This window comes from [Muricauda] lutisoli (nom. illeg.) (genome assembly GCF_017313105.1).
Lineage (GTDB): Bacteria > Bacteroidota > Bacteroidia > Flavobacteriales > Flavobacteriaceae > Flagellimonas > Flagellimonas lutisoli.
The window spans coordinates 57,672-105,697 of sequence record NZ_JAFLND010000005.1 but is presented as its reverse complement, the minus strand read 5'-3'; the positions used below and the strand labels follow the sequence as shown (position 1 = coordinate 105,697).

Annotated in this window: 48 protein-coding genes; 30 read left to right on the top strand and 18 right to left on the bottom strand. The window is 41.3% G+C overall.

Features of this window, described 5'->3' with window-relative positions:
• From J0X13_RS15550 to J0X13_RS15520, 7 genes are all read left to right on the top strand, one after another.
• A partial coding sequence (locus tag J0X13_RS15550) for a hypothetical protein (RefSeq protein WP_207072299.1) occupies positions 1-661 on the top strand: 661 nt, incomplete at its 5' end.
• A gap of 2 nt (positions 662-663) precedes the next feature.
• The gene (locus tag J0X13_RS15545) at positions 664-2,712 is read left to right on the top strand and encodes a T9SS type B sorting domain-containing protein (protein ID WP_207072298.1); all 2,049 of its coding nucleotides are present in this window, start codon (positions 664-666) and stop codon (positions 2,710-2,712) included.
• 3 nt (positions 2,713-2,715) lie between these two features.
• A complete protein-coding gene (locus tag J0X13_RS15540) occupies positions 2,716-3,669 on the top strand; it encodes a PorP/SprF family type IX secretion system membrane protein (protein WP_207072297.1) in 954 nt (317 codons plus the stop codon).
• A gap of 56 nt (positions 3,670-3,725) precedes the next feature.
• Positions 3,726-4,259: an isopentenyl-diphosphate Delta-isomerase gene (gene idi / locus J0X13_RS15535; protein WP_207072296.1), complete on the top strand. Its 534-nt coding sequence runs from the start codon at positions 3,726-3,728 to the stop codon at positions 4,257-4,259.
• Positions 4,256-4,663, top strand: a complete 408-nt coding sequence (locus J0X13_RS15530) for a 6-pyruvoyl trahydropterin synthase family protein (protein WP_207029723.1) — start codon at positions 4,256-4,258, stop codon at positions 4,661-4,663. The genes idi and J0X13_RS15530 overlap by 4 nt, the downstream gene beginning before the upstream one ends.
• A 1-nt stretch (position 4,664) precedes the next feature.
• On the top strand, positions 4,665-5,633 hold the full coding sequence (locus J0X13_RS15525; RefSeq protein ID WP_207072295.1) for a type I phosphomannose isomerase catalytic subunit: 969 nt from the start codon (positions 4,665-4,667) through the stop codon (positions 5,631-5,633).
• A gap of 28 nt (positions 5,634-5,661) precedes the next feature.
• Positions 5,662-5,934: a hypothetical protein gene (locus tag J0X13_RS15520; RefSeq protein WP_207072294.1), complete on the top strand. Its 273-nt coding sequence runs from the start codon at positions 5,662-5,664 to the stop codon at positions 5,932-5,934.
• Here the strand turns inward: J0X13_RS15520 and J0X13_RS15515 are convergent.
• From J0X13_RS15515 to J0X13_RS15505, 3 genes are all read right to left on the bottom strand, one after another.
• Positions 5,931-6,632: a DUF4369 domain-containing protein gene (locus tag J0X13_RS15515; RefSeq protein ID WP_242535761.1), complete on the bottom strand. Its 702-nt coding sequence runs from the start codon at positions 6,630-6,632 to the stop codon at positions 5,931-5,933. The genes J0X13_RS15520 and J0X13_RS15515 overlap by 4 nt on opposite strands.
• A 45-nt stretch (positions 6,633-6,677) precedes the next feature.
• Positions 6,678-7,940: a DUF819 family protein gene (locus J0X13_RS15510; RefSeq protein WP_207029719.1), complete on the bottom strand. Its 1,263-nt coding sequence runs from the start codon at positions 7,938-7,940 to the stop codon at positions 6,678-6,680.
• A 262-nt stretch (positions 7,941-8,202) separates the two neighbouring features.
• A complete protein-coding gene (locus J0X13_RS15505) occupies positions 8,203-10,401 on the bottom strand; it encodes a DUF5916 domain-containing protein (protein WP_207072292.1) in 2,199 nt (732 codons plus the stop codon).
• Between the two features lie 149 nt (positions 10,402-10,550).
• On the opposite strand from J0X13_RS15505, the gene J0X13_RS15500 reads away from it, so the two are divergent.
• Entirely contained in the window at positions 10,551-11,321 is a 771-nt protein-coding gene (locus J0X13_RS15500; RefSeq protein WP_207072291.1) for a S1/P1 nuclease, read from the top strand.
• Positions 11,322-11,327: 6 nt separating this feature from the next.
• Here the strand turns inward: J0X13_RS15500 and J0X13_RS15495 are convergent, their stop codons facing one another.
• Positions 11,328-12,200 (bottom strand): AraC family transcriptional regulator, encoded by an 873-nt coding sequence (locus J0X13_RS15495; RefSeq protein WP_207072290.1) that lies wholly within the window; start codon positions 12,198-12,200, stop codon positions 11,328-11,330.
• A gap of 213 nt (positions 12,201-12,413) precedes the next feature.
• Between J0X13_RS15495 and J0X13_RS15490 the strand changes: the two genes are divergently transcribed.
• Positions 12,414-12,791, top strand: a complete 378-nt coding sequence (locus J0X13_RS15490) for a hypothetical protein (RefSeq protein WP_207072289.1) — start codon at positions 12,414-12,416, stop codon at positions 12,789-12,791.
• Between the two features lie 50 nt (positions 12,792-12,841).
• Here the strand turns inward: J0X13_RS15490 and J0X13_RS15485 are convergent, their stop codons facing one another.
• Together J0X13_RS15485 and J0X13_RS15480 are read right to left on the bottom strand one after the other, a co-directional pair.
• Complete coding sequence (locus J0X13_RS15485; RefSeq protein ID WP_207072288.1) at positions 12,842-13,474, bottom strand: MOSC domain-containing protein; 633 nt, start codon at positions 13,472-13,474, stop codon at positions 12,842-12,844.
• Between the two features lie 66 nt (positions 13,475-13,540).
• Complete coding sequence (locus J0X13_RS15480; protein ID WP_207072287.1) at positions 13,541-13,894, bottom strand: DUF6249 domain-containing protein; 354 nt, start codon at positions 13,892-13,894, stop codon at positions 13,541-13,543.
• Positions 13,895-14,030: 136 nt separating this feature from the next.
• Between J0X13_RS15480 and J0X13_RS15475 the strand changes: the two genes are divergently transcribed.
• Positions 14,031-14,609, top strand: coding sequence for an RNA polymerase sigma factor (locus tag J0X13_RS15475; RefSeq protein WP_207072286.1), 579 nt, complete (start codon positions 14,031-14,033; stop codon positions 14,607-14,609).
• Entirely contained in the window at positions 14,602-15,012 is a 411-nt protein-coding gene (locus tag J0X13_RS15470) for a hypothetical protein (RefSeq protein WP_207072285.1), read from the top strand. The genes J0X13_RS15475 and J0X13_RS15470 overlap by 8 nt, the downstream gene beginning before the upstream one ends.
• Here the strand turns inward: J0X13_RS15470 and J0X13_RS15465 are convergent.
• The 3 genes from J0X13_RS15465 to htpG form a co-directional block, all read right to left on the bottom strand.
• Positions 15,009-15,365 (bottom strand): DoxX family protein, encoded by a 357-nt coding sequence (locus tag J0X13_RS15465; RefSeq protein ID WP_207072284.1) that lies wholly within the window; start codon positions 15,363-15,365, stop codon positions 15,009-15,011. The two genes, J0X13_RS15470 and J0X13_RS15465, sit on opposite strands and share 4 nt — an antisense overlap.
• 6 nt (positions 15,366-15,371) lie before the next feature.
• The gene (locus J0X13_RS15460; RefSeq protein ID WP_207072283.1) at positions 15,372-16,709 is read right to left on the bottom strand and encodes a hypothetical protein; all 1,338 of its coding nucleotides are present in this window, start codon (positions 16,707-16,709) and stop codon (positions 15,372-15,374) included.
• A 91-nt stretch (positions 16,710-16,800) separates the two neighbouring features.
• The gene (gene htpG, locus J0X13_RS15455) at positions 16,801-18,687 is read right to left on the bottom strand and encodes a molecular chaperone HtpG (RefSeq protein WP_207072282.1); all 1,887 of its coding nucleotides are present in this window, start codon (positions 18,685-18,687) and stop codon (positions 16,801-16,803) included.
• A gap of 325 nt (positions 18,688-19,012) precedes the next feature.
• On the opposite strand from htpG, the gene J0X13_RS15450 reads away from it, so the two are divergent.
• From J0X13_RS15450 to J0X13_RS15440, 3 genes are all read left to right on the top strand, one after another.
• Positions 19,013-19,669 (top strand): TetR family transcriptional regulator C-terminal domain-containing protein, encoded by a 657-nt coding sequence (locus tag J0X13_RS15450; RefSeq protein WP_207072281.1) that lies wholly within the window; start codon positions 19,013-19,015, stop codon positions 19,667-19,669.
• A gap of 5 nt (positions 19,670-19,674) precedes the next feature.
• Positions 19,675-20,985, top strand: a complete 1,311-nt coding sequence (locus J0X13_RS15445; protein WP_207072280.1) for an ABC1 kinase family protein — start codon at positions 19,675-19,677, stop codon at positions 20,983-20,985.
• A 96-nt stretch (positions 20,986-21,081) separates the two neighbouring features.
• Positions 21,082-22,089, top strand: a complete 1,008-nt coding sequence (locus tag J0X13_RS15440; RefSeq protein WP_207072279.1) for a 3-oxoacyl-ACP synthase III family protein — start codon at positions 21,082-21,084, stop codon at positions 22,087-22,089.
• A gap of 111 nt (positions 22,090-22,200) precedes the next feature.
• Here the strand turns inward: J0X13_RS15440 and J0X13_RS15435 are convergent, their stop codons facing one another.
• Positions 22,201-24,651: a TonB-dependent receptor gene (locus J0X13_RS15435; RefSeq protein ID WP_207072278.1), complete on the bottom strand. Its 2,451-nt coding sequence runs from the start codon at positions 24,649-24,651 to the stop codon at positions 22,201-22,203.
• A gap of 347 nt (positions 24,652-24,998) precedes the next feature.
• On the opposite strand from J0X13_RS15435, the gene J0X13_RS15430 reads away from it, so the two are divergent.
• A complete protein-coding gene (locus J0X13_RS15430) occupies positions 24,999-25,358 on the top strand; it encodes a CoA-binding protein (protein WP_207072277.1) in 360 nt (119 codons plus the stop codon).
• On the opposite strand, the gene J0X13_RS15425 is transcribed toward J0X13_RS15430, so the two are convergent.
• Positions 25,342-26,829 (bottom strand): sodium:solute symporter, encoded by a 1,488-nt coding sequence (locus J0X13_RS15425; RefSeq protein ID WP_207072276.1) that lies wholly within the window; start codon positions 26,827-26,829, stop codon positions 25,342-25,344. The two genes, J0X13_RS15430 and J0X13_RS15425, sit on opposite strands and share 17 nt — an antisense overlap.
• 76 nt (positions 26,830-26,905) lie before the next feature.
• Between J0X13_RS15425 and recR the strand changes: the two genes are divergently transcribed.
• From recR to J0X13_RS15380, 9 genes are all read left to right on the top strand, one after another.
• Positions 26,906-27,526, top strand: coding sequence for a recombination mediator RecR (gene recR, locus J0X13_RS15420; RefSeq protein ID WP_207072275.1), 621 nt, complete (start codon positions 26,906-26,908; stop codon positions 27,524-27,526).
• 79 nt (positions 27,527-27,605) lie between these two features.
• Positions 27,606-28,973 carry a dihydrolipoamide acetyltransferase family protein gene (locus J0X13_RS15415; protein WP_207072274.1) on the top strand — a complete coding sequence of 456 codons (1,368 nt, stop codon included), beginning with the start codon at positions 27,606-27,608 and terminating at the stop codon, positions 28,971-28,973.
• Positions 28,974-29,045: 72 nt separating this feature from the next.
• On the top strand, positions 29,046-29,819 hold the full coding sequence (locus J0X13_RS15410; protein WP_207072273.1) for a 3'-5' exonuclease: 774 nt from the start codon (positions 29,046-29,048) through the stop codon (positions 29,817-29,819).
• A 33-nt stretch (positions 29,820-29,852) separates the two neighbouring features.
• Positions 29,853-30,464: a fumarylacetoacetate hydrolase family protein gene (locus J0X13_RS15405; RefSeq protein WP_207072272.1), complete on the top strand. Its 612-nt coding sequence runs from the start codon at positions 29,853-29,855 to the stop codon at positions 30,462-30,464.
• Positions 30,464-30,802, top strand: a complete 339-nt coding sequence (locus tag J0X13_RS15400; protein WP_207072271.1) for an Hpt domain-containing protein — start codon at positions 30,464-30,466, stop codon at positions 30,800-30,802. The genes J0X13_RS15405 and J0X13_RS15400 overlap by 1 nt, the downstream gene beginning before the upstream one ends.
• Complete coding sequence (locus tag J0X13_RS15395; RefSeq protein WP_207072270.1) at positions 30,803-32,053, top strand: competence/damage-inducible protein A; 1,251 nt, start codon at positions 30,803-30,805, stop codon at positions 32,051-32,053.
• 74 nt (positions 32,054-32,127) lie between these two features.
• Positions 32,128-32,355, top strand: coding sequence for a 50S ribosomal protein L28 (rpmB, locus tag J0X13_RS15390; protein ID WP_127138560.1), 228 nt, complete (start codon positions 32,128-32,130; stop codon positions 32,353-32,355).
• A gap of 28 nt (positions 32,356-32,383) precedes the next feature.
• The gene (gene rpmG / locus J0X13_RS15385) at positions 32,384-32,566 is read left to right on the top strand and encodes a 50S ribosomal protein L33 (RefSeq protein ID WP_100817574.1); all 183 of its coding nucleotides are present in this window, start codon (positions 32,384-32,386) and stop codon (positions 32,564-32,566) included.
• 37 nt (positions 32,567-32,603) lie between these two features.
• Positions 32,604-32,756, top strand: coding sequence for a DUF4295 domain-containing protein (locus J0X13_RS15380; protein WP_014033527.1), 153 nt, complete (start codon positions 32,604-32,606; stop codon positions 32,754-32,756).
• Between the two features lie 63 nt (positions 32,757-32,819).
• Here J0X13_RS15380 and J0X13_RS15375 read toward each other — a convergent pair whose 3' ends face one another.
• Positions 32,820-34,676 (bottom strand): immunoglobulin domain-containing protein, encoded by a 1,857-nt coding sequence (locus J0X13_RS15375; RefSeq protein ID WP_207072269.1) that lies wholly within the window; start codon positions 34,674-34,676, stop codon positions 32,820-32,822.
• A gap of 253 nt (positions 34,677-34,929) precedes the next feature.
• Between J0X13_RS15375 and ftsY the strand changes: the two genes are divergently transcribed.
• The 3 genes from ftsY to rimO all read left to right on the top strand — a co-directional run bounded on the left by ftsY (position 34,930) and on the right by rimO (position 38,966).
• Positions 34,930-35,886 carry a signal recognition particle-docking protein FtsY gene (gene ftsY, locus J0X13_RS15370; RefSeq protein WP_207072268.1) on the top strand — a complete coding sequence of 319 codons (957 nt, stop codon included), beginning with the start codon at positions 34,930-34,932 and terminating at the stop codon, positions 35,884-35,886.
• A gap of 6 nt (positions 35,887-35,892) precedes the next feature.
• Positions 35,893-37,554: an amidase family protein gene (locus tag J0X13_RS15365; RefSeq protein WP_207072267.1), complete on the top strand. Its 1,662-nt coding sequence runs from the start codon at positions 35,893-35,895 to the stop codon at positions 37,552-37,554.
• 110 nt (positions 37,555-37,664) lie between these two features.
• A complete protein-coding gene (rimO, locus tag J0X13_RS15360) occupies positions 37,665-38,966 on the top strand; it encodes a 30S ribosomal protein S12 methylthiotransferase RimO (protein ID WP_207072266.1) in 1,302 nt (433 codons plus the stop codon).
• Position 38,967: 1 nt separating this feature from the next.
• Here rimO and J0X13_RS15355 read toward each other — a convergent pair whose 3' ends face one another.
• The gene (locus tag J0X13_RS15355) at positions 38,968-41,550 is read right to left on the bottom strand and encodes a cyclic nucleotide-binding domain-containing protein (RefSeq protein ID WP_313786737.1); all 2,583 of its coding nucleotides are present in this window, start codon (positions 41,548-41,550) and stop codon (positions 38,968-38,970) included.
• Positions 41,551-41,905: 355 nt separating this feature from the next.
• On the opposite strand from J0X13_RS15355, the gene J0X13_RS15350 reads away from it, so the two are divergent.
• Both J0X13_RS15350 and J0X13_RS15345 read left to right on the top strand, forming a co-directional pair.
• Positions 41,906-42,385 carry a DoxX family membrane protein gene (locus tag J0X13_RS15350; RefSeq protein WP_207072265.1) on the top strand — a complete coding sequence of 160 codons (480 nt, stop codon included), beginning with the start codon at positions 41,906-41,908 and terminating at the stop codon, positions 42,383-42,385.
• Complete coding sequence (locus J0X13_RS15345) at positions 42,382-43,998, top strand: Gfo/Idh/MocA family protein (protein WP_207072264.1); 1,617 nt, start codon at positions 42,382-42,384, stop codon at positions 43,996-43,998. The genes J0X13_RS15350 and J0X13_RS15345 overlap by 4 nt, the downstream gene beginning before the upstream one ends.
• A gap of 94 nt (positions 43,999-44,092) precedes the next feature.
• Here the strand turns inward: J0X13_RS15345 and J0X13_RS15340 are convergent, their stop codons facing one another.
• The gene (locus J0X13_RS15340) at positions 44,093-44,839 is read right to left on the bottom strand and encodes an anti-sigma factor (RefSeq protein ID WP_207072263.1); all 747 of its coding nucleotides are present in this window, start codon (positions 44,837-44,839) and stop codon (positions 44,093-44,095) included.
• A complete protein-coding gene (locus tag J0X13_RS15335; protein WP_207072262.1) occupies positions 44,836-45,399 on the bottom strand; it encodes an RNA polymerase sigma factor in 564 nt (187 codons plus the stop codon). Before J0X13_RS15335 ends, J0X13_RS15340 begins: the two co-directional genes overlap by 4 nt.
• A 118-nt stretch (positions 45,400-45,517) precedes the next feature.
• On the opposite strand from J0X13_RS15335, the gene J0X13_RS15330 reads away from it, so the two are divergent.
• Positions 45,518-46,036 carry a fasciclin domain-containing protein gene (locus J0X13_RS15330; protein ID WP_207029688.1) on the top strand — a complete coding sequence of 173 codons (519 nt, stop codon included), beginning with the start codon at positions 45,518-45,520 and terminating at the stop codon, positions 46,034-46,036.
• Positions 46,037-46,085: 49 nt separating this feature from the next.
• Here the strand turns inward: J0X13_RS15330 and J0X13_RS15325 are convergent, their stop codons facing one another.
• Genes J0X13_RS15325 through J0X13_RS15315 form a run of 3 tightly spaced genes read right to left on the bottom strand, consistent with a single transcriptional unit; the run spans position 46,086 to position 47,945 of the window.
• Entirely contained in the window at positions 46,086-47,219 is a 1,134-nt protein-coding gene (locus tag J0X13_RS15325) for a serine hydrolase (protein ID WP_207072261.1), read from the bottom strand.
• Positions 47,220-47,229: 10 nt separating this feature from the next.
• Entirely contained in the window at positions 47,230-47,487 is a 258-nt protein-coding gene (locus tag J0X13_RS15320) for a hypothetical protein (RefSeq protein ID WP_207072260.1), read from the bottom strand.
• 5 nt (positions 47,488-47,492) lie between these two features.
• Positions 47,493-47,945: an SRPBCC family protein gene (locus J0X13_RS15315; RefSeq protein ID WP_207072259.1), complete on the bottom strand. Its 453-nt coding sequence runs from the start codon at positions 47,943-47,945 to the stop codon at positions 47,493-47,495.
• Positions 47,946-48,026: the final 81 nt, after the last annotated feature.

The following is a 48,026-nucleotide window of genomic DNA, read 5'->3' as shown; positions in this document are numbered from 1 at the left end:
CGCAACGAATACAACTAACATATCGACAAATGCCACGGACATTGCGACCAATGCTTCCGATATTGCAACAAACACGACAAATATCACAACCAACGCCACGGACATTGCGAACCATGTGGCCGCTGATGCGGACCTGTCAACTACTAATGAAATTAATACTCGTTTTGAGGTCAATGGCACAAATCTAGAGATTGAAGATAGCAATGGTACTTTACAAGTTCCATTAGCGGATATCAATACAGATGATCAAGTAGCATCAGAGGTAAGTTCAGATTCGCCAATTGATGTTGATGGGGATGGAAATACAGAAGCTACGGTAGAGGATGTAATTCAGGATATAGCTCCAATAACATCAAAAGCGGCTAGAATATTCTATCCACCTTCCATAGCTATTGATGCGTCTTCAAATGGAACGGGAAGAACAGTGGATCTATACGCTCAATATGTAGCACAGTATGGGACCCCTGCTGTATCGAGTGCAGGTGCACCTGCTGCAGTTCCCACTTATGGCGCGACAGAGCTTTATTATTATGTAACCTATGCAGACCCAACAGTATTTGATAATATGAGTATTGATGCCAATGGAGTGCTGACCTACGATATTATTGGACAACCAGCCGATTACAATGCATTGATCAATGTGGTATTTGTGGTAAAATAATAATGAATAAAGACCAAGCGATTTTGAAATCAAAAACCTCATACAAGTCTTTACTCATTGGACTGTTCATCTCTTTTATAGGAATGAACCTTGCAAATGCACAGTTCTTGTTACAGGCACCAGATACTGGGGATGAGTATAACTATCAATGGTTTGAGGCATCGGATACCAGTAATGTATTGGGAACAGATTCTTTTTACGAAGCTACCCAACCCGGTGTTTACTTTGCTACCTACGATGGTACACTTTGTGGTTCCAATGCCACAGGGTATTTTATCTTAACAAATTGTGCGGCCCCGGACAATGAAGTGGTTTTAGATATCTCGGCAAGTGTCCCTTCGGGGGCCACGGTAAGCTGGACTCCAGCTTTGAGTGGAGACCAAACCAGACCAACCGTAACAAGTACCCAAACTGTGATGCGGTATGTGGCCTCTGTTACCAAAGTCGGCAATAGTATGGAATTACCACGTTTTACCGTGGTGTGCATGAGCCAAGCAGCTAATTTATTGGATGACGTGGTTGTGGTCAACGAAGATGAATCGGTTAATGCCCTTATTTTTGATAATGATACCGATTTGCCCACAACGGGAGTGCTGACTACCACAAACCCATCCAATGGAGCAATCAGCATTGATGATAATGGAACAGCTAATGATCCAACGGATGATGTGGTGACATATACTCCGAATCCAGATTATAACGGAAGCGATAGTTTTGATTATACCATCTGTAATTCTTCTGGAGATTGTAGTACCGCTACCGTTACCGTGGATGTACTTCCAATTGTGGATGCCAATGATGATTCAGTATCAACAGATATTGGTGTAGATGCCATTGTATCCTGGCGAGCAAACGATAACGATATTCCTATTATCGGTTCAATTACTGCTACGGATCCAACAAACGGAACGGTGATATTAAATGATAATGGCACTGCCAACAACCCGTCCGATGACGATATAACTTACATACCAAACCTAGGGTTTACAGGTACAGATTCTTTTGACTATGCAGTTTGTGATTCCAATGGAAATTGCAGCACGGCTACAGTTACTGTGATTGTAAGTCCTTCCGGAATCGATTTGGACAGCGACAATGATGGAATTGTTGATAATTTTGAGGACCTGAATGCGGATAATGACGATGACCCATCAACTAACCCAACCGATACCGACGGTGATGGCATCCCTGATTACCTGGATATTGATAGTGATAACGACGGTATTCCGGATAATGTGGAGGCACAACTTGCCTTAGGTTACATTCCACCAAGTTTAGTGGATGCAAATGGCAATGGATTGGATGATGCCTATGAGACAGATGGAAATATAGGTTTAATTCCAATTGATTCCGATAACGATGGCCTGCCTGATTATGTGGACGATGATAGTGATAACGATAATGTCCCTGATGCCATAGAAGGTCACGATCATGATCATGATGGTGTTCCAGAGGTCACATGGATAGGTTCCGATAAAGACAACGATGGTTTGGATGATGCTTATGAAGGTGAAACTGTTATTGATATTGATGTCAATGATGAAATGGATGACCCAAATACTGCATTGCCGGACAACGATACTGATGGTATTCCTGACTTTAGGGACTCTGATGATGATGATGACGGTATAGAGACTATGGATGAGGATATGAATGGTGATGGAAACTATGCCAATGATGATTCCAACGAAGATGGTATCCCTAATTATCTTGATCCAGACCTAGGTGAACTCACCGCCGGTGAAGAAGAAGTAGATGTAATCAATGTGATTACACCTAATGGTGATGGTGTACACGATACCTTGGAAATCCGAGGGCTGGAGAACTATCCGAGCAACACGGTAAGAATATACAATAGGTGGGGTGTCATGGTATACCAGACAAGAGCATACAATACCAGTGGGAATGTATTTGATGGTACATCCCAAGGTAGGGTAACCGTGGACCAAGAAAATAAACTTCCTGTGGGAACTTATTTCTACGTGATAGATTACCAAGATCAAGGAGGAAATATGAAACAGCTTACAGGCTACATATACATTAACAGATAAACAATGGTTACTGTGGTGAAGAAACTTTTTAAAGGAAATACGCAATGGCTGCTGGTCCTATTATTCTTTGTAGTGGGAAACATACATGCACAGCAAGATGCACAGTATACCCAATATATGTACAATACCGTAAGCGTTAACCCAGCTTATGCGGGCTCAAGGGGACACTTGAGTATAGCTGCATTGTACCGTAACCAATGGTTGGGGCTCGATGGCGCTCCCGAAACACAGACATTGAACGTGCATACACCGGTTGGTTACCGTGGGGTAGGATTGGGTCTGTCTATTGTTAACGATAAAATTGGTCCAACATCGGAGACTTATTTTGATGTGGATTTCTCCTATACCATTCAAACAGGTTGGGAGGGAAGACTGAGTTTTGGACTTAAAGCGAGTGCCCATATGTTGGATATTCGTTATTCCGAACTGGATGAGTTCGAGGTGGATCCGCAATTACAATCTCAGCAGGACATACAAAATAAATTTTCTCCAAACATTGGGGCAGGAGTGTACTACCATACCGATAAATTTTATGTAGGTGTCTCTGCCCCTAGAATATTGGAAACCACCCATTTTGATTCCTCTTCGGTATCAACAGCAAGGGAGCAGATGAACTTTTACCTCATTACGGGTTATGTTTGGGACTTGAATCCAGTTTTAAAGTTCAAGCCCGCTTTATTGACCAAAGCGGTTCAAGGAGCACCATTGCAGGTAGATCTTTCCGCTAACTTTATGTTCAACGAAAAATTCATTGGTGGGGTGGCCTATCGTTGGGATGCAGCCTTTAGTGGTCTTATGGGCTTTATGTTGTCCGATCAGTTGATGGTCGGCTTGGCCTATGATCGTGAGATTACCGAACTCGGTGCGGCCACTTTTAATGATGGTTCTTTCGAAATTATCCTGAGATACGACTTCATCAGAAATATTGGTAACATGAAATCCCCACGCTTCTTTTAGGAAGAATTTAAATACCTATTCCCGTTATTTTATCTTAAAGGTCATATTTTTACCTCATGGAAGAGGAAAAAGTGATACTTGTAAATGAAAAGGACGAGCCCATTGGTTTAATGCCAAAAATGGAAGCTCATGAAAAAGCCTTGCTACACCGTGCATTTTCGGTTTTTGTAATGAATGCCAAGGGCGAAACAATGCTTCAGCAAAGGGCTAAGGACAAATACCATTCCCCACTATTGTGGACCAATACCTGCTGCAGCCATCAACGAGAAGGTGAAAGCAATATTGATGCAGGCAAGCGAAGGCTCATGGAAGAAATGGGCTTTACCACCGAACTCAAGGAACTCTTTAATTTTGTTTACAAAGCACCTTTTGATAATGGCCTTACCGAGCATGAGTTTGATCATGTGATGGTTGGGTATTTTGAAGATGAACCCAATATCAATCCAGAAGAGGTTGCCGATTGGAAATGGATGTACCCAGAAGATATAAAAAAGGACATCGAAGAAAATCCAGGTGAGTACACCGCATGGTTCAAAATTATTTTTGAACGTTTCTACGACCATCTTATGGAAAACACACCCGCAAAATGAAGGTAAAAGCAAGCAGAAAAGCCAGTTTTAATGCCGCACATCGGTTGTACCGGCCAGACTGGGACGAGGAAAAGAACAACGCTGTTTTTGGTAAATGCAATAACCCGAAATTTCACGGACACAATTACGACCTTATTGTTAGTGTAACAGGTGAGATAGATCCTGAAACAGGTTTTGTAATGGACTTAAAAGTCCTGAAGGATTTGATCAAGGAACATGTTGAAGAAGCCCTGGATCATAAAAACCTGAACCTTGATGTTCCAGAATTTAAAAATTTAAATCCCACCGCAGAAAATATAGCAGTGGTCATATGGAACAAGTTAAGACCCCATATCAATAAAAACAAAGAGCTGGAAGTGGTGCTTTATGAAACCCCTCGCAATTTTGTAACCTACACAGGATAAAATGAACCTATACCCATTAAAATTCAAACCCATCCTTAAAGAACGACTTTGGGGAGGAACCAAGCTACAAGAAGTTTTAAACAAGCCCATTGAAAGTGATATTACTGGTGAGAGTTGGGAGCTCTCAGGGGTTGAAGGAGATATATCTGAAGTTGCGAATGGAGAATTGACCGGCACTTCCCTTAAAGATTTGATGAATAATCAAGGGGAGGCGCTTTTGGGTAAGAGTGTGGTAGACCGATTCGGTAACGAGTTTCCAATATTGATCAAATTTATTGATGCCAAACAAGACCTTTCCATACAGTTGCATCCCAATGACGAATTGGCCAAAAAACGACATAATTCCTTTGGTAAAACGGAAATGTGGTACATTATGGATGCCGACCCTGGAGCAAAATTGATTGTGGGTTTCAATAAAGATGTGGAAAAGGAGGAATATGTAAAAAGTATTGAAGAAGGGACCCTTACCGATCTAATGAACTACGAAACAGTAGGGGAGGGGGATACGTTTTTCATCAATACAGGAAAGATCCATGCCATCGGAGCTGGCGTTCTTTTGGCCGAAATTCAACAGACTTCGGACATTACCTATCGGGTATTCGATTTTAATAGAAAGGATAAAGAGGGTAATTTAAGGGAGTTGCATACCAGTTTGGCAGTGGACGCCATCGACTATGAGAAGAAGGATGATTTTAAAGTGGATTATCCTAGAAAAAAGGATGAAGTGAACACTATGGTGAACTGTCCTTACTTTAAAACCAATTTTATGGAATTGGAAAAATCAATGAAGCAGGACTTGACAGAAAGAGATTCCTTCACTATTTATATGTGTGTAGGTGGTTCGGCCATAATCAATAACGATTGGGGCAGTGCGCCCATTAAAAAGGGGGAAACTGTGCTTGTTTCTGCATCAAGCAGTTATGTCGACATTGATACCCAGGGCAGTAAACTTTTAGAAGTTACGATTTAATGCTATCTTTAATCAAAACCACCGCGTTATGCCAAGTATTCGTGATTTAAAAAAAGATGTCAATTTTGTTTTAGGGGACATTATTGAAGCTGTCTACATTTGGGAAGCCGGTTCCGGAAACAAAGAATCTGAAGAGGGAACCGTAATTATTGACGAAGCTATTGAGGTGTACGATAACCTCATGGATAAGATCAACCAGAAAAAAGTTGAGGATACCAAAGCCCACTTTAGGTCCATACGGACAGAGTTGGAGGACAAGGCCGTTAAGCTTGTTGAGCGCCTCAACAGCCTTGAAGCCTAGTTGTTTTCGTCTAAAAACGCTTTAAATTCCTTCCCGTATTTAGATGCGGCCACCTTTGGGGTCAGGCCCTTATAAATGGAATCCAAATATTTTGGATTTGCTTCTCTGGCCTCAGTAATCATAATATAGGGAGTCGCATAAGAATCACCATTATTAAGACCAAAATTCAGTGCGTAGCGATACCTGCTAATAGTGTTTTGATTTATCAATCGCTGGATAGAGTCCAAGGCAACCGAATCTTCTTGAAGCTCGGGAGTTGATGCCTGTTGCACCAAGGTGAGTTCCTTAATATTGAACTTGGAGGCCATATCATAAAATTCCAAAAGCTTTTCGTGCGATTTGGAACCGGAGATGTCCACATTGGTATCAAAAGTGTTCCATGACGTATTGATCACAATATCGCCAGACTCTCCAAAAAAAGTAATCCTATCGTTGATGTCGTTGTTGTCCTCTTTCTTTAGGTAGAGATAGAAAACTTCGGGTTCATTCACCTCTGTTGAAAAGCTGAAGGTGCCATCACCTTTAATCTCCAACGAGTCCAAGGTGGCAAGTGTGGAGTCTTTAAATTGTTGCAAATAAAGGGTTCCTTTTTTGAGTCCCTTGATATTTCCACTAACGTTCATGGTGTTTTCCGTACTCTTTTCACAGGAAGTCAATACCGTGACTCCAACTAGCAATACAAACAATATCTGCTTCATCATAAAATTTTAGCTGGGCAAAGATGCATAATCTTCTGAAAATATTTAAACATTCGAGGCGACTTCCATCAACAAAGCACATAAATATGCGCCAGCAGTACCCACAACATAACCAAAAACGGCCAAAAGTATGCCCACGGAGGTCAAAGAAGAATGGAATTCGGCGGCCACAACAGGTGCGGAGGCAGCCCCACCCACGTTGGCCTGGCTGCCCACTGCCAAGAAAAAGAAAGGTGCCTTGATCAATTTTGCCATCAAAATAAGAAGACCTGCGTGAATGGTGATCCAAATCAGTCCTATCGCGATAAGTCCCGGATTGTCCAATACCTTGCCCAAATCCATTTTCATTCCAATGGTTGCCACCAAAATGTATATGAACATGCCCCCGATTTTACTTGCTCCCGCACCTTCGTAATTCTTTGCCTTGGTAAATGAAAGACCTATTCCGATGGCCGTGGCAAAAACAACCATCCAAAGAAATTGTGATCCAAGGGAGGACAATATTTTCTGTGGATTACGGATAACCTCAAAGTTATCCTGTAAAAAACCAGCAAAATGATGCCCTGCCAAATGGGCAATGCCAACGCCAACAAAAGCAAAGAAAAGTAGCATAATAAAATCCTTGAGGGTAGTGACCCTGGCAATTTTTTCGGTATAGGTGGATACTTTTACCTTAAGCTCTTCAATGGATGAAGTATCCGCTTTTAGCCAGCGGTCTATTTTTTTGGTTTTGCCGACACCTAACAAGATTATGGCCAACCAAAGGTTGGCGACCACGATATCTATTAGTACCATGCCACCATAGCTTTCCTGATTATACTTAAAAACCTCCAACATGGCTGCTTGATTGGCACCTCCACCGATCCAACTTCCGGCAATGGTGGCCAAACCTCTCCAAACAGCATCCGGTCCTACACCGCCGACTGTTTCAGGCGAAAATATGGATACGATTAAAATGGCGATGGGGCCACCTATTATAATGCCCACCGTTCCTGTTAAAAACATCACCAACGCTTTTGAGCCGAGATTCAGGATGGCTTTAAGGTCAATGCTCAAGGTCATCAAAATTAATGCGGCAGGTAAAAGGTATCTACTAGCCACATAATACGTATTGGAAGAGGATTCGTCAATTATTCCTACACTGGCTAAAATAGCGGGCAATAGGTAGCACATGAGAACTGTGGGAACCACACGGTAAAACTTTCCCCAGAATCCGGTTTTAATGGATGAAGTATAAAAAACGAAGCCCAAGCAGAGGCAAAGTAGCCCAAAGATTACGGTGTCTTGGGTAAAAGGTAGTTGGTCCATATATTTTTAAGCTAGAAGTCCAAATATAGGAAAATCGAGGAGGTAGTGGCAGTGATATCCAATTTTGCCCTACCATATTAAAATGATCTGAAGGGGGCATTCGATCCTACCATTATCATCGACTTTACAATTGCATTTTTAGTGCAAGCGATTAAAAGTAATGCCGTAAATGAATTGGACAGTACAATTACTTTTTACTCAAGAGATTGTGGCCAGTATTTTACATTATTCAAAACAATAAACCTTTAATTGTTCCTTCTGATTAAATATTGAGCCAGTACGTCAACTTTAAGTTGATGGAGCGGCTTCTGGGCATAAAGGAATTTACAAAGTAATTGTCGTTATATACCAAAAACAAGTCGGAGAGCGGGGCAAATCGCCATTGCAATCGCGAATTGAACCCTAAATTATCCAATTGATTACCATACTGAATCAATGTGGACCAAAATATGGATTTGTTAAAGGTGATGTTGATTCGTGGGCTCAACAATAAAATATCTTCGCTCTCGTAGGGTTCGGGCAATTTGATACTATTATATATAACCGCCATGGATAGAAAAACCTTTGGCTGAAGCCTAAGACTCACGTCTCCCTCAAAAACATAACGTTTTCCATTGTAAAAATCGCCATATCCTGGCTGTAAGGAGTAGGAAAGAACTCTTCTTCTGTCGCTCTGGAACGACATTTCATAGCTGGTATAATGGTATCCTGCATTTCCTGGTAGCTCAACTCCACCATCGGTACGGGTGGGGTCGAACGGGTCTATCAAATACGTATACCGGTTGAACATACGTACATTAATACGCTCTTGTGTTTTGAACTGAGCCTCCCATTGCGAAAAAATAGTGTAATCGGTGTTCTGGTAGTCCAAAGTAGGTCTCCATATAAAATTGGGACTAAATCGAAAACCATGGGTGTTCAATTTTCCCTTTTTTGGCCAAAAGTTGAATTCCATAAAAGGTCTGGCAGCTATAATATCTTGCCTTCGTATAAAACCAAGGTCCGAACGAAAATCGTCACCCACATAATTACCACGGACCCCAAAGTTGAAATATCTTGAATTGTACCGAAGATCCATCCCACCAGAGTCATTTCGGTCACCTATGTCGTGTGCAAATGCTTTATGATAGTAAAATTTTCCTATCCAGGTATTGTCCTGGGATGCGAGATTGTAATCCAACCCAACAACACGGTTGTACCTATCGGTTTCATCCACAAAATCGTAATCTTCAAAAGACTGTCGATTCACAAAAATGAAGCTCAGGTTCGATCGCGAGAACATTTTTTTCTGAAGTGCCAAAACCGTATTGTTATTGCTCGGGATTTCATTCAGTTTATCTTCTTCTGTTTGAATGTTCAACAGTCCAAGGCGCCAATTCTGATTCAACTTTCCACTGAGCCTAACACCTCCTATTATTCCATTTTCTATGGTTTCCCCATCCTTGTCCTCTGCAATTCCGATCCTTCTAGAGAAAAAAGGATTGGCATCCCTTCCATTTCCAAAAGAACCGAACAGGTCGCTGTTGTCAATGAAGAATTGCCTTCTTTCAGGCAGCGAAACTTCAAAACGGGTGAGGTTGGTCACAAAATTGTCCACTTCCACATTGGAGAAATCCGGGTTTAAGGTCACGTCCAGGTTCATTCCATTTCCTATCGAAATTTTGGCATCTCCACCAAAACCAATTTTGTTCAAACTCTCATTGCTTTCGTAATCTTTGGAAACAATGCCGTTCACATAGGGTATAAGAGCCATGGGGGTTCTAGATTTTCCTAAGGGCTTTTCAAACACCATGTCTCCCATGAAAGCCAAATTGAAAACAAGTTGGTTTTGTGGTATTTTCATCCAAGTACTGGTCTCATTGGTCTGCATATCGAACCGGTAACTATTGAATCGCCATTTGGTCTCTCCCTGTTTAAATTTGAAAGAAGTCAGCGGAATGGCAATTTCACAGACATAATAACCATCATATAATTTGGTTTCTCCCTTCCACTTTACGTCCCAAGAAGTGGTAAAATTGTTACGATCGGATCCTCCATTGGAAATTAAGGCTTCCCGACGCACCCCATAGGGGTTCATGCCAAAAAGGAAGGCATTGGTACCATCGTTAAAGGTGTCAAAAATCAAACTTATATTGTCGTTGCCCCCTGCCCTGTAATCTCTTTGTAAGGATGGAATCACGTAATCGTCTCCTTCCGTGTTCAATTTTATCCCAATATATAAGGTGGTATTGGAATACAGCATCCGAATATCGGTCTGTTGAGCTGCAAGAGTAGTGTCCGAAGGGAAGTATTGGTTAAAATCATGGGCGCTTTCTGCAGTTTCCCAAACATCTTCGTCCAAAACACCGTCTACCTTAATTATTTCATTGATATACTTAACGGTAAAGCTTTTTGGGTTCGATTGTGATAATAATGCAAACGGCAGAAGAATTGTAACAAGTACAATACATTTTTTTAACATTGCTCTAGTTTAGTTGGAGCCACAAATTTAAGAGATAGAGAAGTTAAAAAAATCCCAAAACTTTAAAATGCATTGCTGTTTGACAAAACATTGCGAAAATTAGCTGTATGAATCGTTCCATAACTCCATTTATTGCACAAATTTTGAAAATGAGAAAATCTTTATTCTTCTTGTTCTTATTTCCTGTTATTGTTTTCGGTAACACAACATGGTCCAAAACAGGTCATAGAGTTACGGGACAAATTGCTCAAAACCATTTAACTGGAAAAACCAAAAGAGCCTTGAATGATCTTTTGGACGGACATAGCCTTGCATTTGTCTCTACATTTGCCGATGACATAAAAGCCGATCGGTCCTATTCCAAATATTCTGCCTGGCATTATGTCAACTATCCATTGGGGAAGAGATATATGGATTCCGAAAAAAGTGAGTATGGAGATATTGTTATGGCCATTGAGGAATGTATCGCAAAAGTGAAAGATGAAGACAATACCCGCGGAGATCGAGTTTTCCATTTAAAAATGTTGATTCATCTTATTGGCGACCTTCATCAGCCAATGCATGCCAGCAGGGCGGAAGATAAAGGCGGAAACGCTATTCAAGTGCAATGGTTTGGAGAAGGCAGCAATCTTCATAAAGTATGGGACAAGAATTTGATAGATTCTTATGGGATGACCTACACCGAACTTGCTTCCGAATTGGAAGGGGTGAGTCGGAAAAGGAGAAAAGAGATACAAGCTGGGACCCTATATGATTGGGTGGACGAATCCCACGAAATTTGCGCAGAGCTATATGAATCCGTTGAGGTTGGCGAAAAACTCGGATATCGGTACTCCTACGATTACAATAATTTACTTTTTGAACAATTGCAAAAAGGAGGTTTGCGATTGGCCAAGGTCCTAAATGATGTCTTCAGCTAATATTTTTTAGGACTGTAGAACCGTCTTTAATTGATTTCTATATTCCGAAGGGTTTTGACCTGTGAATGCCTTGAACGACTTATTAAAGTGCGAGAAGTTGTTGAAACCACTATCGTAACACACTTGGGTAATGCTCATAGGCTGTTCGGCCAAAAGCTTGGATGCGTGTACCAATCTATATTCATTTACAAACTGCGTAAATGTTTTATTGGTTATTTTTTTGAAATATCTACAGAAAGAAGGTACCGTCATACTCACCATATCTGCAATTTGCTCCAAACTTATGTCTTCCTTAAAGTGCGTTTTCACGTGATTAAAGACAATATTGATGCGGTCGTTGTCCTTGACCTCAGTTTCCATGGAGAAGCCTTCGGCGTTCAATACGTTCATTTCTGTTGAGGTAGCCAATAGGTTCAATATATTAAGAATAGAGAGCAATCGTTGGAAATCTGTTTGGTATTCCAAAATTTCCATTTTTTCCCCGACCTTTATTTTGGTCTTTCCAGAAAAAGCAATACCGCCTTTGGCAACCTCGAACAGTTTTTGGATATTTTTCATTTCTGGAATATTGAAGAAATCACTTCCCAGAAAGTCTGCCTTCATCTGTACCAAGGTTTCACTTTTGTTCCCGGTAAGCTTATCGGTAAAACCACAATGTGGCAAATTGGAACCTATTAATATGAGGTCACCATTCCTATAATAGGAAACATGGCTGCCTATTTGTCTTTTTCCCGACCCCCCATTTACATATACCAACTCCAATTCTGGGTGATAATGCCAACCATTGTTCTTGTTCTCATTGTTTTCATTGAACTTCTGAAAAGTAAATGAGTGACCAAAATTTGGGGCTATTGCTTCAAATGCTGGTTTTTGAATCATTTTGTGCAATTTTTTCTTCTTAATGGCAAAGTTACAAATGTGTTTAAAACACAAATATCCACAATGTTACCATAAAGTTATGCTATTTTATCATTAATACTATGTTAAAACAACTACCCTGTTAATATAGCATAGAAAGTGGAAAAGATGGTGGTATTTCTGTACACCATTGCGACATACATTTGTACTGTAATCTTAAAAAAACGAAGTGTTATGAAAGTAGTAAAAAATCTAACAGTAGCAGCGGCCCTTTTGATCAGTGCAATTGGAATGGCCAACACGGAAGCAACCGATTTTGGTAAAAAAACAGTAGCCAAATACGAGGTTGAAAAAAACTTGGTAAAAGTTAACCTTGATCCAGTATTTGTAAAGAAAGGTCAAAAAGTAATGATGAACCTTTTGAACATCTCTCAAGGTAAAGTTCTCCTTAAAGTTTATGACAACAAGAATAGATTGGTTTTTGACCAAGCTATCGATGGAGACGTAGTAGTAGAAAAAGCATTCAACTTCGAAAAAGCTTTTGAAGGTGAGTATACCATAGTTGTAGTGGACAAATTTGGTACCTACAAAGAAACTATGGAAGTAAGATAGTTTGTTTAGTTAATTTTTATGTGCATTGGGGGTCGGGAGGCCCCCTTTTTTTATGTCCATTTTTTAAGCTTTTCCCTTTTCTTCAGGGGGAGGGCATTATTGTTTATGGCCATTTGCAACAAATCTTGGTCTTTGGTTTTTGAAAAAAGCAACTTATAGAATTGTTGTACAGTCAAAGTCGTTTTTGATTCCTCCACCAATTCCATGTAATCTCCCGTGGTTACTTTACCAGGTTCCAAAACACGGATGTAGGTGCCTGGGAATCCATGGTCTATGAATTTTTTCAGGATATCTTGGTCGCCAAATCGAACGCCGAGCTTATAGCAGGGCTCCCTGGGTTGGGTAATCTGTACCAATGCATCGCCCAGCTTGTATATGCTCCCTATCCTTAATTGTGATTCATCCAAACCTTCAATGGTCAAGTTTTCACCAAACATGCCCCAATTCCAATCCAAAAGAGGGTATTTTTCTTTCCAATACGGGTAGTTTTCCGCAGCAAACAAATAACAAGCTTTGTATGTGCCACCGTGGTATCTTCGATCTACTACCGTATCCCCTTGAACATCTTCCACGTCCAGAAAAAGGGGTCTATCAACAGGGTGTTTGTAAATACCGGTCATGGTTTCTTTTCCGTTCCAAACTATTTTGGTGGGCTCGCCGAGGTTTGTGGAGATAACTTTCATAATGGCAAGTTATAAAAAACCACCGCTTTTGGCGGTGGTCCTTCATTTTAAATAATGTAGAAAAAATTAATCCTCTTTATCCAATTTCTTGGTCATGTTAAAACCTACCATAAGGCCAACACCTGCCAATAGGAAGATGGTTCCCGGATAAGCTACTTCTTCTTCTACTCCGACGCTGTAGACCAACATGGAGGCCACAAAAATGGCTGCCCCTATGCCCATAAGCAGTAGGGCAAGGTTAAGGAGAACGATTTTCCAGACCGGAGACGCGCCATCCCTTTTCCCCCTAACAAAAATGCTGGCGTCTGCGCCTTTTTCTATCAATGCAAGGCGCTCTTTGTTCCTGGTTGAAAAATAAAGGTAGGCAATGGCAAAAATAACTCCGAAAATAATTGGTATAATAATTACTTCTGATCCCATAACTGTTCGTTTTAATGATTATTCTATAATTTATTTGTTCATAAGCTATGACGACAGTTTTTTGAGATAGGTTACATAATTTTATAAATATTATTTTCAGTGTAACCTAAAAGGCACTTTTGTCGTCCAATGAACAATGCTGACCAACAAAGAAAAACAACTCATTTCGGAAATAGGCAAGGGCAATACCCGTGCGTTCTCCGATTTGGTGGATAGTTATAAGGATTTGGTCTTTACGCTTTCCATTAGAATGTTGGGCAACAGGGAAGAAGCTGAAGAGGTGTCGCAAGACGTGTTCATTAAGGTTTATAAGTCCTTACCGAGCTTTAAAGGGGATTCCAAGCTCTCTACATGGATGTATAGAATTGCCTACAACACTTGTTTGGACAGGATCAAGAAAATAAAAAAGAAAAGGATGCATACCGAGTTGGAGATGGTTGATCAAATTGCCTATGCGGATTTGGACACGGCCTTTCAAAAAATGGTCAGGACCGAAAGGAGTGCGTTAATTGGCAAATGTTTGTCACGACTATCGGATGAGGATGCAGGGGTCCTTACGCTATTTTATCTTGAAGAAAAGAACCTTCAAGAAATGGAGAAAGTAACCAACCTTCCCATAAATACACTAAAGGTAAGGTTGTTCAGGGCCAGAAAACGATTGGCCAGTATTATGGAAAAGAGTGTGAACAAAGAATTATTGAAAAGCAATGGATGAACTAGAGGATAAAAAACTGGAAGCTTTTGTGGATAGGTTAATGGATGATGCCCCATTGGAATCACCTTCTGTTGATTTTACCCAAAATGTGCTGCACAAACTTGAAGCTGAGACCTCGAAGGAAGTCTTTCAATATAAACCTTTGGTATCTGGAAAAGTATTGTCCATTGCGTTTATTGCTTTCGTCGCCTTACTTATTTTAATTGGGTCCCAAGTCGGACTCGATAGCGGTCAAGGATGGTTTAAAAACTTGAACATGGGGGCATGGTTCCATGCGGATTGGAGCTGGATGGAAGGTTATACCTCTTCCAAAGTACTGGTGTATGCCTTCCTAGTTTTGGGTCTTATGTTTTCCATTCAGGTAACTTTATTGAAAAAACAGTTGAGCAGCAGGGGACTCTAGAGATATGCGTAAAAATAAGCCCAATACATTAAAAAGAACTGTAGTGGAATTCGAAGAATCAATATCCATTTAGGGATGCCAGCCGATGCTTTTTCGCCCGAAAGCATGTAAAAATGTACCGATAAGAACACGCCCAACATTAAAATGATTCCAAAGGTGCTCAATTTTCGGGTAGCATCGAAACATACGCCTATCCCCAATACAATTTCTGCGATTCCGCTTAAATAGACCAAAAGTTTATGGTTAGGCAAATACAGGGGCATAATCCGCATATACATTTTCGGTTTTATAAAGTGCATTAAACCTGCAATAATGTACATTCCAGCCATTACATAAAGATGCCAAGGAGCCATAAATTTTTAGTTTTTAAAATACCAAAACGGTAATATAACATCTGTAAAGGTAACCACGGTATCTTTTTCCTTTCTTTTGCGCCTGAGTCTTAAAATATGTTTGCCTTCATCAAGATTGGATATGTTAAGAAAAGTCTCAAATCCGAGGATATTTTTCATGCCTGTGGTCAGGATGAATTCTTCGTCCACTTCAAGTGTGTCTATTCGAAAGGAATGCATTTCGTTGAATGTTTTCAAATACATTTTACGGATGCTGTCTTTTTGGCTCAAACTTGTAATCTTGTCGCTCCAGTTAGAGTTTACTCTGATGCTGCTGGATAGTCCCCTGCGGTCATCTTCCGGGGTTAAAGAATCGTTATAGGCAAAAACGAGATTCTCCAAATTTTCCGAAAAAGGAACGAAAATATTCAGGTAAGGTTGGCTAATAACTTTTGATGGAATCACCATACTTCCCGGGAAGTCCCCTTCTTCGGTCATCATGTCCAAATAGTTTTCGCGGTTCGCATATATACTGGAGGAATTAAGGTCCTGCTCCAAATAATTGGAATTCCTGTATTCCAGACTTGTGATCATTAGAATAACGATATAAATAGGTGCCAGTAGCAATATCAGTCGTTTTCCGAAACGGTTGTCCAAAAAATTATAGACCAAGGGGCGGTAAAGGAACGATAGGGTTATAAAACTGAAAATCCAATATATGGGAAAGTATATTCGGGATATCCATTTCTTTTTTTTTAACCAACCTTGGGTAATAAAATCAATAAACGTGAGGAACATTCCAAAAATGATAAAGATAATAAGGATAGCTCCGAAAATTTCCCCGAATTGTTCGGGAAATATACTGCCCTCAATAATATAATTCGCCACGAATACAATCGATAGGATGATCATGGTCATGGCAAGCACGTAGAATATCAATAAAAAGGAAATGGCGAACAATACACTGCAATAATTTTCCAAATTGGCAATGTAGCGGTCAAAAGAAATGATTCGCTTTTTTAAATAGTTGGTAAAGCGTTCGGAATATCTAAGCTTTTCAAATTCTATATCCCCCGAAACATACCGCAGCCCCAATGCGCCTATCCATAATCCCCTTAGGATGACGTGGAGCAATAGATTGAACAGGAGAATGGAGCAGGCAATGTTCAATATAAAATAAACGACGAAACGATAGACCTGATCTTCGTTTTGGGCATTCACCATTTCTATGCGTAGTGGGTCGTATGCCGTAAATAGTCCAAAAATGGCAAAACCGGAGATGATAAGTTCCAATTCCCAACTTTGCTGCTGAAGGGAATCCAAGAGCTTTTTAAAGGTTGGGCTGTTGTAATCGTTATTGGCCAAGTTTTGATCGGTTTGTACACCAAGATAGTCATAAAATGCAAAAACCGCTCATTTAGAGCGGTTTTACGTGTTGACCATAGAAAAACCACACTTATTTGATCATATCGTAGCTGCGGGCTATAAAGTTGGTGAGCTCTTCACCTTTCAATAACCCTTTGGATAGGCGTGCCAAATCCAAAGATTGATTGATCAGCCTGTGCCTTTTCTTCGCGGTCTTGGTATTCAAGATCTCGCTTACCAATTCGTGATTGGTGTTTACGATAAGGTTGTACATATCCGGCATATTGCCCATACCGAACATACCACCGCCGCCGGTTTGCTGCATTTCCTTCATTCGGCGCATAAATTCAGGCTCTGTGATGATAAATGGCGAAGCACTGCTTTCCATGGCCTCCATTTGAATCGTGTATCCTTTGTCCTTGGTTACTTCTTCGATCTCGCTTTTCAATTTCTCTTTTTCCTCTTCGGACAATTTGGAAATGGCCGTATCCTCTTTTTTGATGAGGTTGTCCACATGGTCGGCATCCACGCGTACAAAGGATAGGTTCTCTTTGGAAGTTTCCAATTTTTGCATCAAGTGTGGCACAATTGGGGAATCCAACAAAAGGACCTCATATCCCTTTTTCTGTGCAGCTTCAATATAGCTGTGCTGTGCCTCTTTGTCCGAAGCATACAGTACCACCAATTTGTCATCCTTGTCGGTCTGGTTGTCCTTGATTTTTGCTTCTAACTCTTCGAACGTATAATAGTCACCATCAACGGATGGGTATAGGGCAAACTTGTCCGCTTTGTCAAAGAATTTATCTTCGGAAAGCATTCCGTACTCGATCACCACTTTGATGTCGTTCCACTTTTGTTCAAAATCCTCACGGTTGTTTTTGAAAAGTGAAGTCAATTTGTCCGCCACTTTTCTGGTGATGTAGGAAGAAATTTTCTTTACGGCACCATCAGCCTGAAGATAAGACCTTGAAACGTTCAATGGAATGTCCGGAGAATCGATTACACCTTTCAACATCGTCAAGAACTCGGGAACAATTCCTTCCACGTTGTCCGTTACGAACACTTGGTTTTGGTACAATTGGATTTTATCCTTTTGAATGCTGAGGTCGTTCGTCAACTTTGGGAAATATAAAATACCCGTTAAGTTGAACGGATAGTCCACGTTCAAATGGATGTGGAACAAAGGTTCCTCGAACTGCATGGGGTATAGCTCGCGATAAAAGTTCTTGTAATCCTCTTCACTTAAATCGGTAGGCTGTTTGGTCCACGCAGGGTTTGGATTGTTGATGATGTCGTCCACCTCCTTGGTTGGCGCTGGGTCATCTTCTTTGGCACCTTCTGGTTTGGGAAGCGTTTCCGTTTTTGTTCCGAATTTGATCGGAATGGGCATGAACTTGTTGTACTTCACCAAAAGCTCACGGATTCTGGCATCTTCCAAAAACTCTGTGGAGTCCTCAGCTATGTGAAGGATAATTTCCGTTCCTCTTTCTGTTTTGTCGCTTGGTTCAATGGAAAATTCGGGAGAACCGTCACAACTCCAATGCACTGCTGGTTCCTCTTTATGGCTTTTTGTGATGATCTCCACTTTTTCCGCTACCATAAAGGCAGAGTAGAAACCAAGACCAAAATGCCCGATGATACCCGCATCTTTTTCGGCATCCTTGTATTTGTCCAAGAATTCCTCGGCCCCGGAAAAAGCTACTTCGTTTATGTACTTTTTCACTTCCTCCTCGGTCATACCGATACCTTGATCTATAATATGGATGCGCTTATTGTCCTTGTCCACCTTCACTTCGATCATGGGGTTTCCATATTCAACTTTCGCCTCTCCAATGGAAGCAAGGTGCTTTAGTTTTAGGGTTGCATCCGTAGCGTTGGAAATTAATTCCCTCAAGAAAATTTCGTGATCACTGTAAAGAAACTTCTTGATCAAGGGAAAAATGTTCTCTACTGAAACATTGATTTTACCTGTAGCCATCGTTTTGTTTTTTAATCTTTTTATTGCTGATTGGTCAAAAAAAATACCATAGTGTCAAATATGACAAACTGACATTTGAAAGACAGTTTGAGAGAAGGACATCAATTTTAACATAATTTTGTTTATTTATTTTAGAAAAAGATTAAACAGAATAACTATATTTACAGTGTTATAGGATAAAGATTGCTATGAGATAGTACTACTATAACAAGTTTGTTTATTTATTGGTTAGGTTGTGAAAATGCACTTTCGCTCGAAAGTGCATTTTCTTTAAAAGCTGGATTGCGCAATCCTAACCTTCTTAACTCTTCAAAAAAATACCAAAATGGCAAATACCACTAAATCCAAAATCACCGAGGATAAAATCGTAAGCCTTTTTATGGAATCTGTATTGGAAAATGAAAAGGTGCCAAGCTCGGTATTCAAATTCTGTAAGGAACATAAAATAAAGGAAGACGAATTTTATGGGTTCTTTGGTTCGTTTGAATCGCTACAGCAATCCATTTGGAACAAATTCTTCGACAACACTTACGGGGTAATGCAAAAGAACAAGCAATATGACTCCATGACCAACGAAGAAAAAATGCTTACGTTTTTCTTCACCTTTTTTGAAAATCTGACACTGAACAGGAGCTATGTGCTGTTCATCATGAAAGAGCACAAGTATTCCTTGGAAGGTTTGGCCCAGTTGAAAGGATTACGGAAAAGATTCAAGGATTTTGCCTCTACTTTGATTGAAGAACGAAATGATGAAAAGAACCTGAAAATCTTTAAATACAATGCCCCATTGTTCTCTGAAGGTGCATGGTTACAGTTTTTGTTCATCCTAAAGTTTTGGATGGAAGATGGCTCCCCAGGTTTCGAAAAAACCGACATTGCCATTGAAAAATCCGTAACGACTATTTTTCAAATTTTTGAAAGTACACCCTTGGAAAAAATTGTGGACTTCGGAAAATTCCTTTATAAAGAGAAATTCGCATAAGGCCAATGAAAAGTTTGGATACCATCCCCACCGGAAAATTAGAGCGAGCAGGAAAGCTTGTAAAAACTGGGGTTAAAATAGGAGGGAACTACGTAAAATATTACGGTAAAAAACTAGTGGACCCCGAAACTTCCAAAGACACTTTGGACCAAGATAATGCAGAGGATATTTATGATGGGCTAAAAAGTTTGAAAGGAAGTGCACTAAAAGTGGCACAGATGCTCAGTATGGAGAAAAACCTGTTGCCGCGGGCCTACGTGGAAAAGTTCTCCCTTTCCCAATTTTCGGTACCTCCTTTGTCCGCACCTCTGGTGCGCAAGACCTTTAAAAAATATTTGGACAAGTATCCAGAGGATATTTTTGATGAATTCGAAAAGGATTCTGTGAACGCAGCCAGCATTGGACAGGTACACCGGGCCGAAAAAGATGGTAAAAAATTGGCGGTCAAAATACAGTATCCGGGCGTGGCCGAAAGTATTAGTAGTGATTTGGCCCTAGTGAAGCCCGTGGCCATTAAAATGTTCAACCTAAAAGGCAAAGATTCCGAAAAATACTTTAAGGAAGTCGAGCACAAACTGGTTGAAGAGACCAACTATATTTTGGAACTGGAGCAAAGTCACGAAATAACTACCGAATGTTCCGTAATTCCGAACATGCAGTTTCCAAAATATTACCGCGAACTATCGAGCGAGCGTATTTTGACCATGGATTGGATGGAGGGGACCCACCTGGGAGAATTTACCCGAACCGATTTCGATGCCGAAGTGGGCAATACATTGGGTCAGGCACTTTGGGATTTTTATATGTTCCAGATCCATAAGCTAAGACGGGTACATGCAGATCCTCACCCAGGTAACTTCCTGGTTAGTTCAGATGGTAAACTGATTGCGATTGATTTTGGTTGTATCAAGCAAATACCGGAGGATTTTTATGTGCCCTATTTTGAACTGGCCAAAGAAGAGAATATCAATAACGATAAAATCTTCATGGAAAAACTGTACGAACTGGAGATTTTGACACCAACGGATTCCGAAGAGGAATTGCGGTTTTTCAAAGCCCTGTTCAAAGAAATGCTTACGATTTTCACATCACCTTTTCACAAAGAGGCCTTCGATTTTGGTGATGAGGGTTTCTGGTCGAAAATCGCCAACCTCAGTGAACGCTATTCCAAAGATGAGCAAATCCGAAAAATGAACGGAAATCGCGGGTCAAAGCACTTTTTGTACATAAATCGCACATTTTTTGGACTTTATAACCTATTGCACGACCTAAGAGCCAAGGTCGAGGTGAATCATTTTGAAAAGTACCTGTACTAATTTCCTTAATATATATCCAGTTCTTGTGATATATTTTTTTATTTTCCGTTAATTAGCCTATCTTTTTTTGAAGATTCAATATTTAAGTACTCTATAATGTATAACTCAAGAATATCAGGATTGGGATTTTATGTCCCTGAAAATGTGGTCACTAACGACGATTTGTCCAAAGTGATGGACACTAATGACGAATGGATACAAGAACGTACCGGAATTAAGGAAAGGCGGCATGTTGTAAAAGGCACTGATACGACCACATCCATGGGGGTGAAGGCTGCGGAAAAGGCAATAGAGCGTGCTGGCATAGATAAGGATGAGATTGATTTTATTGTTTTTGCCACACTGAGTCCCGATTATTATTTTCCTGGACCTGGCGTTTTGGTACAACGCGATTTAGGTTTAAAAACCGTGGGAGCCCTGGATGTAAGAAATCAATGTTCTGGATTTGTGTACGGAATCTCCGTTGCCGATCAGTACATTAAAAGTGGTATGTACAAGAATGTACTTGTAATTGGTTCCGAATTGCATTCGCATGGTTTGGATATGACCACAAGGGGTAGGGGAGTTTCCGTTATTTTTGGCGATGGTGCCGGAGCTGCGGTATTGACCCGTGAAGAAGACACATCCAAAGGAATTTTATCGACCCATTTGCATTCTGAAGGGCAACATGCGGAAGAACTTTCGTTGATCGCTCCCGGAATGGGAAAACGTTGGGTGACCGATATTATTGATGATAACGATCCTGAGGATACATCGTATTTCCCTTATATGAACGGACAGTTTGTATTTAAAAATGCGGTGGTTCGATTCAGTGAGGTGATCATGGAGGGTTTGCAGAAGAACAATCTAGGGCCTCAAGATATTGATATGTTGATTCCGCATCAGGCCAACTTAAGAATTTCACAATTCATCCAAAAGAAATTTGGATTAAGGGATGATCAGGTGTTCAACAATATCATGAAATACGGAAACACAACGGCCGCATCCATCCCTATTGCCTTGACCGAGGCATGGGAAGAAGGAAAGATCAAAGAAGGTGATTTGGTGGTGCTTGCTGCCTTTGGTAGCGGTTTTACTTGGGGGAGTGTAATTATTCGCTGGTAATCCATCCCAAAAAAATAATAAACAAAACCCCGATCCTTAAGGATCGGGGTTTTTCATTGATGCTCCCACAAGATAACCAACCAACACTCGAATATGAAGCATCAATATGTTTTATAAGATTCCGCCACCACCTTGCTTGGTGTTGTTGTCTCTTCTTTTACGTTGCTTGGCGCGATTTTTACCACTTCCAAATCGGTAGGACATCCCAACATATACGTTATTGCTTTCCCAGTTAAAGGCACCTTCCTGTGCGAAGGGATAATCTCCTTCAAAGGCAAATCGCATGGTATTGAAAATGTCGTTATAGTTAAAACTCAAGGTACCTTTACCCTCTGCAAAGCTGTAACGTGCCCCCAAATTCACAAAGTACATGGGCTTGGCATCAAACTGGATGCTTTTGTTTCGTCCACGGTAAAAACCAAAAGCTTGAAGCGTCAATTTTTTGTTTACCGTAAAGCTGTTGTTCATTCTCAGGTTCCAAGCGGTGTTCTCAACCTTTACCCTCTGTTCCACAATATCGTCCTCACTGGGGTTGGGGTCAGTGGTGTTCAATGTCTCCGTAAGACCTCTCTGCGTTTGGGAGAATAGATCAAAACTACCATTGATGTTCCACCATTTTGCTGGTCGGTAATTGGTGGACAGCTCAACTCCGTAGGCCGAAGTTTTGTCGAAATTGTCGAAGGTGAGAATGGTTTTGTTCAGATCCAATCGGTCTACATAAATGGCCCTGTTGATTTCATCCGAAATGCTTCTGTAAAATACACCACCTGTAATACTTCCATTTTTGATTCTCTTGGTATAGTTTGCTTCATAAGAACTTGTAAACTGAGGCACCAAATTTGGATTACCGAAAGCGGAAATCAGTGGTGTGGCAAACTCTCTGATCGGGTTTACTTGCTGCAAGCCAGGTCGGTCCACACGTCTGCTATAACTTAATTGCAGTTGGTCCTTATCGTTTGGTTTGTAGGTAACAAAAGCGGATGGATATATTTCGGTATACTTATCGGTAAAGGCGCGTACGGCATTGGTGTCCGCTTTTACTTGCACGTCCTCGATGCGCACGCCCATCTGGTAGGACCATCTTTCATAAGTCTGTCCAAAAGTGGCATAGGCCGAATAAATGTCCATGTCGTACACAAATTTGGTAGATGGCGTAGGGACCAAGTTTCCGTTGGAGTTAAAGGACTGTCCTGTTGAGGAATAATCCACTTTCGTTTCAAAGTTTCTGGATTGTAGTCCCAGTTCCAACTTGGAGATGCTGTCCAATGGATTTACGTAATCCAAATTGGCCGTGGTCTGGGTACGTTCCGTATCCACAAAATCCATATAATCTGGATAAGTGGATGCACCTGTAGAGCTAAAATCGGCATCTTGTTCACTTTCGAACTGGTTGTGGTCCACTTCCAATTCAATGTTGTGCCCTTCTTTGTTGAAATCCAATTTATAATCAAAATTATATTGTTCGCTGCGGTTATTGGAATCATCAAAAAACAATTGTGTCACATTTCTGGATGGATTATTAAAGTAAGAAACCTGTGTTTTTCCATCCCCTACGCCATCGAATATATTTTGATTGGTGAAAAAGGACAGGGTGTTTTTGTCATTCAGGTAGAAATCGACCCCCAATTTATAGAGATGTGATTTATTGTTGTTGAAAAAGTCAAACTTTTGACGGGAATTCTCATCAATTCTCAGAATGCTTCCATCGTTCACCCATTTGCCGATATTATTGCCGTAGTTTCCATAAAAATTGAATTTTCCGTTACGGTAGTTCATATCTATGGAACTGTTGAATTTGGCCTCTATACCTTTGGTTAGTCCCATGTTCACGTTTCCATTGAACCCAATATTTGCATTTTTGTGCAGCACAATATTAATGATGCCGCTCATTCCTTCGGGATTGTACTTGGCAGAAGGATTGGTGATCAATTCTATGGATTTGATCGCCGTGGAGGGTATCTGCTTCAACAATTGCGCTACGGGAACGTTGGACAGTTTGCCATCCACCATTACACGCACATTGGAGTTTCCACGAAGGGTAATATCGCCAGTCTGGGCATCTACATTTACGGAAGGGATATTGTTCATGATGTCTGAGGCCGAAGCACCAGCGGTGGTCAAGTCTTTCCCTACATTGATCACCTTACGGTCCACACGCTGTTCTATAGTTGTGCGTTCGGCTACTACTTCTACACCTTCTAGTTCTTTGGTTTCTTCCTTCAAGATTACCGTGCCCAGATTTAGGTTACGTTTACCTTTGGATATGACCAATTTCTGTGAATAGGTTTTATATCCGATAAATTGGACCTCGAAAATAAAGGTGCCATCGGGCAGTTTTTTGATTTCGAAGTTTCCGTCTTCTGTGGTAATACTGCCAGTTATGGTTTTGGAGCCGTCTTCAGACTTGACGACAACAGCTGCATAAGCAACTGGTTGACTTGAGGAGTCGTCAATAACTTTTCCGTTGATTACGCCGAGTGCCGTATCTGGGTCGTTTGCTAAGGATGTAAATGGGGAGGTCATGCACAGTAATAGTGCAAATAGAAAGCTCAGATGTCTCATGAGTAGTTCGTTTTTTGATTGATGATTGATTGATTGATGATATTGTTAAGACGCCCTACTTTGGTTAATGTTACAGGAGAGAATCATTTTAACATTCTTTAACAACAAAGAGCTATGGATTTCCCACCTTTGTAAGGTGCTATGGCTCGGTGAGACGATTATAATGACTTTGTAAAAGAAGAAACCCCGGTAAAGAATACCGGGGTTATACATTGATAAGCTATACTAAACACTAACCATTAACTATAAAAATACAGTCTTACCAATGACAATAAGTTATGAAAAATAGACGACTTTACATATGATAAGTTACAGTCTATATAAAAGTTTAACACAAAAATTAACAAATGCTAAAAACACTTGTCGTAGGGGCTTCTACAAACCCGGGAAGATACAGTAACACAGCAATTCGTAGGTTGGTTGACAACAATGTTGAAACAACCGCATTTGGGATACGTGGGGGAACTGTATCAGGGATACAAATTAAAGACAACTTAGTTGATTTTCAAAATATTGATACCGTTACTTTGTATTTAAACCCTAAAAATCAAAAAGAATATTATCAACAGATTGTGGATTTGAAGCCCAGACGTGTCATTTTTAACCCTGGAACCGAAAATCCGGAATTCTACGAAATCCTTGAAAATGCTGGGATTCAGGTGGAGGTTGCGTGTACTTTGGTGCTGTTGGCTACTGGGCAGTATTAGTTGATGTAGCTGATTTTTTTGTTCGGATCAACCATAAGCCAATAAATGTCAATAATCCGTTGAGCGGCAACAATTCGTATCCTACTTGATACCCGCCCAAATAGGCCACAGGTACATTCGCAATAAAAACTATGGTAAATACCGATGCCAGTGCGACAATCCAAACATATTTGTCCTTTATTTTGTGTTTGGTGAAAATTCCAAAAGCAAAAAGGCCCAGCAATGGTCCATAAGTATATCCTGCAACCGTAAGCAAACTATCAATTACATTGCTGCTAAGAATGTACTTGAACGCGATGATCACGATCACAAGAGCAACACTCATGGCGATGTGGGTGCGTTTTCTAATTCTTTTTTGTTCCTTTTCCTCTTTTTCTTCAACATCCAAAAAATCCACGCAGAAAGAAGTCGTCAACGAAGTAAGGGCGCTGTCCGCGCTACTGTAGGCAGCGGCGATCAATCCCAACATAAAAGTTATGGAGAGCGCCAGACCTAAATTTCCGTTAAGTGCAATTTCGGGGAAGAGCAAGTCGGTTTTTGGTGACCCGTCCATTAAAGGGATGCCAATACCTTCCCGTTGAGCGAATATGAAGAGCAGTGCGCCCAATAGCATGAACAAGAAGGTGACACCGACCAATACAAAACTAAAGGAGACCATGTTCTTCTGGGCATCCTTCAAAGATTTGCAGGTAAGGTTCTTTTGCATCATGTCCTGATCCAGTCCAGTCATACAAATGGTGACGAACATGCCGCCTACAAAGGATTTTATGAAATAACTTTTGTCCAAAAAGCTATCGGTCACCAAAAAATCATTGTAGTTCTTTAGCTCTTCCGAAGCCAAAAACTCTCCAAAGCTCCATCCTAGTTCCTGATTGATCATCACAATGGAAAGTACTACGGCCACGATCATAAAAAGTGTCTGCAAGGTGTCGGTCCAAACAATGGTTTTAATGCCACCTTTGTTGGTATAGAGCCATATCAATAAAATGGAAATTATAACAGTGAACTCAAAACGGACCCCTAGGTCATCAAACACAAACTGTTGCAGTACTATGGCTACGAGGTATAACCTGAACGCCGCACCTAGGACCCTGGAGACAAAAAAGAAAAATGCGCCTGTTTGGTGACTTACTTTTCCAAACCGATCTAGCAAGTACTCGTAAATCGAAGTTAAATTGAGCTTATAATATAAGGGCAAGAGCACAAATGCCACCACAAAATACCCGAACAGATATCCCAAAACAACTTGCATATAGGTCAATTGGCTATCGCCCACCCATCCCGGGACCGATATAAAAGTTACCCCAGATAAGGAGGCGCCCACCATTCCAAAGGCCACTATGTACCAAGGGGATTGCTTGCCTGCTTTAAAAAAATCGGCGTTGGAGTCGTTTTTACCGGTAAAGTAAGAAATGAGGATAAGCACCAAGAAATAAGCACCTATAAGCAACAGAATTTGTGTGGCCGACATATTTGCAATTTGATTTGCAAAGTACGAAAGTAAATTGGTAACTCTAAAATCGTAATTTTGTAGGAGAATCGAAGCTATGGAATTTTCATCTAAGCTATTGCAAAACGCAGTTTACGAAATGTCTCAATTGCCGGGAATCGGTAAAAGAACGGCATTGCGTTTAGTGCTCCACTTGTTAAAACAGCCCGAAGAAAGGACCGAACTATTGGCACATGCGTTGCTAAAATTGAAGAGCGAGGTCAATTTTTGTAAAAATTGCCATAATATTTCAGATACCGAAGTGTGCGAAATATGCGCCAATCCAAAACGAGATGAGACCATGGTTTGTGTGGTGGAGGATATTAGGGATGTAATGGCCATTGAGAACACATCACAATACAATGGACTTTACCATGTGCTTGGGGGCAAAATTTCTCCAATGGAAGGAGTAGGGCCGCAAGATTTGAATATTGCTCCCTTAATTAAAAAAGTTAAGGATGGGACAATCAAGGAATTGATTTTGGCACTGAGCTCCACCATGGAAGGAGACACCACGAATTTTTATATTTATAAACAACTGGAAGGTACAGAGGTCACCACTTCTACCATTGCCAGGGGAATTTCGGTGGGTGATGAATTGGAATATGCAGATGAAGTAACTTTGGGAAGAAGTATTATCAATAGAGTCCCTTTTGAAAGCTCTATTAAAGCGAATTAATGAACATAAATCAAAAATAAGTCGATTTCTTTAGTATTTTTGTAAAATACAAATCAAAATCACTTTGATAAATACGAATATGTCAAAATTTGAATTGAAATTACCGCAAATGGGAGAAAGTGTTGCTGAAGCTACCTTGACCAACTGGTTGAAGGAAGTAGGGGACACCATTGAGATGGACGAAGCCGTCTTCGAAATTGCCACGGATAAAGTGGATTCTGAAGTTCCCAGTGAAGTGGATGGTGTACTGTTGGAAAAGCGGTTCGATGTAGATGACGTTGTAAAAGTGGGCGAAGTTGTCGCTGTGATTCAAATCGAGGGTGACGTGGACAATGCCGTTGAAGCCAGTGCAGAAGAGGAAGTTGTGGAAGAGGCGCCCGCTGAGGTCCATGCGGGTGAACTGGAAGCCCAAATGGCCGGGGTCAAGGAATCCGTATCCGCACCCGCACCCGATTTTTCAAGTTCTGAACGATTTTATTCCCCTTTGGTAAAGAACATAGCCAAAGAAGAGAACGTTTCCATGGATGAATTGGAGGCCATCGCCGGCACCGGCAAAGAAGGTAGGGTCACCAAGAACGATATAATGGCTTATTTGGAAAGCCGTTCCAATGGAAGCGAGGCCAAAACCGAAACCGTTAGCCCACAACACGAAACCAAAGCCGAAAAGGCGGCCACACCTCTGGCGCCTAAAGAGACGGTAGCGGAGAAACCCAAAGAATCCAAAGTCCAGGTTGGGGCAGGGGACGAGGTAATTCCGTTGACCCGTATGGGCAAGCTGATCGCCCACCATATGATCGAGAGTATATCAACCTCTGCACACGTACAGAGTTTTGTGGAAGTGGACGTGACCAATGTGGTCAACTGGAGAAATAAAGTTAAAAATGCTTTCCAAGAGCGCGAAGGGGAAAAACTGACCTTTACACCCATATTTATGGAAGCCGTGGCCATGGCCCTTAAAAAATATCCAATGATGAACATCTCGTTGGATGGGGACAAGGTCATTAAAAAGAAGAACATCAACTTGGGGATGGCAGCAGCGCTTCCCGATGGCAATTTGATCGTACCTGTTATCAAAAATGCAGACCAATTGAACTTGGTGGGAATGGCCAAAACCGTGAACGACCTGGCCAATAGGGCAAGGAACAATCAGTTAAAGCCCGATGAAATCAAGGACGGCACCTATACAGTGACCAACGTTGGTTCCTTCGGAAGTGTCTTCGGTACGCCGATCATCAATCAGCCACAAGTGGGGATTCTTGCCTTGGGCGCAATTCGTAAAATGCCATCGGTTATAGAGACAGATCAAGGAGAGTATATCGGTATTCGCAGTAAAATGTACCTATCGCACAGTTACGACCATCGTGTGGTGAACGGTGCATTGGGCGGAATGTTCGTAAAAGCAGTGGCCGATTATCTGGAGGCTTGGGACATAAATAGGGAAATATAAAGGAAAACGACCTGTATTCCTTTCACTATTCTTAATTTAGAAGCCAAGTGAATTTTATTTAAAAATCCCCACATGCAGTTACAATTGACCAAACCTATTTGCTTTTTTGACTTGGAAACCACCGGTACCAATGTCGCCAAGGATAGAATTGTTGAAATTTCCATCCTGAAGGTTTTTCCCAACGGAAACAAAGAGAGCAGGACATGGTTGGTGAATCCGGAAATGCCAATTCCACCTGAATCCGAGGCCATTCATGGAATTTCCGATGAAAAAGTGGCCAACGAACCAACATTCAAGCAATTGTCCAAGGATATTTATGCGATGATTCGCGATAGTGATCTGGCTGGATTTAACTCAGATCGGTTCGACATTCCATTGTTGGCAGAGGAGATGCTCCGTGCCGATGTGGATTTTGATATGAAGAGCATGGTCTCCGTGGATGTGCAGACCATCTTCCATAAAATGGAAAAGCGGACGTTGGAAGCAGCCTATAAATTCTATTGCGATAAGAATTTGGACGATGCCCATAGTGCCGAAGCGGATACCATGGCCACTTATGAGGTCTTATTGGCACAGTTGGAACGGTATCCGGATTTGGAAAACGACATAAAAAAACTATCCGAATTCACTACCAGAAGGCAAAACCTCGATTTTGCCGGTTTTATCGGTGTGGATGAAAACGACAATCCGATTTTTTCTTTCGGTAAGCACAAAGGAAAAACAGTGGATGAGGTGATGGAAAAAGAACCAGGCTATTTTGGTTGGATCTTGAATGCCGATTTCCCACTGTACACCAAAAAGGTGCTTACCCAAATTAAGTTGAGCAAGCTCAACAATAAATTTTAAGAATAACAAATAGCCTAACCCCATAAGCAAATTATGAAACTGATTTGTATAGGACGTAATTATGTAGATCATATCAATGAGCTGAGCAACGAACGTCCAGATGAGCCTGTGGTTTTTATAAAACCCGATTCTGCCATTTTACCCAAAGAGCAGGATTTTTATATTCCAGAATTTTCCGAAGATGTACACTATGAAGTGGAAGTCTTGGTGAAAATCAAAAAAGTGGGAAAACATATTTCTAGGGAATTTGCCCATAAGTATTATGATGAAATAGGCCTGGGAATAGATTTCACCGCAAGAGATCTTCAATCCAAATTAAAATCCAAAGGCTTGCCCTGGGAAAAAGCCAAAGGTTTTGACGGCGCTGCTGTAGTAGGAAAATGGGTTTCCAAAGATAAATTCGCCGACATCGATAACTTGAATTTTTCATTGTCCAAAAACGGTGAAACGGTTCAAGAGGGAAACACTGCTTTGATGCTGTGGAAGATAGATGAAATCATTGCGCATGTATCCACCTATTTTATGCTAAAAAAGGGAGACATCATTTTCACGGGCACCCCTGCAGGTGTTGGTAAAGTAAGCCCAAATGACTACCTTGTCGGTACTTTGGAAGGAGAGCAACTGTTTGATATTAATGTAAAATAATGATATACAACCTCGATAAAATAAATGAAATGGCGGAAGGGGATGAGGATTTCATCACTTCTGTAATTTCTGTGTTTTTGGAAGAAGTCCCAGAAGACTTGGAAGGTCTTGAAAAAGCTATCAATGGCAAGGACTACGAAAACATATATAAGCTGGCGCACAAGATTAAACCCAATGTGGATATTTTGGGCATGGAGCAAACAAGGGCCAAGGCGCTTGAAATAGAGACTTTGGGGAAAACAACGGGAAGTATGGAGGAAATTGAAGCGAAATTCCCAATTCTTAAAAAGGATGTGCTCCAAGTGGTTGCTGAACTTAAAAACGACTTCGACCTATAGATGCAAGCCGAGATCATAACCATTGGGGATGAAATCCTCATTGGTCAGATAGTGGATACCAATTCAGCGTTTATTTCCAAAGAGCTGAACAAGATTGGGGTTTCTGTCTATCAAATCACCTCAGTTCAAGATCAAAAGGAGCATATACTAAAATCCCTAAAGGAAGCTGGTGAGCGTTCCTCGGTGGTTATTGTCACCGGTGGTCTGGGGCCAACTAAAGATGATGTAACCAAACACACCCTTTGTGAATTTTTTGAGGATGAATTGGTTAGGAACGAAGCGGTCTTAAATCATATAGAGGAACTTTTTAGAAAATACATCACTACGCCCATTTCGGACTTGAACAGGGAGCAGGCCATGGTACCCTCAAAAGCCACCGTACTGCACAATGAGTTTGGTACGGCACCGGGAATTTGGATGAAAAAAGGTGAAACCGCCTTTGTTTCCCTTCCAGGAGTGCCCTACGAGATGAAAAACCTCATGACCAAATCGGTTCTGCCCAAAATCGTGGAAGAATACCACCGACCTCATATTGTCCATAAGACCATCATGACGTATGGACTGGGCGAGAGTGCAATAGCAGATAAACTGGAAGAGTGGGAAAATAATTTGCCGTCCTTTATAAAATTTGCTTATCTGCCCAGCATCGGTAGTGTAAGATTGCGTCTTTCTGCCAAAGGGGATAATAAAGATGCCTTAATGACAGGTATTGAGGAGCAAGTGAAAAAGCTTTATCCTCTTATAGGGGATATTATTTATGGAGAGGAAGAGGAAGATGGACGTGTAGAAAAGCAAATAGGAACTTTATTGACCGACAGAAAAATGACCTTGGCCACCGCGGAAAGTTTTACGGGAGGAAGTATTGCAGAACGAATTACTTCGGTACCGGGAGCTTCCAACTACTTTAAGGGCAGTATGGTGTGCTATGCAACAGAGGTCAAAGTAAATTTGTTGGGAGTGCCGCAAGAATTGATTGACAAACACTCCGTAGTTAGCGAAGCCGTTGCGGTTGCCATGGCCGATAACGTAAAAAACAAACTGAAATCCGATTTTGCCATTTCCACAACGGGCAATGCTGGTCCTACAAAAGGCGACTCCGATGCCGAGGTGGGAACGGTATATATAGGGATAAGCACCCCAAATGGAACTTTTGCCCAAAAATTCAGTATGGGCAGACACAGGGAAAGGGTTGTGAAAAAGTCTGTAAACAAGGCTTTTGAGCTGTTGTACAAAGAAATTTTAAATTTCTGAAAAAGAATTTTGTACGTCCCATTAAAATGGTATAAATTTGCAGCCTCAATAAAATCACTCAAATAGTTAGGGAGATGTCTAAAGTTTGTGAAGTAACAGGAAAAAAGGTGATGTTTGGAAACAACGTTTCCTTTTCTATCAATAAGACTAAAAGGAGATTCGATGCGAATGTCTCCAAGAAGAGATTTTATATTCCTGAGGAAGATCGTTGGGTAACCTTGAACGTTTCTGCCCGTGGGTTGAAAATCATCAACAAAAAAGGAATCTCTGCTGTCTTGAAGGAAATCAATTCCAAAAAGTAAGTTGTAAAAGCATTTTAAGTACAATACAATGGCAAAGAAAGGAAATAGGGTTCAGGTAATTTTAGAGTGTACAGAACACAAAGAATCTGGTATGCCAGGTACTTCTAGGTATATTACCACCAAGAACAAAAAGAACACGCCAGATAGGATGGAAATCAAAAAGTACAATCCTATCCTTAAGCGTATGACCGTTCATAAAGAAATTAAGTAATAGCTTTTTCAAAGTAAAAGGCAGAAAAATATAAACCATGGCAAAGAAAACAGTAGCAACACTTCAGTCATCATCAAAAAGATTGACAAAGGCCATTAAAATGGTCAAGTCTCCTAAAACTGGAGCATACACTTTCGTAGAGTCTGTTATGCCACCAGAAATGGTCAATGACTGGTTGAACAGCAAATAAGGAGCATTTCCTTACACCATATCAAAGCCGCTTTATAGCGGCTTTTTTTATGAAGTAATGTTTTTAGTTTTTATTGACCCTGTAGGTAATTCTTCGGTTGCTGACAACTGTGTTTACATGAAGGGTCAATGTCACTGTATTGCTTGTTGTGGAACTACAGATAAAGGCATCGTTGCTAGCCTGCAACCGATATTGTGTGTTGTTTTCGTTGACAGTGGGATTGGTAATGGTCAAGGTATTGGTGGACGTACCCGAATAAACGCCAAGATCTGTAAGGTCTACCCAAGTACTACCATTATAATATTGCCATTGGAATTTATCGGCAACAACCGAAGCGGATACGGTCGTCGAGCATCCCGGACACGTAGTTGTATCTACCGGTTGGGATGTAATAGTAGGGGCGGCGCCTGCCTCCCTGTAATCATAGGTTGTATTGGAATCGTTATCGGCAGGAGCTGAATATCCATCAGAGCCGCTTGTGACTAGACCATTGGAATCAATAAGAACCGGATTGGGCCCTAAATATCCATCATTATTGTTGTCGGTAAACCCTGCCTCTCGCGTATCATAACATCCATCACCATCGGCATCTAGTGCATATGCATCGTAGTTTCCGTCGGAATCGGAGTCTAAAATGGAATAGGAAAGGATGGCATACGCTGTATCTGTATCTTCCAAAACATTAAAAAGACCATTGGAACCTGAACTTGAAGTAGCTCCATCGATGACACCATCATTATTGGCATCCGAAACTCCGACTTCGTTTAAAGCCCCTGCCTCCATAAGATCATATATGCCATCGTTGTCAGAATCAAGGTCCAAATGATTGCTAATGCCGTCTCCATCCGTATCACAAATGGCACTAGCAAACAGTTCCCCTGTAAATCCTTCTGGGCCGGGCCCTTGCTGATTGGTCAGTGTGAAAGTATTATTGTTCCCAGGTACCCAAGTAATGGTATTAAAAGGAGTACCGCTTTGTGCTTCCATGAGTTCCAATGTTGTAGAGGTTGTATTTCTACTACCGTACAAATTGATTTGCCCATATTCATTAACGACCAGTCGTAATCTTGGAATTCCGTTGGAATTTGCCACCCATGGTTGACTTATAAAGCTGCCATCTGATTGAAATACAAAGTATTCGTCTCCTGCATCCAATGCCCCATTTTCAAATTCCAGCACAGAAGGATGGACGGTAGATCCATTAATGTCCAACTGAAAAGAATTGTCCATAGATGAAAAATCAAGCCTTAAGTATTCTGTATCCGTATGGTTGATAACCACGGATCTCTCTCCCACATCCGAAGAAGTTAGAAAAGAAGCGTTTATGGAGGAACAATATTCTTCTTCATCGGTAATGCCATCATTGTCATCATCTAGATCCACAGCATCAATAACCCCATCCGCATCTGTATCTGTTTGAGGAACAGATGTAGTGGAAATAATAATATTGTCTATATAGGTGCGATCATCGTTTCCAGACCAATCATTTCCCCCTTTTCTAAAACGAATGGTGGTATTACTGGATATGTAAGCGGTAATATCTTGGTCGAACGTGCCACTTTGAGTACCAGAAAAAGTATCTAAAGTGGTAAACGAAGAACCGTCCGAGGATATTTGTATAACCAATGTCTCGCCCGATTCAAGGCTCGATGTTCGCCAATCAAAAGACAGAGAGGCGGTATAGTACGAACTTAAATCGGCAGAACGCCTTATATTCTCTGACCAAATATATCTAAACCTTAATTCATCGTTATTAATACTGATATAGCCATTGGCAGGATCGTTGTTGTCATTGTATTCCAGCCAATTGGTAGACCAGTTTTGGGAGCCGTCGTTATTCGAATAGGATACAGAGCTAAATGTATCGGAAAACGTTTCTTGTGCCCTAGAAGTTGCTGTAATAAGGCACAATATTGCCAAGAAGATTATTTTTATTGGAGGTTGTATCAAAATTATTGGAATCTTAATTGTGTTAAAAGTATCCAGTTATCTGTAGGCACTCTAATAAATGTTGTGTACCTGTGCATTATATCGGTAAGGTTCTGGTATTATGTGGTTTGCTGGATTTTATAAAAACTCGTTATGTCTAACTATTTACCTTATTTTCAACCAAAATTGATTTAACAAAACTCCCCTTACTTTCCTATCTTTGATCATTCTCAAAGAACATAGGATGAGCTTATTCAAAAATATATTTTCAAAGGATAAAAAAGAGACCTTGGATAAAGGGCTCGAAAAATCCAAAACCAGTTTTTTTGGTAAACTGGGCAAGGCCGTTGCAGGTAAATCCAAAGTAGATGATGAAGTATTGGATAACTTGGAAGAGGTTTTGGTCACTTCCGATGTCGGAGTCAATACTACCTTAAAAATAATCGAACGCATTGAAGAGCGTGTTTCCCGTGACAAATACATGGGTACGGACGAACTCAATACCATTCTTCGTGAAGAAATCGCTGGCTTGCTTTCGGAGACCAACTCAGGCGAAGACACCGAAATTACTGTTCCAAAGGACAAAAAACCATATGTTATCATGGTGGTGGGCGTAAACGGGGTGGGTAAAACAACTACCATTGGTAAACTGGCCCATAAGTTTAAGGCCAACGGATTGAAAGTTGTTCTGGGAGCTGCGGATACCTTCCGTGCTGCTGCCATTGACCAATTGGAAGTTTGGGCAAAACGCGTGGACGTACCTATTGTAAAACAAAAAATGGGAAGCGATCCTGCATCCGTTGCTTTCGACACCTTAAATTCGGCCGTTGCTGAAAAGGCTGACGTGGTTTTGGTGGATACTGCCGGTCGTTTACATAATAAGGTGAATTTAATGAACGAGCTTTCCAAGGTAAAGCGCGTGATGCAAAAAGTGGTGCCGGATGCACCCCACGAGGTACTTTTGGTACTTGATGGCTCAACAGGACAAAATGCCTTTGAGCAGGCCAAACAATTTACCAAGGCCACTGAGGTTACTAGTTTGGCTGTGACCAAATTGGATGGGACCGCAAAAGGAGGAGTTGTTATTGGAATCTCCGACCAATTCCAGATTCCCGTAAAATATATCGGAGTAGGCGAAGGAATCGAAGACCTTCAAGTGTTCAACAAATATGAATTCGTAGATTCATTCTTTAATATTTAAATTGCTATGTATAAATACCTACTATGTTCCTTTTTATTGATCGGATTTATTTCCTGTAAACAAATAGAAGCAGAACCGAAGGAAGAAGTTGTTCTTTGGACTCCATATAATGATTCGGCCGAGGTAGCCGCAAGTGCAGATAATGAGAACAGGCGGATGCGCTATAAATTCATCCAAAGTAAGGTGCTTGATAAAAACGAAGTGTTTTTGCCTCTTTATGATGAAGTATCGCAGTTCACAGAAGCACAATATGAGAAAATAAAACCTTTGGTATTGGAGCAAGATATCCCTACCGTTCAAACCCATATCGATGAAGGGACCTTTACCTATGAAGATTTGGTGCTTTTTTATCTCCATCGAATTTACAAGTACGAACTGCCCAATAGAACCACACTCAATACCATTATTGCATTGAATCCCAATGTGCTCGAAGAGGCCCGTAAGCTGGATGAAAGCAAAGGAGATCACCATCCTATTTATGGTATGCCCATTTTATTGAAGGATAATATTGGAACCGAAGAAATGAAGACTACTGCGGGGGCTATCGCGCTGATGGACAACCAGACCGATGATGCTTTTATTGTAGAACGGTTAAAACAAAAAGGAGCACTTATTTTAGGTAAGGCGAATTTGAGTGAGTGGGCCAATTTTATCTGTGGGGTTTGCCCGAACGGTCAAAGTGCTGTGGGTGGACAAACCCTAAATCCCTACGGAAGGAGAATTTTTGATACAGGTGGCTCCAGTGCAGGTAGCGGAACCTCCACTGCAGCCAATTATGCTGTTGGTGCAGTTGGAACCGAAACTTCAGGTTCTATTCTTTCACCGTCCAGCCAAAATTCTGTGGTTGGCCTAAAACCGACCATCGGGTTACTGAGCCGAACAGGAATCGTACCTATTTCCAGTACTTTGGATACCCCGGGTCCAATGACTAAAAATGTAACGGATAATGCCATTTTGTTGGATGCCATGCTGGGGAAGGATGAAGCCGATTATAAATCCGTAAGTGCCGAGCCGGGCATTTTATCCGCTTGGATGCATCCAGAACCTTTTGGGAAAGTCCGTTTGGGAGCAATGAAAAACTTAATGGAGCGAGATTCCATTTATGCTGCCAATGTAGAAGCTTTAAGGGAAGCTGGTGCACAAATAGTGGAATTTGAAGGAGAGAACATTCCCTTGGATGGTTTTACCACTTTATTGAATCTGGATATGGAGCAGGATTTGCCTGCCTACTTAAGGTCTCAAGTTAAAAATAAGGATGTTGTACAAGTGGAGTCGGTTGAAGATGTTGTAACCTTTAACAAACAAGACTCTTTGGTAAGGATACCTTATGGACAGGCCCGTTTTGACGGTATTTTGGCCGACTCGACTACAGTGGAGCAGTTTGAGAAAATTAAGAAGGACCTAAAAGAATCGGGAAGAGCCTTTTTCAAGGTCATGGAAGAAAAAGACCTTGATGCCGTGTTGAGTATCAATAATTACCATGCAGGCTACGCAGCTGTGGCGGAATATCCTGCCATTACTGTTCCCATGGGATATAAAACCAGTGGTGAGCCCGAGAGTTTGACCTTTATCGGAAAACCATTTTCAGAAGCGCATTTACTGCGCATTGGGAAAGCCTTTGAAGACTTGACCAAGGCAAGACAGATTCCAGAAGGGTATCTGAAATAATCAATCACAATACTTATCAGCTCCACATGACCTCTTTAGTTAAAATTATACCTTAAAGAGGTCGTAATGCCTTGTGTTATTGTATTTTTGCACTCCATTTTAAAGGAACTATGCGCACAAAATCGCTCAAGAAGAACAAAATTAATGTGGTAACCTTAGGTTGCAGCAAGAATGTCTACGACTCGGAAGTATTGATGGGACAGTTGCGTGCCAACAATAAAGAAGTGGCCCATGAGGAGGAAGGCAATGTAGTGGTGATAAATACCTGCGGATTTATTGCCAATGCAAAGGAAGAAAGTGTTAACACTATTTTGGACTACGTGCAGCGAAAAGAAGCTGGCGATGTGGACAAGGTGTTTGTAACAGGTTGTTTGAGCGAACGCTACAAACCTGATTTGGAGAAGGAGATTCCCAATGTGGACGAATATTTTGGAACGAGCGATTTACCTAATTTATTGAAAGCCCTGGGTGCCGATTATAAGCACGAGTTGATAGGGGAACGTTTGACGACAACACCTAAAAACTACGCTTATCTTAAAATTGCCGAAGGATGTGATCGCCCTTGCTCATTCTGTGCCATTCCCCTAATGCGTGGAAAGCACCGAAGTACACCTATAGAAGATTTGGTGGCCGAAGCCGATAAACTGGCGACCAACGGGGTTAAGGAACTGATCTTAATCGCCCAAGACCTTACGTATTACGGTCTTGACCTGTACAAGAAAAGAAACTTGGCCGAATTGCTCAAGGCCTTGGCTAAAGTAGAAGGTATTGAATGGATTCGTTTGCACTATGCCTTCCCAACAGGTTTCCCTATGGATGTTCTGGAGGTGATGCGCAATGAGCCAAAGATTTGTAATTACATCGATATTCCACTCCAGCATATATCCGATTCCATACTTAAAAGTATGCGACGTGGCACTACACAGGCCAAAACCACAAAATTATTGAAGGACTTTAGGGAGGCTGTGCCGGAAATGGCCATCCGTACTACCTTGATCGTGGGTTACCCAGGGGAAACCGAGGAGGATTTTGAAACCTTGAAACAATGGGTGCAGGAGATGCGTTTTGAGCGCTTGGGTTGCTTTACTTATAGTCACGAAGAGAATACCCATGCCTACAATTTGGAGGATGATGTCCCCCAAGAAGTAAAGCAAGAGCGCGCAAATATTATTATGGAAATTCAATCACAGATTTCTTGGGAACTGAACCAAGAGAAAATTGGTGAAACCTTCCGTTGTATCATCGATAGAAAAGAGGGCAACCATTTTGTGGGGCGTACCGAGTTCGATTCACCCGATGTGGACAACGAAGTACTCATTGATGCTACCGAACATTACGTAAAAATCGGAGACTTTGTGAACATAAATATTACCGATGCCTCCGATTATGATTTGTTTGGGGAGCCTGTTTAAACTAAGCATCGGCAGTAAAATCAATCGATTCTTTTTCCACAGGACTTTCAACAGAGAGCAAAGCTGTTTTAATGACTTCGCTCCAAATCGCATATCCGTTTTTGTTGAGGTGCAATCCGTCCGACATATAAAGTTCGGGCTTTGGACGGTTGTCGGCTGTAATCATTTGCCCGAAAACATTGATGTACTGCGCATTGAGTTCTCCAATTACGTATTTGGAAAGCAGTAAGTTGGTCTCAATGATCTGGGGAATCATTTCCTCGCGTTCCAGACTAGGTTTTAGGCTCACAAAGGCCAGTTCCACTTCGGGATATTTTTTGAGAATCATTTGAACCAGTTTGTTACAGTCGTTCAAGACTTCTTGTGGAGACTTACCTTGAGCAAGGTCGTTTTCACCAGCGTACAACACAATCTTATTGGGCTCCGCCCCCTTAAAGATTTCCTCAAAATAATGAATGCACCACGCATAGGTAGATCCACCGAAACCTAAATTGAGCACATTGAAGGGGTGCAGGTCTTTTTTCATCCCTACCCATAATCGAACAGATGAACTACCATAAAAAACAATAAGATCTTGCTGGTCCTCTAGACCGCTAACACGCCTTTTTAAGCGCTTTATCTCGTTGCGCCATATCTCTGGTGGTTCTTCCATCACTGTCGGTGCAGGCTTCATATAAAGTTCTTCGGCCCGTTTTCTTGCATCTTCCACATAACTCGCATAGGTGTGTTGATACCTCTTCACAAAATCATATACATCTGCACCCGTTTCCGATAATTTTTCACTCAGTTTAAAGGGTTGGTGAATTTTACAGTAAAAAAGACCATCAGAAATACGCTTGTCAAAGTTCACCAAAACAATGGGCACAATGTAAGGTTCATGGTCCATGGACTGGGCCAGTTTAAAAACTCCGGCTTTAAACGGTCCTGGAGATTCCTCGGAAGAGTAGGAAGTGCCTTCTGGACTGATGACCAGATTATGGCCGTTTTGTAAATATTTGGCTGCTGTGCGATAAAATATGCTACGGGTTTCTTTTTTGCTCCTTTTATCAACCGAGTCCGATTCCTTGGTGTAGACATTGATATATCCCAGCTTGTTGTAATAATTTTGATGGCCGTACTCTTGGCCCCTTCCAATTCGTACGGTCCTAATACCAGGGTCGTTATATTTTTCATCCAATATTTTGGCACTGATGAAATGTGAATCCAACGTAATTTGAAACGTGTTGTTGAGTGTATAGAACGGGTGATTGAAAAGATGGTTATAGATAAAAATGCACCCACTTTTCTCGGGGAGGTTGTCCAATCCCTCTATATGGTGCTGCACATGTTCGAATGCCAATTTGGTTGCCGAGGCACACGATTTTCTGACATCACTGCCCGATTCGTTTTTCTTTTCTGCCACCGTTTCATATATCTGTTGAAGGCCTTTCAGGAACTTTAGTTCCTGCATATCTTCTTGTAAAAGTTCTAAGCTCAGCGATGCGATATGGCGTTCCAAATGTGAACCATTATTTATGAGTTTGGACAAGGCATCGTACCCCAATTGTTTGGTATTGGTGTTCGAAAGTAAATGTCCTACCTGATGCAAGGGAGAGGAGAGGGCCAATCGAGATTTGTTGTTCTCGATCAATTGATAAACAGCTTGAAGGTTGTGTTTGCCCAAAAGCCCTAAATAACGGACGAAGGCAGCATTGATTTGATTGCCCATCAACCACAAGAGTCGCATAAAAAACTTATGTGCGAAAACAGAGCATTTGCCCAACAGTTGCAGTAAGTCCTTTTGATGGATAAAATAAATGGAGGTTTTTTGGGTGGTCATCGCGGAGCAGATATCCTTCTCGCCCATGGCACAGGACCAGCCGAAAATAAAGCCTGGATTGTTAATAGATCGCTGGCGTATCTCAATGTTGCCTTCCAATCGTTTGATGGCCACTTCCCCGTGAATCAGAATAAAAAGTCCATTGCTAAGCCTGTCCTGTATGTAAAGGACTTCGTCAGGTTCATATTCACGCCGCTCGGCAATGGAGGCGATTTGGGAAAGTTGTTGGTCATCAAAATAGTCCAAGAACGGAGAGCGCCGCATCAATGAGACTACTTCGGCCTGCTCGGTGTCCGGGCCTATAAAAAACTCACGGTCTTTCTGCAGAGGACGATAGCGTGCCGCTTGCAGAAGATCGGTCTGTTTTAAAAGTGATTGCCTAAGTTGGTGATACAATGAACGGCTGACCTTGGCAATGGTTTGGTTGTTTTGGTCATTTTCCAAATGATGGACCATTTTTTCAATGGGCACCTCAAAGAAACTTGCCTGTTCGGAAGCCACCGCAATTTTATAGGTGTATCTTTTTCGATCGTTGAGACCATTGAGGCCCAAGGTGCTCATGGGCTCTGAAATTTGGCAGACCAGTACCTCCTCTTCGGGATCTTTGGTAGTGGTGTAATAGTCGAAAGTCCCTTGTATTAACCATCTGAAGGTATGTACTTTGGTGTGTATGTTGCAAATAACGTGACCCTTTTCGTATACAGAAATGGTTCCGTTGGGAAACTGTTCTTTCAGATAATTGATATCCGCTTCAATATGACTCACAAGTCTTTTTTAAGTATGGGTTGTTACGGTTAACTTCATCAAAAAAAAGCAGTTGGGGAAAGTATTTTGGAATAAAAATCAATTTGAAAAAATGAGGCTATGATCATAACGATATTTCTAAAATTCAGACATCATATTGGTCAATCCCTCATTGTCTAAAACCTTGAAAATGTCAGTTTTTGATCATAGCATAAATACTTGGTAACCTGATATCCAGACTTCTAAAAATTGACATTGGTCATATTATTTGGAGTTACGGTTAGGTACTTTTAGTATTTCAAAAAAGGAACAGATCTCCAAATCTTCTTTTGTCACCTACAGGAAACAAGGAAAATTAAAATTAACTATAGCAACTATGAACCAAAATCAGAATAAACTGAAAGCAAGTGTTACCCTGCTTCGCATATTTATAGGGTGGCACTTTTTATTTGAAGGTGTGGTGAAGATGTACAATCCCGAGTGGACATCGTTTGGATATTTGGCAACCGCACAAGGACCTTTTGAATGGTTTTTTACCATTTTGATAGGCGACGCAACCATAGGTTGGGTGGATACACTGAACATTATTGCGCTTATGGTGGTCGGGGTAACCTTTACCCTTGGTATTTTTGAACGTATCGGTGCCATTGTGGGAGTTGGCCTTTTAGCACTATATTTTTTGGCCCATCCACCATTTCCAGGCTTAACACAAATGAATGTGGAAGGCAACTATTGGCTGGTCAATAAAAACTTGATCGAACTAGTGGCCATGATCGTGATTTATCAGTTACCTACAGGAAGCTACTTTGGCCTGGATTATCTCAGAAAGAACAAACTTAAAACTCAGGAACAATGAAATGGACTAGAAGAGACCTTTTAATAGGATTGGGAGGCTTGCCAGTACTTGGAGCAGTATGGTGGGCTGGAGCGGCAACTGCTGTTGGATCAAGAAATAAGCGCTCGGAAATATTGGAACAACTTAATATAAAGCCATCATTGCCACCTGCAGTTCCCGGAATAGGTGGAGACCCTGTCCGAATTGGGGTAATCGGTTTTGGTATTCGCGGGGAGCAACTCACCAGAGCTTTGGGTTTTGCAACCGATGAATGGAAAGAAGAAATGCGGTTGGCTGCTCAAGAAGACCCTAACAATAAGAGATTGGAGGATTTCGAGGCCCAGGAACGGCTCAATGTAAAATTAGTGGGGATATGTGATGTGTTCGATGTCCGCGCTGAAAAGTTCATCAACTCCTTTTCTACGGATGATAACCAGATAAAGAGATACCTTACTTATAAGGATATGATCCAAAGCGGCGAAGTGGATGCGGTAGTTATTGCTACTCCCGACCACTGGCACGCACCAATGTCCATTGAGGCTTTGAACAATAATGTACACGTGTATGTGGAAAAACCGATGACACATACCGTGGAGGAAACCTATACTTTGCGCGAAGCTGCAGAGAATTCGGATGCAGTGTTCGCAGTGGGTCACCAGCATAGGCAAACCTTAAGTTTTAGTACCGCTCGTGATATTGTGGAAAAAGGAACTCTGGGTCATGTTTCGTTGATTCAAACAAATACCAACAGGAACGATGACAACGGTGCTTGGAATTATGACATCCACGAAAAAGCTAGTCCCGAAACCATAGATTGGGAGCAATTTTTGGGTTCTGCGCCCAAGGTCCCATTCAATAAAAACCATTTTTTCAGATGGCGTAAATGGTGGTCCTATGGTTCCGGTCTTTCAGGAGATCTTTTGTCCCATGATTATGATCGTTTGAACTGCGTGCTCAATATGGGAATTCCTGCATCTGTAAGTTCTTCAGGTGGGATTTACACGCATAACGACGGACGGAATGTGCCCGATGTGATTCAGGTGAACATGGAATTTCCTGATTACAGCACAGGAAGTAGCCAAGCTAAAGGCAAAGAAAATGGTATGACCTTTTGTTACAGTGCCACTTTGGGGAATGGGTTCAGCAGACCTACCATTTTAATGGGGCACGATGCCACTATGGAATTGGGCAACAGATTAACAGTTTGGCCCGATGGTGCATCCACCCGATACGCCGAAATGTTGGAAGCGGAAAAAATGAAGCCCAATGTGCCTATCTATCAATATGACCCAGCCGCCAATGCAACGGATGCCGTCTCCTCGGCCACTTCGCAATATTTTGCCGATAAAGGATTGATGTGGACCTATATTGATGGGGTCCGTGTAGATTCTACCTTCTTGCACATGCGCGAGTGGTTGAGCGTTATCAAAAACGGTGGAAAAGTAAGCTGTGGTATCAAGGAAGGGTTTGAAGAGGCTATTTCTGCTCACATGGCGGGATTGTCCTGGAAGTTGGGAAGGAAAATTGAATGGGACCCGGCTACTCAAGCTTTAAAACCGATTGAAGGAATTGACTTTGATCAAGTACTCTTGGCAAACGAAAACTGGAATATACAACCAGAAATGGTTGGATGAGGTTTCTTGATTTTTATGGATTCTAGTCCGGAAGTGGGATATTGTTTTAACGGAATTTTATTCCAGCAGGCAATGTCCCACTTATTTTTAAGGGTTATATGATGATATTGGAAACCAGTTCCTCTACGGTTGGATGTTCGCTGCCACCAGCAGGTTCAATGGTCAGGTTCAACGATTCCGCATTTTCAATATATTTTAAAGTAACCAATTCTTTATCTGTGGGTACAACGCCCATATTGATCATTTCTCCATTGACATCACTCCACATTTGATAGGTTTTGTCGTTGGGCAAACGTGGCAACCCTTTAGGGTTAACGAGTACCATCTGACTTTTATGGTTAATGTAGGCTATGACCTTGCCATTGGGCGCTTTGTTGTTACCATAGAGTACCAAAGGGGTAACATCGGGATTGTTAATACTCTCCAAGCGGTTGGAAGTTAGCCTGAAATCCGATTCCAAGTTGTTCACCTTTCGCTCCAACTCACTGGTCTGGATTTGTAATGTATTTAAGTTTTGTTCGGCATCTTGCCATTTTTCATACAACCAAAAGCTGCTCAAACCAAAAACAAGGGCAAAACTTGCCGCGATGCCCAATGGCAACCAATTTGTTTTTTTTTGGCCCACGATATTTTTCAATCTTGACTTTACGACATTTGGAGGAACAATGGCCTGTTCCATGCCCATTTGTTCAAAATCGGATTCCAACGCATCAAAATGCTCCTTGAGGGATTTGTCGTTCTCAAGTACTTCCTCAACAGCATTGGTCAATTCTTCAGAGAGCTCACCGGTAAGATAAAGCTCCAGAAGTCCTTCGTCCAATATCTTTTTCTTGTCCATCATGCCATTAATTCTAAAAAGATCCAAATATAAACTAACTTCTTGGTGTAGGTTTTCCTGAGTTGTTTAAGTGCTTGTCTCACATAGGATTTAAAGGTTCCCAGAGGTACCCCCATGGCTTTGTGCGCCTGTTTGTGGGTATAGCCCCTATAATACACTAAGGTTATTGCTTCTTGGTGATGGGGTTCCAGTGTTTTTATGGAACCCTTCAATTCGGTGTAATCGGGTACTTCTTCATTTGCTTCCTTACTATCATATACACGGAAATCATCTGTTTGGATGAGCTTTTCTTTGGAGCGCATGGAATTTAAGGTGGTATTCCTTGCTATTCGATAGGCCCAGGTGTAAAACCTCCCTTTTGACGAATCATAAGAGTCGATACTTCTCCAAATTTTAACGAAAGTTTCCTGTAAAAGATCCTCGGCCTTTGTTCGATCCCTGCACATACGGAGGATGACCCCGTAGAGCGCACCGGAATATTTATCGTAAAGTTGGAAGAGCGCATCGTTATCACCGGATATCAATCGGGTGATTGCCTCTTTGTCGTCAAAACTTTTCTTCATTGTTATTGTTAAAGATATGATAAAAATCCACGGTCTTCATCCAATGGGCAAAACCATGTGTAAATAATAGTAGAAAGCGCTTTAAAAAAATAATCATTAAAAATTTAAATCAGAAAAAATGAAAAAATTAGTCTTTGCCCTAGTTGCCGTAATCTTATTGATGGGCACTCAACAAACCAATGCTCAAAAATCCCAAGATATTGTGGATATTGCTGTATCAGTAGATGACTTTTCTACATTGGTTACAGCGCTAAAAGCAGCCGATTTGGTAGGAGCCTTGAAAGGCGATGGACCTTTTACCGTATTTGCTCCTGTAAATTCAGGATTTGCCAAAATTGATGCTGCAACGTTGAACTCCTTGCTACAACCTGAAAACAAGGAAAAACTATCAGCTATTCTAACCTATCACGTGGTTTCGGGAGAATTAATGGCCTCTGATGTGGCGGCCGCCCTAGAAAAAGGAAATGGAAAAGCAGAACTTACAACCTTGAACGGTGGGAAATTAACTGCTATGAAAAAGGATGATGGCATTTATTTGAAGGATGCCAATGGAAGTTGGAGCAAAATCTCCAAGACTGACGTAGAAGCCTCAAATGGAGTGATCCATATTATTGAGGATGTGGTTATGCCCAACTAATTAAGTGTTGTTTGTTTTGAGTTGAAAAGCACCGTTCTGCGGTGCTTTTTTATTTGGCCCTTTCCAGTTCCAATTGATATAGCTCCCTTCCCAGCTGGGCCAAGAAAGGGATGCCGACTTCGTCGTATTCGTAGGTATTGTCGTTAAAAATACCATTGCTGTTCACCAGAATAGTTGCCGTTAGCATAAAATCGATATTGTTTTTGGTGTCCTGTATATAAGCGCAATCCGTAAGTGTTCCGTAGGCATACCCAACTTTGTTGTAAATTTTGATGTGTTCGGGCATTGGATCCGTATGGTCACCGAACATAAAAAACTTTACGTAGCTATCGTAAAACTCCTCTTTGTCATACCCAACGGCTGATGGCAAGGTATGCATGGTATTCAATAAATACTCCCTTTGGTCATCACTAAGATGAAAACGTTGTTCCTTAGGAAATGCTTCTGGAAAAATAATACGTTTCAACAATGCCGATTGCGCGGTAATGGGATAGTAGTTTTTCTGGCTGAAATCAAACATTCCTTCTTGATAGGATTCATTGGCGATAAACCCTTTTCCCTTTTTTATACCTTTTAATTCAAGCGTTTTGATAGGTGAGTTTATAATGGGGCTGCTCAAGGAGGTCGTGGAATCGTTCAAGTAAAAAACCAAAGGCTTTGTTGTTACGTCATCTGCATTGCTTGTGGACAGCCTGTGGGCAATGCGAATTGGTGAAACACCTCTTTCCCGCATTCTATTGTTTAAATCGTCTTGCCCTAAAAACTCGACCAAGCGATTATTGGCGGCATTGTCCGAAACGGAAAAAATTTCTGAAATAGCTTTTGCGAAAGTTGTCTCCACGGAATCACCTTCAACAAAAAAACGGGTTTCCAACGAAAGGGAATCAATTTCATTGAGCTTTTCCAAAGCTGCTACTGCCGCAGGAAACTTTACGGTGCTTGCCGGGTAAAAATAGGTGTTGTCGTCGACCTGAAAATCGTAATCGGTAAAAACAACACTGTCGTTTCTTCGATTAATTTGGGTATACCGTAGTTGAACCTCGTATTCCTCCAGATGGTCCATTACGTTTTTGATCTTCGGATTTTGGGAAGACAACGCTTTGTTCAAAGGTCGGGTAGGAACAGTATCTGCACACGATGTGCCCAAAACCAAAAAGGCTAAAAAAGCGAGTCTTTGCCACATAGGCAAAAAATTAAATTTCTTGATTGTATACCTGTCCCCGATGAGGTTTAAGAATACTTCGAACCTCTTTGAGCTCAAATTCGGCAACCACCAGATAGGCAATGCTGTGTGTAGGGCTAAAATGTTCTGTGCCCCCCAGGTCGTACTTGAGTTCCTCGACCTCTACAAATTCCTTAAGGTGTTTTAGGTAGTGCTCAGCGGTTTGTGCTGCACTTGGTCCTCTAAAATCCCAAATAATCTTAATTTTTCTGTCCAAAAGTTTTTCCATTGATTTTATGAATTAAGCACCGATGTTCCATTTTCGGCAAAAGCCTTGAAGTCTTGCATATATTTTAATGACTGCTTTTTAAAAGCGCCTGGCATTAAAAATCCCATTAGTTTCATACCAAAACCCGAAAATTGAAATTCCGATTCGGATATCCATCGGGTTGAACCATTTTCTTCCTTAAAGTAGTTTTTTTGAATATTGTGTACACCTTTGGTATCGTAGGTCATGTGTATTTCTTCAGGAAGGTTTCTTTTGATGATGGTTTCTACCATGTCTATTTTCCGTTTGCCCATTTCATAACTAAGACTCATTCGTGAACCCTCTTGTCCAGGATTGGCGGACAATTGTTCATATCCGACGAGTCCTCGTTGCCAATGCTTCATGTTGTCGGGGTCGTCCATTTTTTTTATGAATTCTTCCCTAGAGACATCAACAACAATCTCGGTAGTATACTTCATGTTTGGTTTGGTTTTGCACTAATGTAGCAATTTCTGTCCATCTAGTTCCAACTAAAAAAATCTGTTAATGAAATTAGAACC

Coding starts and splice junctions, on each gene's coding strand:
- J0X13_RS15545 (WP_207072298.1), top strand. CDS start 664: ATGAATAAAGACCAAGCGATTTTGAAATCAAAAACCTCATACAAGTCT.
- J0X13_RS15540 (WP_207072297.1), top strand. CDS start 2,716: ATGGTTACTGTGGTGAAGAAACTTTTTAAAGGAAATACGCAATGGCTG.
- idi (WP_207072296.1), top strand. CDS start 3,726: ATGGAAGAGGAAAAAGTGATACTTGTAAATGAAAAGGACGAGCCCATT.
- J0X13_RS15530 (WP_207029723.1), top strand. CDS start 4,256: ATGAAGGTAAAAGCAAGCAGAAAAGCCAGTTTTAATGCCGCACATCGG.
- J0X13_RS15525 (WP_207072295.1), top strand. CDS start 4,665: ATGAACCTATACCCATTAAAATTCAAACCCATCCTTAAAGAACGACTT.
- J0X13_RS15520 (WP_207072294.1), top strand. CDS start 5,662: ATGCCAAGTATTCGTGATTTAAAAAAAGATGTCAATTTTGTTTTAGGG.
- J0X13_RS15515 (WP_242535761.1), bottom strand. CDS start 6,632: ATGAAGCAGATATTGTTTGTATTGCTAGTTGGAGTCACGGTATTGACT.
- J0X13_RS15510 (WP_207029719.1), bottom strand. CDS start 7,940: ATGGACCAACTACCTTTTACCCAAGACACCGTAATCTTTGGGCTACTT.
- J0X13_RS15505 (WP_207072292.1), bottom strand. CDS start 10,401: ATGTTAAAAAAATGTATTGTACTTGTTACAATTCTTCTGCCGTTTGCA.
- J0X13_RS15500 (WP_207072291.1), top strand. CDS start 10,551: ATGAGAAAATCTTTATTCTTCTTGTTCTTATTTCCTGTTATTGTTTTC.
- J0X13_RS15495 (WP_207072290.1), bottom strand. CDS start 12,200: ATGATTCAAAAACCAGCATTTGAAGCAATAGCCCCAAATTTTGGTCAC.
- J0X13_RS15490 (WP_207072289.1), top strand. CDS start 12,414: ATGAAAGTAGTAAAAAATCTAACAGTAGCAGCGGCCCTTTTGATCAGT.
- J0X13_RS15485 (WP_207072288.1), bottom strand. CDS start 13,474: ATGAAAGTTATCTCCACAAACCTCGGCGAGCCCACCAAAATAGTTTGG.
- J0X13_RS15480 (WP_207072287.1), bottom strand. CDS start 13,894: ATGGGATCAGAAGTAATTATTATACCAATTATTTTCGGAGTTATTTTT.
- J0X13_RS15475 (WP_207072286.1), top strand. CDS start 14,031: ATGCTGACCAACAAAGAAAAACAACTCATTTCGGAAATAGGCAAGGGC.
- J0X13_RS15470 (WP_207072285.1), top strand. CDS start 14,602: ATGGATGAACTAGAGGATAAAAAACTGGAAGCTTTTGTGGATAGGTTA.
- J0X13_RS15465 (WP_207072284.1), bottom strand. CDS start 15,365: ATGGCTCCTTGGCATCTTTATGTAATGGCTGGAATGTACATTATTGCA.
- htpG (WP_207072282.1), bottom strand. CDS start 18,687: ATGGCTACAGGTAAAATCAATGTTTCAGTAGAGAACATTTTTCCCTTG.
- J0X13_RS15450 (WP_207072281.1), top strand. CDS start 19,013: ATGGCAAATACCACTAAATCCAAAATCACCGAGGATAAAATCGTAAGC.
- J0X13_RS15445 (WP_207072280.1), top strand. CDS start 19,675: ATGAAAAGTTTGGATACCATCCCCACCGGAAAATTAGAGCGAGCAGGA.
- J0X13_RS15440 (WP_207072279.1), top strand. CDS start 21,082: ATGTATAACTCAAGAATATCAGGATTGGGATTTTATGTCCCTGAAAAT.
- J0X13_RS15435 (WP_207072278.1), bottom strand. CDS start 24,651: ATGAGACATCTGAGCTTTCTATTTGCACTATTACTGTGCATGACCTCC.
- J0X13_RS15430 (WP_207072277.1), top strand. CDS start 24,999: ATGCTAAAAACACTTGTCGTAGGGGCTTCTACAAACCCGGGAAGATAC.
- J0X13_RS15425 (WP_207072276.1), bottom strand. CDS start 26,829: ATGTCGGCCACACAAATTCTGTTGCTTATAGGTGCTTATTTCTTGGTG.
- recR (WP_207072275.1), top strand. CDS start 26,906: ATGGAATTTTCATCTAAGCTATTGCAAAACGCAGTTTACGAAATGTCT.
- J0X13_RS15415 (WP_207072274.1), top strand. CDS start 27,606: ATGTCAAAATTTGAATTGAAATTACCGCAAATGGGAGAAAGTGTTGCT.
- J0X13_RS15410 (WP_207072273.1), top strand. CDS start 29,046: ATGCAGTTACAATTGACCAAACCTATTTGCTTTTTTGACTTGGAAACC.
- J0X13_RS15405 (WP_207072272.1), top strand. CDS start 29,853: ATGAAACTGATTTGTATAGGACGTAATTATGTAGATCATATCAATGAG.
- J0X13_RS15400 (WP_207072271.1), top strand. CDS start 30,464: ATGATATACAACCTCGATAAAATAAATGAAATGGCGGAAGGGGATGAG.
- J0X13_RS15395 (WP_207072270.1), top strand. CDS start 30,803: ATGCAAGCCGAGATCATAACCATTGGGGATGAAATCCTCATTGGTCAG.
- rpmB (WP_127138560.1), top strand. CDS start 32,128: ATGTCTAAAGTTTGTGAAGTAACAGGAAAAAAGGTGATGTTTGGAAAC.
- rpmG (WP_100817574.1), top strand. CDS start 32,384: ATGGCAAAGAAAGGAAATAGGGTTCAGGTAATTTTAGAGTGTACAGAA.
- J0X13_RS15380 (WP_014033527.1), top strand. CDS start 32,604: ATGGCAAAGAAAACAGTAGCAACACTTCAGTCATCATCAAAAAGATTG.
- ftsY (WP_207072268.1), top strand. CDS start 34,930: ATGAGCTTATTCAAAAATATATTTTCAAAGGATAAAAAAGAGACCTTG.
- J0X13_RS15365 (WP_207072267.1), top strand. CDS start 35,893: ATGTATAAATACCTACTATGTTCCTTTTTATTGATCGGATTTATTTCC.
- rimO (WP_207072266.1), top strand. CDS start 37,665: ATGCGCACAAAATCGCTCAAGAAGAACAAAATTAATGTGGTAACCTTA.
- J0X13_RS15350 (WP_207072265.1), top strand. CDS start 41,906: ATGAACCAAAATCAGAATAAACTGAAAGCAAGTGTTACCCTGCTTCGC.
- J0X13_RS15345 (WP_207072264.1), top strand. CDS start 42,382: ATGAAATGGACTAGAAGAGACCTTTTAATAGGATTGGGAGGCTTGCCA.
- J0X13_RS15340 (WP_207072263.1), bottom strand. CDS start 44,839: ATGATGGACAAGAAAAAGATATTGGACGAAGGACTTCTGGAGCTTTAT.
- J0X13_RS15335 (WP_207072262.1), bottom strand. CDS start 45,399: ATGAAGAAAAGTTTTGACGACAAAGAGGCAATCACCCGATTGATATCC.
- J0X13_RS15330 (WP_207029688.1), top strand. CDS start 45,518: ATGAAAAAATTAGTCTTTGCCCTAGTTGCCGTAATCTTATTGATGGGC.
- J0X13_RS15325 (WP_207072261.1), bottom strand. CDS start 47,219: ATGTGGCAAAGACTCGCTTTTTTAGCCTTTTTGGTTTTGGGCACATCG.
- J0X13_RS15320 (WP_207072260.1), bottom strand. CDS start 47,487: ATGGAAAAACTTTTGGACAGAAAAATTAAGATTATTTGGGATTTTAGA.
- J0X13_RS15315 (WP_207072259.1), bottom strand. CDS start 47,945: ATGAAGTATACTACCGAGATTGTTGTTGATGTCTCTAGGGAAGAATTC.